Here is a 56,487-nt window from a genome sequence, read left to right as displayed (position 1 = left end):
ACCACCCTTGCTAGATACCCATACGGGGTATAGGTTCACAGGATACCTACGGAAGGCGGAGATGTCACCCACGTCAGAATGTCGCGACCGGCCCCGCTCGTCGAAGCCCGCCGGGCGCCGATTCGGGGCGGCGGGAGTGGTTGCCGCACTGACCTGCACGCTGGCCTGTTGCCTGCCGGCGATCCTGGTGGCGCTTGGCGCCGGCGCATCGGTCGCGGCCGGTGCGGGGCACGCCGGGCACGGCGCCGGCGGATCCCAGGGGTGGCTCGCCACTGTGCTCTACACGCTGCACCGGATCAGTCCTGTGCTGCTGATCGCGTCGATCGTGCTCGTCGCGGTTGCATTCGCGCTGCGGCGTCGCGCGGCAGTGCTGCCGGCGCTGATTGCCGGTGTTGTGCTCTACCTCAGCGTGCACGGCCAGGACGATCCCCTCGTCATGTACGCGGGGATGGCTCTGGGCTACGGCGCCTGGATCGTCCTGTACCTGTGGACGCGTCCGCGGCCCGGCGCAAGCTCATGCCAGAAATCAACTCTGTGATGGGCTTGCCAGGCTCAGCTCGGCGCGCACCAGGTCTGCTGCGAACTTCACCAGTTCGGCACGGCTGACGTGCAGACGGCCATCGGCCCAGTCGAGAACCAGCGTGGTGAGCGCTCCGGACAGGGCGCTGGCACTCATGGCTTGTGCGGCGGTGGCGGGAGACGAATTGCCGACACCGGATGGGCCGATCAGCGCGCCCAGTAGGCCAGGCAGGACATCGGCGCGATGATCGGCCAACAGGGTGCTGGACTGCGGCTCGCGCAACAGGATCCGGAGCCGACGGGGATCCTCCTCGAAATAGGCTGTCGCCCTGTCGAGTGCCACGCTGATCGGAGCCGCTTTGCCTGCGACACCGGCCATGGTGGCAAGCAGCTCGGCATTGCAGTGGTCGTACACGGCCAGGATCAGCTCGTCTGTGTCACTGAAGCTTTCATAGAAGTAGCGAAGGCTGAGCCCGGCGTCGCGGCATGCCGCGCGCATGGTGACCCCGGCCGTGCCCCCGGTGCCCAGCAGCTCCACCCCTGCCTCGATCAGCTGAGCGCGACGTGCTTGGGACCGGGCATCGTGGGTCTGGCCGCGCCACACCCGCGGCGCCCTTTCGCCACCCATGCGCACCTCCGAATCGTGGGGACGCTTGAGGATACGTTCCCGGGCCTGCTTACATAGAGGAATCAGGCGATTCCAGTTAGTCGGAGGGTTGGGATATGTTCGACGAAGCGCTATTTCGGGAGGCGATCACCAAGCCGAGGCTGCGCCAGCCGTTGCCGGAATTCCTTCCCGGCAACCGGGCCGGCGGGAAGGTCAAGGTGCTCACCGAACCCGAGCTCAATGCCATGACCCAGCAGTGGTTCGTCGACCTGGACCGCAAGATCGCCTACTACGCCGACCGCGGGATCGACGTGGCTTTCGCGGCCGAATGGGCCAAAAAGTATTGGTGGAGTTGGCTGATGCGGGACATGTCGCTCAACCACGAGCTCTATGTCCCAGACCTGCGCTACAAGGACCCCACCACCTTCGGCCGGATCATCGTCGGGCTTGAGGAATTCGAGCGCTACAACTTCTCCTTCCTCGACGCCATCCCGGACTGGCGCTACGACCCCCTCCCCGGGCAGGTGTATTTCGACGTCACTCCGGAGGGTGAGACCCGGATCGTCGTTCGCTACATCGGCAGCGGGCACTTCAGCGGCACCCTGCGCTTCTACCCCTACGACGAGTCGGCCCCGGCGATCCACGGTGTCGGTACCTTCGTGCAGTGCACTGCGGTGGACCGCTACCACTTCAACACCGACGGGCTGATGTATGAGGGGGAGACACTGTTCGACCTGCTCGATGCCACCCAGTCGGCAGGGGTGCTGCCCTCGGACGACAGTTGGTTGTTCCGGGCGTTGATGGGCGCCTCCCGGCTACCCCGGTTGGTTCAGAACGCGCGTCGCACGCTGCGCCTGGGCTGAGGCGGAGTGCCGCTCGGCAGAAAAATAGACTTGAGCGGAACAGACTCAACCTTGACGGCGTTGAACAACACGACAAGCATTTTTGGCGGGACCTTCTCGGCCCGCTCTGACCCCGAATGGAGGTGTCGTGGACTCGTTCAACCCGACCACCAAGACGCAGGCAGCACTGACCGCGGCTTTGCAGACGGCCACCGCCGCCGGCAACCCCGAAATCCGGCCCGCGCATCTGTTGCAGGCCTTGCTGACCCAGAACGACGGGATCGCCGCGCCGCTGCTGGAGGCGGTCGGTGTGAACCCGGCGACGATCCGCAACGAAGCGCAGCACCTGATCGATCTGGCGCCGCAGGTCGCCAGTTCCAACGCGCAACCGCAGCTGTCCCGCGACTCGCTGGCCGCGATCACCGTGGCCCAACAGCTGGCGACCGAACTCGACGACGAGTACGTCTCCACCGAGCACCTGATGGTGGGGCTGGCGACCGGCGACTCCGATGTCGCCAAGCTGCTGACCGGCCACGGCGCTTCACCGCAGGCGTTGCGGGAGGCGTTCGTCAAGGTGCGTGGCAGCGCTCGGGTCACCAGCCCCGACCCGGAGGCCAGCTACCAGGCGTTGGAGAAGTACTCCACCGATCTGACCGCGCGTGCCCGCGAGGGCAAGCTGGACCCGGTGATCGGCCGTGACACCGAAATCCGCCGGGTGGTGCAGGTTTTGAGCCGGCGCACCAAGAATAACCCGGTGCTGATCGGCGAGCCGGGCGTCGGCAAGACCGCGATCGTTGAGGGCCTGGCCCAGCGCATCGTCGCCGGCGACGTCCCGGACAGCCTGCGCGACAAGACCGTCGTCAGCCTGGACCTGGGCTCGATGGTGGCCGGGGCCAAGTACCGCGGCGAGTTCGAGGAACGCCTCAAGGCCGTGCTGGACGAGATCAAGAACTCCGCCGGGCAGATCATCACGTTCATCGACGAGCTGCACACCATCGTGGGCGCCGGTGCCACCGGCGAGGGTGCGATGGACGCCGGCAACATGATCAAGCCGATGCTGGCGCGCGGCGAGCTGCGGTTGGTGGGTGCCACCACGCTGGAGGAGTACCGCAAGTACATCGAGAAGGACGCCGCCCTGGAGCGTCGTTTCCAGCAGGTCTACGTCGGCGAACCGTCGGCCGAGGACACCATCGGCATCCTGCGCGGACTCAAGGACCGCTACGAGGTGCACCACGGTGTGCGCATCACCGACTCCGCGCTGGTGGCCGCGGCCACTCTTTCCGACCGCTACATCACCGCAAGGTTCTTGCCGGACAAGGCCATTGACCTGGTCGATGAGGCCGCGTCGCGGCTGCGGATGGAGATCGACTCGCGGCCCGTGGAAATCGACGAGGTCGAGCGACTCGTGCGCCGGCTGGAAATCGAAGAGATGGCGCTGAGCAAGGAATCCGATGACGCCTCCAAGGACCGGTTGGAGAAGCTGCGCAGCGAGCTGGCTGATTACAAGGAGAAGCTGGCGCAGCTGACGACCCGGTGGCAGAACGAGAAGGGTGCCATCGACATCGTCCGCGAGCTCAAGGAGCAGCTGGAAGCGCTGCGCGGCGAGTCCGACCGAGCCGAGCGCGACGGCGACCTGGCCAAGGCTGCCGAGCTGCGCTACGGGCGCATTCCCGAGGTGGAGAAGAAACTCGAAGCCGCGCTGCCCAATGCGCAGGCCCGCGAGGATGTCATGCTCAAGGAAGAGGTCGGCCCGGACGACATCGCCGATGTGGTGAGCGCCTGGACCGGCATCCCCGCCGGCCGGCTGCTGGAAGGCGAGACAGCCAAGCTGCTGCGCATGGAAGAGGAGCTCGGCAAGCGCGTCGTCGGACAGCACAAGCCGGTGCAGGCCGTTTCGGATGCGGTGCGGCGCAGCCGGGCCGGGGTCGCCGACCCCAACCGGCCCACAGGATCGTTCCTGTTCCTGGGTCCCACCGGCGTCGGCAAGACCGAGCTGGCCAAGGCGCTGGCCGACTTCCTGTTCGACGACGAACGGGCCATGGTCCGCATCGACATGAGCGAGTACGGCGAGAAGCACTCGGTGGCTCGCCTGGTCGGTGCGCCCCCCGGCTACGTCGGCTACGACCAGGGCGGTCAGCTGACCGAGGCGGTTCGCCGCCGGCCCTACACCGTGGTGTTGTTCGACGAGGTCGAAAAGGCTCACCCGGACGTGTTCGACGTGCTGCTGCAGGTCCTCGATGAGGGCCGGCTCACCGACGGACAGGGCCGCACCGTGGACTTCCGCAACACGATCCTGATCCTGACCTCCAACCTGGGATCCGGTGGCTCCGAAGAGCAGGTGATGGCCGCGGTGCGGGCGGCGTTCAAGCCGGAGTTCATCAACCGGCTGGACGACGTGCTGATCTTCGAGGGCCTGGACCCCGAGGAACTGGTGCGGATCGTCGACATCCAGCTGCAGCAGTTGGCCAAGCGGCTGGCGCAGCGGCGGCTGACCATCGAGGTGTCGCTGGAGGCCAAGAAGTGGCTGGCCCAGCGCGGATTCGACCCGGTCTACGGGGCGCGTCCACTGCGGCGGTTGATCCAACAGGCGATCGGCGACCAGCTGGCCAAGATGTTGCTGGCCGGCGAGGTGCACGACGGTGACGTGGTGCCGATCAACATCAGCGCGGACGGCGAGTCGCTGGTCCTGGGCTGAGATTCCCCTCACGATAAGGCCCCCCGGAAGCAGTTCCGGGGGGCCTGTCGTTGTCCAGCGCTCCTTTGCGGATGCGGTGTCGAAGCTGATCGGTTAGCCTAGCGGTTACTGAGAAATTCCGGTGTATTCCTGCACCGTTGTTCATCCGGAGGGTAGCCATGTCAGCTCGTCGCCATCGCCTAGTGGGTGCCGTCGGTGCCGTGGGGGCGGTCCTGGCACTGGGTGCGCCCGCCCCGGCCGCTCAGGCTGACTGGGACGACCTGTTCCAGCCGATCATCGACGCGATCAGTTGGGTTGACCCCGGCCTCGCCGCAGACACCGACCCGGGTTCTGCGCTGTCCTCGTTGGACACCCTGTTCAACGGCTGGTACCAGGATCTCGTCTACAACCCGCTCAACAGCATCGCGCCGTGGCTGTTCGGTGACGCCCTTCCTGGCAGTGCCGTTGCCTACGGCCCGGACAGTGACAACCTGCCCGACAGCTTCACCGTCCCGATGGAAGTCAATCTCAACACCCAACCGGTGATCAACGTCTCGGTGGGCGGCGGCGCACAGACCGAGGTGCTGGTCGACACCGGTGCTGCTGGGCTGGTCATCCCGATCTGGAACATCAACCCGTTCGGCATCACGGGCCTGCCCACCGGTTTCAACATCGGTCAATTCGGCGGTGCGTTGAACTACTTCTATCTGGAACTGCCCACCACGGTGACCTTCACCGGTGAGAACGGCGACACCCTCACCGCGGACACCACCGTGGATGCGGTGCTGTTCGCGTTCCCGGCGGACTTCAACCTCTTGGGTCCGTGGTCCATTGAGAGCTACCTGGCCGGCTCCTCCACCGGGATCTTGGGCATCGGACCCAACGCGCTCGGACCCACCCCCGACCACATTCCGACCGCCGATCTGCCGGGCAACCTCGGCAACGGCGTGCTGATCGACCAGCCGGGCGGCAAACTGATCTTCGGGGACAACCCGTATGAGGGCGGAACCGTCATCCAGGGTGCACCGTGGGCGGATCTGAAGGTGCAGCTCAATGACGGACCGCTCACGAATGTCCGCGGGGTGATCGACTCCGGCGGGGTGTACGGCACCATGCCGTCCTCGGCGCTCGGTGGCATCACGCCGACGGCCGACGGAAAGCTGCCTGACGGGACGATCATCTCGGTCTACGCCAAGGACGGCACGACGCTGCTGTACGAGTACAAGGTCAACTCGATGCTCCCGTCGCCAACGGATGAAGCCACTCGCAGCCCGTTCGTGGTGGGCGGTAACAACATGAACACCGGTAACTGGCTCTTCGGCCAGCAGCCCGTCTACATCAACTACGGCGTACCCGGCGGGCAGACCATCATCGGCGGCACCCCCATCGAACCCTGATGAGGTGGTGGCCGGGAGTCGGGTGAGCTTCCCAACCGATTTTTGGCTCTTTCTTGGCTGAATCCCCTGGTGTTCTGCGCCCCTGGGTGGGTTAGCTGACCGCGGTTGGTTACGGCTCAGCGGGTGTCCGTGACCTCACGCGGGGGAGGTTTCGGAGATGGCAGCTCGTCGACGGATGATCGGTGTCGCCGCGGCGGCCGGGGTGTCCCTGGCGCTGGGAATTCCCGCGCCGCCGGCTCACGCCGACATCGATGACCTGTTCCAGCCCATCATCGACGCCCTCAGCGCGATGGACCCCGGTATCGCCGCAGACACCGACCCCGGTTCCGCCCTGGCCTCGATAGACACGCTGTTCGACGGCTGGTACCAGAACGTCGTCTTCACCCCGATCAACGATCTTGAGCAGTGGATCTTCGGTGGGGCCGCCGACGCGAGCGTGGCCGGCAGTGCCGCCGCCTCCGGCTCAGATGTCGGCGTCCCGGACAGCTTCACCGTTCCGCTGCAGATCAACAGTGATACCGAGCCGGTGGTGAACGTCTCGGTGGGCGGTGGCCCGGAGTCGTCGGTGCTTGTCGACACCGGCTCGGCTGGTCTGGTCATGCCGATCTGGGACATCAACTGGTCCGGCATCAACTGGTCGGATCTCTCCGGGCTCCCCACAATCCAATATGGCGAGTACGGCAACTCGCTGGGCTATTTCTATACCGAGCTGCCCACCACGGTGGGTTTCACCGACGCCGCCGGGGACACGGTCACCAGCGGCACGACCGATGTCGATGCCGTCTTGTTCGCGTTCCCGGTCAGCCTCACTTCCCTGCTCAACGGGGACTGGACTCTCAGTTCTTACCTCGGCGGCAACGCCGACGGCATTCTGGGCATTGGGGCGAATGCCGTCGGTCCCAGTCCCGGCAGCATCCCGACCACCGCGCTACCGGGTGCGCTCGGCGACGGGGTGCTGATCAACCAACACGCCGGCACCCTGACGTTCGGTGCCGACCCGCTGACCGGCGGAGTCACGGTCGAGGGCTCGCCGAATGCGCCCCTGTACGTGTCGTTCGACGGAGGCCACACGGCCACCCAGGTGAGCTCGGTCATGGATTCCGGTGGGGTGAACGGGACGATCCCGGTAAGCCTGACGAACGGAAGCGCGGGAGACGTACTGGCCCCCGGCCAGCAGGTCAGCGTGTACACCGGCGACCCCACCAAGGGCGGCACCCTGCTGTACGACTACACGGTGAATTCGACCTCGTCCAACAGCCCGACGATCGTGTCAGGTAGCTCGATGAACACCGGTAACTGGCTGTTCCAGCAGAACGAGGTATACGTCTCGACGGCCGGTGACGGGTCGATGCACATCGTTCCGAACAACGTCGTGACGCCGTAGCGCCGCGGTGATACAGGGTTGTGACCTGAGGACATTCGTCGATCGCGCCGGAGAACAGATACGCTAGGCCCAATGGTCCCGCTTTGGTTCACGCTGTCCGCGCTGTGTTTCGTCGGCGCGGCGGTATTGCTGTACGTGGACATCGACCAGCGGCGCGGCCGCAGTCGGCGCCGTAAGTCCTGGGCTCGTTCGCACGGTTTCGACTTCGAACCGGAATCCGCCGAGATCCTGCACCGCTGGAAACGCGGCGTGATGTCGACGGTGGGCGAGGCGCCGGTGCGCAACGTCGTGCTCGGCCAGATCCGCGGTGAGGCCGTCTACATCTTCGACCTGGACGAAGTGGCGACGGTGATCGCCCTGCACCGCAAGGTCAGCACCAACGTCGTCGTCGACGTGCGGCTCAAGGGCCTCAAGGAGCCGCGCGAGAACGACATCTGGCTGCTCGGGGCCATCGGCCCGCGGATGGTGTACTCCACCAACCTCGACGCGGCGAGGCGGGCCTGCGACCGGCGGATGGTCACGTTCGCCCATACCGCCCCGGACTGCGCGGAAATCTTGTGGAACGAGGCGAACTGGACGCTGGTGAGCATGCCCATCACCAGCACCCGCGCTCAGTGGGACGAGGGACTGCGCAGCGTCCGCCAGTTCAACGACCTGTTGCGGGTGCTGCCGCCGAACCCGCGGCGCCAGCCCGCCGAAGCCGCTGCCGCCGCAACGGGCCGCCGCAACGGCCAACCCAGCCGTCCGCTGGGCTCGTCGGCGAGTGCCGCGGAGGCGGCGGACGACAGCGAAGCCGAGCAGCTTCCGTCGGCGCCGCGAGCTGCCACGCCGGCACCGGGCAACGCCGCCTCGGCCGCCGAGCCGCAGCAGCGCCGCCGGACGAGCCGAGATAGTTCCTCGGACGTGCTGCACGCACCCGGCGGTCGCAACGGACGCCAGACCGCGCACTATCAGCGCTGACATCCGACGACGGCCGGCACCGCCGGCTTCGCTACTCTGACGGGCATGTCTCGCCCCGTCGCCGTGGTCACCGGGCCCACCTCGGGGTTGGGCGCCGGCTATGCCCGCCGCTACGCCGCCGACGGATATGACCTGGTCTTGGTCTCCCGCGACGTCGAGCGCCTGGAGACCCTGGCAACCGAACTGCGTGGCAGCCACGGCGGTGCCGTCGAGGTGCTGCCCGCCGACCTGGCCGACGCCGCCGGCCGCGCCACAGTGGCCGAGCGGCTGCGCGCCGGGGTGCGGGTGCTGGTCAACAACGCCGGGTTCGGCACGTCCGGTGAGTTCTGGACCGCCGACCCCGCCCTGCTGCAGTCGCAACTGGACGTCAACGTCACCGCGGTGATGCAGCTGACCCGAGCCGCGCTGCCCGCGATGGTCGAGGCAGGCGCCGGCACCGTCATCAACATCGCCAGCGTCGCCGGGCTGCTGTCCGGACGCGGTTCGACGTACTCGGCCTCGAAGGCCTGGGTGGTGTCGTTTACCGAAGGACTGGCCGGCGGCCTGCAGGGCACCGGCGTCGGAATCCACGTGGTCTGCCCGGGCTATGTGCACACCGAGTTCCATGAGCGCGCCGGGATCGACATGGCCACGTTGCCGTCGTTTCTGTGGATGGAGGTCGACGACGTGGTCGCGGCCAGTCTGGCCGACGTCGCTCGCGGCGAGGTGGTCAGCGTTCCGGGTCTGCAATACAAGACATTGGTAGGCGCCAGTCGGCTCATTCCGCGCGGGCTGTCGCGGACGCTGACCAACACGTTCGGGAGGGGCCGTGGCCGCACTTAACAACGACGAACGCGATGAGCTCGCCGCGCTGGTGCGCCAGCTTTCGGTGGTGCACGGCCGCGTGACGCTGTCCTCGGGCGCCGAGGCCGACTACTACGTCGACCTTCGGCGTTCCACCCTGCACCATCGCGCCGGCGCCCTGATCGGGCGGTTGGTCCGCCAACTCACCGATGACTGGGACTACGCCGCCGTGGGCGGCCTGACCCTGGGTGCGGACCCGGTGGCGACCGCCGTCATGCACGCCGCGGGCCGCCCGATCGATGCATTCGTGGTGCGTAAGTCGGTGAAAGCCCATGGCATGCAACGCCTTATCGAAGGGTTCGACGTGGCCGGCCAACCGGTTCTGGTGGTGGAGGACACCAGCACCACCGGTGGGTCGGCGCTGACCGCGGTGCGCGCCGTGCGTGAGGCAGGCGGACACGTCGTCGGAGTGGTCACCGTGGTCGATCGTGCCACCGGCGCGGCCGAGGCCATCGAGGCCGAGGGCGTGCCGTACCGCAGTGTGCTCGGCCTGGCCGAGCTGGGCCTGGACTGAACACCCCGAGGACGGTCGTGCGGAGACTCATCGCGCTGATATCGGCGTTGGCCGTCACCTGCGTCGCGGCCTGCTCGGGCTCCGGCCCGACCGGCCCCTTCGGGTCCGAGGGCGCCCGAATCGGTTCGGAGATCACCGTTCTGGGCTGGCAGATGACCCTGTCCAACCTGCGCTGGGAGCTTGACTACGCGCTGATCGACGTCAAGGCCCAGGTCGCCGACGCCGACGCTGGACACGCAGCGGCCGGCGATCTGCGGTTCGGGGTGTACGGCACGCCCGCGCACCCGGTCGAGGTCACCGGAGTGGGCAGCTGCAAACTGCTGGGGGAGTTCGTGCCGACACCGTTGTCGGGCAAGGAATCCGACCGGTTGAACGGGACCGTGTGTCTGGGTCCGCTCAAGGAGCGCAGTGCGGTGCGCGGGGTGTATGTCTACTCGCCCGCCGACCGGATCAAAGACACGACGGTGGCCTACGCTGCCGCGTTCCCGGTGGGCCTGGCGCCGGTCAACCCCGGTGACACCGGTCTGCTGCTCACCGCGCAGGGCGTGGCGGCCTATCGGGCCGACGGCGTGCCGCTGGCACCGACGGCACTTGGTGACCCAAAGGCATTCACCGGCAACGGTTATATGGTGCTGAACCTGTCCGTCGACGCGGTGGCTACGCAGTACCGCGACGACGCCCAGGCGCGTGGCGGACCGTTGATGCTGATCGCCGGACCGTCGACGCCGATGCCTGGGCTGGGGGCGGACTGCGTCGCGGCCGGGTCGTCGGTGTTGATCCTGCCGGAGGCGTCGCTGAACTCGGTGCACGTGCCGACCTCGCTGTGCACGCACGGGGAGATCAACGCCGCGCTGCTCTACCCCTCGGTGTCGGTGGTGGGTACGCACGCCGCCGTGTGGACCACCTCGTGAACGAGCCGTCGGACCAGCCCGATTCATGCGGCGGTCCCAGCTTCGCCTCTCCTCCGTCGAGCCTCGCTGAACCGCCGGGCCCTACCGAGTGGTTCTCGCCGGCCAACGGCGTCGGACCCTGGCAGGGGCCACTGCCGAGCGACGCCCGCTACGACCCGGAACTGCTGCGCGAGGGTGACCGCCGCAACGTCGTCGACGCCTACCGCTACTGGACCCGCGAGGCGATCGTCGCCGACATCGACCGCCGCCGGCATCGGCTGCACATCGCGATCGAGAACTTCGGGCACGACGCCAACATCGGTTCGGTGGTGCGCACCGCCAACGCGTTTGCCGTGCACACCGTGCACATCGTCGGGCGTCGGCGCTGGAATCGGCGCGGCGCCATGGTCACCGACCGCTACCAGCGGCTGGCCCATCACGAAACAGCCGCCGATCTCCTGGAATTCGCTGCCCAGCAGGGGCTCACCGTCGTCGCGGTGGACAACGTGGCCGGGGCGGTGCGCCTGGAGCAGACCGCCCTGCCGGTCGACTGTCTGCTGGTGTTCGGCAGTGAAGGCCCCGGTATCAGCGACCAGGCTCGTGCCGGCGCGGACCTGACGGTGTCCATCGCCCAGTTCGGCTCGACCCGCAGTATCAATGTCGGGGTGGCCGCCGGGATCGTGATGCACGCCTGGATCAGCCGTCATGGCCACCTCGATCAGGCCTGGTAGGGCAGGATCAACGGCTATGGATCTCCTCTGGGCGAATCGCGCCGAAAGCGCCGAAGCTGCCGTCATCGCGAGGCATCTCAAGTCGCTCTGGCATCTGCCAGGCACCCAGCTCGGTGTGGTCGCCTGGCCGCCGATCCGGCGCGCCCCGCACTGGCACTACTGGTGGCAGGCGCACCTGATCGATTGCCTGGTCGACGCCCAGCTGCGTGACCCGCAACCCGAACGGGTGACCCGGATCAAACGGCAGATCCGCACGCACCGTCTGCGCAACGTGGGCCGCTGGACCAACGCCTACTACGACGACATGGCCTGGCTGGCGCTGGCAATCCAACGGGCCTGCCTGGTCACCGGCCTCGACCGGCACCGTGCCCTGGGCACCCTGACCCGCGAGCTGACTGACTCATGGATGCCCGAAGCCGGCGGCGGCATTCCATGGAGGAAGGAGCGTAAGGACGCCGAGCCCCCCTTCTTCAACGCCCCCGCCAACGGTCCGGCCGGGATCTTTCTGGCCCGCGAGCCCGGGTGGCTGGAGCGCGCCCAGCAGATGGGCGACTGGATCGACGCCACCCTGATCGACCCGGACACCGACCTGGTGTTCGACGGCATCAGGGAGGGTTCGCTGGTGCGCGCCGAGTACACCTACTGCCAAGGCGTGGTGCTCGGGCTGGAGACCGAACTGGCGGCGCGCACCGGAGCGCAGCGGCACGCCGCTCGCGTGCACCGGCTGGTGGCCGCGGTCAGCAAGCAGATGGCCCCGGGCGGGGTGATCAAGGGCGCCGGCGGCGGCGACGGCGGGCTGTTCGCCGGGATCACCGCCCGCTACCTTGCGTTGGTCGCCACCGCGTTGCCGGGCGAGTCCGCCGCCGACGCGCAGGCGCGCGACACCGCCGGCAAACTGGTGCTGTCGTCGGCGAAATCGGCGTGGGATTACCGGCAATCGGTCGACGGGCTGCCGTTGTTCGGGGCGTCCTGGGACCAGATCGCCGAGGTGCCCCGGGCCGACGGCGCGGTGGCCACTTCCATCGCCGGTGCGGTGCGTGAGTCCGAGATCCCCGAACGGGACCTGTCGGTGCAGTTGGGCGGCTGGATGCTGATGGAGGCTGCGCACAACGTCGCGGCCGGCCCGCCGGCTCGTTGACTCTGCGCTGAGGGCGCGGTCTACTCGGACTTTTGCGCCGTGAGCGCAGAGTCAGCGTCGACAGACGGGGCGCGGCGGCTGCGGTAGGCCTTCGCCGCGGCGATGAACGCCGGGATCATCGACACGAACAGGATCACCAGGATGATCTTTTCCAGGTTCTCGTGGACGAACGGCACGTTGCCCAGGAAGTACCCCAACGTCGTCACCCCGGCGCCCCACAGGATGCCGCCGACAATGTCGAACGCCAGGTACACCGGGTAGCGCATGTAGGACACTCCCGCCACCACCGGCACGAACGTCCGGACGAACGGCGCGAACCGGGCCAGGATGATCGCCCACGGCCCGTACTTCTCAAAGAACGCGTGCGACTCGGTGACGTAGTGCTTCTTGAAGAAGCGAGAGTCTTCCTTTTTGAACAGCGCCGGCCCGATCCGCCGGCCGATGAAGTAGCCGCACTGATCGCCCAGCACCGCCACCACGGCGACCGCGGGCGCCAAGATCCAGATGTCGGGGGCCAGCCCCTTGGCGGCCAGCAGGCCACCGGTGAACAGCAGTGATTCGCCCGGCAGCAGCGGGAACAGCAGGCCGGTCTCGATGAAGACCACCACCAGGATGGCCGGCAGTACGGCGCCGTGGAAGATGCCCCCGGCACCCAGCCAATACATCGGGTCCAGCAGGCCCGGCATCGCGACCGCGGTGGTGCTCATGACGCACCAACATACCGGGGGCCACCGGTGAAACCGCCCCTGCGATACTCGAGGGCAGTTTCGGACAGCTCAGAGGAGAGAGTTCCCATGCCCATCGCCACCCCCGAGATCTACGCCGAGATGCTGGGCCGCGCCAAGGAGAACGCGTACGCATTCCCCGCGATCAACTGCACGTCGTCGGAGACCATCAACGCGGCGATCAAGGGCTTCGCGGACGCGGGCAGTGACGGCATCATCCAGTTCTCCACCGGCGGCGCCGAATTCGGCTCCGGCCTGGGCGTCAAGGACATGGTGACCGGTGCGGTGGCGCTGGCCGAGTTCACCCATGTGATCGCCGCCAAGTACCCGATCAACGTGGCCCTGCACACCGACCACTGCCCGAAGGACAAGCTGGACGGCTTCGTGCGGCCGCTGCTGGCGATCTCAGCCGAGCGCGTCAAGGCCGGCGAGAATCCGCTGTTCCAGTCGCACATGTGGGACGGCTCGGCAGTGCCGATCGACGAGAACCTGGACATCGCCCAGGAGCTGCTGGCCCAGGCCGTGGCCGCCAAGATCATCCTCGAGGTCGAGATCGGCGTGGTCGGCGGTGAAGAGGACGGCGTGGAAGCCGAGATCAACGAGAAGCTCTACACCTCGCCCGAAGACTTCGAGAAGACCGTCGCCGCCCTGGGCGCCGGTGAGAAGGGCCAGTACCTGCTGGCCGCCACCTTCGGCAACGTGCACGGCGTCTACAAGCCGGGCAACGTCAAGCTGCGCCCGGACATCCTGGCCGAGGGTCAGAAGGTGGCGTCCGCCAAGCTGGGCCTGGCCGACGGCTCCAAGCCGTTCGACTTCGTCTTCCACGGCGGCTCGGGCTCGCTGAAGTCCGAGATCGAGGAGGCGCTGCGTTACGGGGTGGTGAAGATGAACGTCGACACCGACACCCAGTACGCGTTCACCCGCCCGCTGGCCGCGCACATGTTCACCAACTACGACGGCGTGCTCAAGGTCGACGGCGAGGTGGGCAACAAGAAGGTCTACGACCCGCGCAGCTACCTCAAGAAGGCCGAGGCCGCCATGACCGAGCGCGTCATCGAGGCCTGCAACGACCTGCACAGCGCCGGCAAGAGCCTGGCCTGAGTCGTTGACTCTGCGTCCACGGCGGGAAAGTTCGAGTAACCCCCGCCGTAGGCGCAGAGTCAACGAAGCGTGCTAGCTGCCGTGCGACTGGCAGATCTTCCACTGGTCGTCGCGGAACTGAAGGTCGAAGCTGCGGGTTGAGCGGACCCGCGGCTCGTAGGCCATGAAGGCGGTGACGTTGGCTTCGGCTTGACCGTCGTTGACCACCACCTCGTCGATGCTGGCGACCACCGGGTACTGCTTGGCTGCCGCAATCCGGCGGTAGGTGTCGTCCCAAGCCTTTTGGTCGTAGTTGACGTAGCGGTCGCGGATGTCGCCGCAAGTCAGGCTGCGCAATGCGGCCAGGTCACCGTTCTGCATGGCGACGTCGAAGTTCTGAATGGTGGCGCGGACGTGCTCTTCCTGCGAGGCGGCCTGCCGAGTGTCGCGAGTAAGCCACAGCGTGCCCAGCACCGCGATGACCGCGAGCGCCAGGATGATCAGGATCACCGCCATCACCCAGCCCCAGCTGCGGGAGACGGTAGAGGGCAGTTTGCCGCCGACCCGAGCCGGAATCTGTTGCGGGATGGCCTTTCCCGCGTCATCGCTTTGCTGGGCGATCAGTTCGGTGTCCGCATCGCCCACCGACGGTATGACTTCGGTGTGCCCCGCGTCGAACCCGGGTGCGGTGAACCGGCGCTCCGGTGATCCATCGGGCCCGGGTTCCTGGGGCGTGGCCTCGGTGGTGATCACCTCGGTGACGGCGTCGGCTTCCGCGGGTGTTTCCGCGAGGATGGCCGTCGCGGTCTCGTCGTCCGCTGAGGTGACGGGCTGGATCTCGGTGACCTGATCGTCGCCGTCGGGTTGCTCCGTGGGAGCGGCGTCGTCGGTCGGCTCGGTGGCATCCGGTTCCGGTGGGTTTGGCATGAGTGGCTGATCCTCCAATGTCCGCCGGCTGTTTCGGATCGGCTGCCGCTAGTTTACTGAGCGAGGCGCCGGCTTGCTGGAGTGGCTGGCCATGGACGGCACGGCAGAATGGACGATGTGACTCTCACCGGTGATCTCCTCAGGCCCGATCCGATCTTGCTGCCCGGCGACCCCGAAGCCGAGGCCGGCCTGCGGGCCAACCAGGACCCCGCGATTGTCGCGGCCGCGCATCCGGCGGCCTCGGTGGCGTGGGCGGCGCTGGCCGAAGCGGCACTGGCCGAGGGCAACGCGGTCACCGCCTACGCGTATGCACGCACCGGCTACCACCGGGGCCTGGACCAGCTGCGCCGCAACGGGTGGAAGGGCTACGGGCCGGTGCCGTACGCGCATGAACCCAACCGGGGCTTTTTGCGGTGTGTGGCCGCGCTGGCGCGTGCCGCCGACAGCATCGGGGAGACCGACGAGGTGACGCGTTGTCTGGCTCTGCTCGACGACTGCGACCACACCGCCCGCTCGCCGCTGGGCCTGAGCTGACCCCCGCTAGGGCATCAGCAGCCGAGTGGGCAGCGGCCACCCTGCCCGGCAGGTTCCACCTGCACGGTGGCGTGGGTCAACCCGCGAGCGGCCAGCACAGCCCGAGCCTCGGCCAGTACGCGCCCGGTGTCGGCGCTGGTGCCCAGGTGGGCGGTGGCCATGTCCTGGCCCGGAACCAACGTCCACACGTGTAGGTCGTGCACGTCGGTCACGCCGTCGACGGCGGCGAGCGCCGCGCGGAGTTCGGCTACGTCGATGTGGCTGGGTGAGGCCTCCGACAGGATCCGCAGTGCCGCCCCAGCCAGCGCGAACGCGCGCGGCAACACCCACAGCGCGACGAAGACCGCGACCACCACGTCGGCGTAGGGCCAGGTGGTGGTGAGGGTGACCACGCCGGCGATCAGCACGCCCACGCTGCCGACGGTGTCGGCGACCACCTCCATGTACGCGCCGCGCACCGCGAGACTCTCGGCAGACTGCGAACGCAGCAGCAGGGCGACGCCGATGTTGACGGCAAGCCCGGCCAGGGCGACCACGACCATCGGTACACCCGGCACGTCCGGCGCCGTGCCGATGCGGCGGATCGCCTCGGTGAGGATGAAGGTCGCTACCCCGATCAGCAGCACCGCATTGGCGACCGCAGTGAACACCTCGGCGCGGTGCCAGCCGTAGGTGCGCGACGGTGACGTACTGCCGCGCCGGGCCAGCATCACCGCCGCCACCCCCATGAACAGGGCGGCCAGGTCGGTCAGCAGATGGCCCGCGTCGGCCAGCAGTGCCATCGAGTTGATGGTGATGGCGGTGGTCAGTTCGATGACGAAGAAGGCGCTCAGGATGGCGGCGCCGACGACCATGCGAGACAGGCGGGAGTCGGTGTGACGGTGATCGTGACCGGCGCCCATGGGAGGTGAATATAGGCGGACTGGCCCGCTGCCGGGCGTGAAGTCGGGTTCACGCCCGCCGGGATCACGGCCGGGAACTCAGAACCAGGTGCTCCAGAACTGCGTCAGGCTCAGACCCCACGACACCAACAGCCGCGGCACGTCGAACAGGTCGAAGAACCACAACACCAGTGCGAAGAACTTCTGGTTCAGCACCGGCGAGGCAAGCAACAACACCAGCAGCACCAGCAGGCCCCACTGCTGGAAGGGCGCCACGGCGCGGCGGGTCGCCGGACTCAGGTGCGGCTCGAGCGCCCCATAACCGTCCAGCCCCGGTATCGGCAGCAGGTTCAGCACCACCGCGGTCAGCTCCAGGAAGCCCAGGAACGCCACCCCGGACCAGAACACCGGGTGTGCGGGGTCGTAGAAGGCTCGCGTGGCGCCCAACAGCAGCACGGCCAGCACCAGGTTGGCCGCCGGACCCGCCAGGCTGACCAGGGTGCGCCGTCGCGGCGTCATGAACGACGTCTGCACGAAGACCGCCCCGCCCGGTAGGCCGATGCCGCCCAGCACGATGAACAGCATCGGCAGCACCAACGACAGCCCCGGATGGGTGTAGCGCAGCGGGTTGAGGGTCAGATAGCCGCGCATCTGCGCGCCGTGGTCACCGAACCGCCAGGCGGTGTAGGCGTGGCCGAACTCGTGCAGACACAACGAGACCAGCCAGCCGGCGATGACGAACACGAACACCCCGGCGTAGGCGAGCGGCCGGATCTCTTCACCGGCCCGCCACGCCAACACACCACCCAGGGCGGTCAAGGCCACCAGCGCCAGGAACACCGGGCTGGGCCGTACCGCCTGGCCGCGTAGGGGATGCACGTTCACGCAGTAGAAGCTAGCCGACCAGCAGCCAGTCCTCGATGTGCCGATAAAAGGTAGACCGCTTCACCGTCCGGCTGCTGTAGCTGCCGTCGCGCACCACCAGAGCACCGGTGGTGCCCAGTTGGGCCGCGCGCCCAGCCACCCAGCGTCGTACCCGGCCGCGCCGGTCCGGGACGCCGGCGCGCACGCCCGGTGCGGTGCCCATCGGCTCGATCAGCACCGCGCTCACCTCGCCGTCGAACAGGGCGGCGTCGTCGACGATTCCCTCACCGCGCAGCACGGCGGCGCCGTCCACCGGCAGCCACCGGCCAACACCCACCAGGGCGGTGCCGGCGTCGTCGCGGATCAGTGGCACTGGCGCAGCGGTACCCCGCCGGGACCGCCGCGCGGCCCGCCACCCGGCCGGCAGCCGGTAGGCCGCGGTGGCCGGCGTGCGCCGTCGCGGTGCGTAACCGAGCTCGACGTCGAGCCGGTCGGTGCGCAGCAGCCGGGTCAACGTCTGCGCCAGCTCCGCGTCGCCGCCTACCACCACCAACCTGCGATAACGGGCGATGGCGGCATCCAGGTCACCGGCGCCCGTAGTGTCGCCGACCGGCACTGTCGGCAGCCCCCGCAAGGGGCGTGGCAGTGGCCGTCCGGCAAACAGCAAGACGGCGGTTTCGGGCGGCCTCTTCAGGCTCCTGGTGCCGTTAGTGGCGTTCAACACGCTCCTTGTGAATCTCTTCAGATAGGCTCAGTCACCGGCTGGACCACAGTAAGCCAAGACAGTTAGCGAGAATTCCATGCCGGCAATCGTCGTCATCGGCGCCCAGTGGGGCGACGAGGGCAAAGGTAAAGCGACCGACCTACTCGGTGAACGAGTGCAGTGGGTGGTGCGCTACCAGGGCGGCAATAACGCCGGCCACACGGTGGTCCTGCCCACCGGGGAGAATTTCGCGCTGCACCTGATCCCGTCCGGGGTCTTGTCGCCGCACGTCACCAACGTCATCGGCAATGGTGTGGTGGTCGATCCGGGGGTGCTGCTCGACGAGCTGGCCGGCCTGGAACGCCGTGACGTGGACACCTCGCGGCTGCTGATCTCCGCCGATGCGCATCTGCTGATGCCCTATCACGTGGCCATCGACAAGGTCACCGAGCGCTACATGGGCAGCAAGAAGATCGGCACCACCGGTCGCGGCATCGGGCCCTGCTACCAGGACAAGATCGCGCGGATCGGGATCCGGGTCGCCGACGTGCTCGACCACGAGTCGCTGGCCCAGAAGATCGAGGCCGCCCTGGATTTCAAGAACCAGGTGCTGGTCAAGATCTACAACCGCAAGGCACTGGAACCCGAACAGGTGCTCGAAGACCTGTTGGAGCAGGCCGAGGGTTTCAAGCACCGCATCGCCGACACCAGCCTGCTGCTGGGTGCCGCGCTGGACCGCGGTGAGAACGTGCTGCTGGAAGGCTCGCAGGGCACCCTGCTCGACGTCGACCACGGCACCTACCCGTACGTGACGTCGAGCAACCCGACCGCGGGCGGCGCGGCGGTGGGCTCCGGCGTCGGACCGACCCGCATCACCACGGTGCTGGGCATCCTGAAGGCCTACACCACGCGAGTCGGCTCGGGGCCCTTCCCCACCGAGCTGTTCGACTCCTACGGCGAATACCTGTCCAAGACCGGTGGTGAGGTCGGGGTGACCACCGGGCGCCAGCGGCGATGCGGCTGGTTCGACGCGGTGATCGCTCGTTACGCCACCCGGGTCAACGGCATCACCGACTACTTCCTGACCAAGCTCGACGTGCTCTCCAGCCTGGAGACCGTGCCGGTCTGTGTCGGCTACACCGTCGACGGCAAGCGCACCGACGAGCTGCCGATGACCCAGGAAGAATTTGCGCGTGCCGAGCCGATCTATGAGGAACTGCCGGGCTGGTGGGAGGACATCTCCGGGGCCCGCACCTTCGAGGACCTGCCCGCCAACGCACGCGACTACGTGTCACGGCTCGAGGAGATCGCCGGCGCCCAGGTCTCGTGCATCGGGGTCGGTCCCGGACGCGAGCAGACCATTGTGCGACGCGACGTCGTGAGGGGCGGCGGCGCGTGAGCGAGGGACAGCCGCTGGCCGGCGCGGACGACCCGGCCACCGATCCCGACTACGCCAACCACGGCGGTTTCCCCGACTACGGGGTCGTCGACCCGAGCCCTGGTTTCGAGCGGTTCGTCACCACCATGCGGCGCCTGCAAGACCTGGCGGTGTCGACCGACCCCGACGACGCCACCTGGGACGACGCCGCTGACCGCGTCGAAGCGCTGGTCGGGTTGTTGGAGAAGTACCTGGCACCCGCGGGCGTCGCCCCGGCCGGGCGGGCACCGTCGATGCCGGGCATGGGCAGCCTGCTGCTGCCGCCGTGGCGGATCAGCCGGTTTGAGGCCGACGGCGTCTCGATGACGGGATCGTTCAGCCGTTTCCACGTGGGCGGCAACTCCGCGGTGCACGGCGGCGTGCTGCCGCTGCTGTTCGACTGGATGTTCGGGATGGTGGTGCACGCCGCGAACCGCCCGATCAGCCGGACGGCATTCCTGCATGTCGACTACCGCAAGGTCACCCCGATCGACACCCCACTGCTGGTGCACGGCCGGATCGACAAGGCCGAGGGGCGCAAGGCGTTCATCACCGCCGAGCTCACCGACTCCGACGGCACCGTGCTGGCCGAGGCGCAGGGGCTGATGGTGCGACTGCTTCCGGGGCAGCCCTAGCGTCGATCGCAAGCGCTGCGGAGCCGGGCGCGGCGGGTCGGCGCCGTTGAGCTCAGCCGTCTCGGCGCGGCCCGCGCAGCGTCATCGCCGCGAACAGGGCCAGGAACGACGCGGCCGGCACGGTGTTGACGATGCTGTCGCGCACCCGGATGTGCGCACCGACCGCCAGGACGAAATACAACGTCAACGCCGCGGTGGTCAGCCGTGCCAGGCCCGGAAACCGGTGCACCGACAGCAGGCCGACCGCGGAAGCGGCTTTGACGATCGGCAGGACCGGCCGGATCTCTTGCGGGACCTGCACGGTGTCGAGTGCTTTGGCGATGTAGGGCACCGGGATGGCGCACAGCACTGCGTCGGCGGCTTGGAAGGCTGCCAGGCCGGTGTAGGTCTTCGGTGACGTCAGCGCGCTCATGGGACCAACTGTATGCGGATGTGCCAGGCCCGCTAGTCCAGGTTCAGTGTCGCCTCTTCCAGATCCAGCCGGTGCAGCACAGTGCGCAGCACCTGGTCGTCGATGCGGCCGATGTCGCGTTCATGGATCAGCGCCGCCCGCTCGGTAGCCAGCATCTCCAGCCGGAGCCGGCGAAACGCCGCGGCGGCGGTCTCGTCGCTGTCGTCGTGGTCGGGGTCGAAACGTCGCAGCCGCTCGCGAGCCGCGTTGCGCCGCCGGGTGTTCAGGCCGCGCAACGCGTCGGCGGCGCGCTCGCTGGCCGGCGACGGCTCGGTCGAGGCGAGCACTTCGTCGAGCCGTTGGGCCGCGGCCAGGGCCGCCTTGTCCTGCGCGGCGGCCGCGGCTATCGCATCGGCGTGGTCCTGGTTGGTGGGAACGCCCAGGTGGCGGATCACCCAGGGCAGCGTCAGCCCGTGCAGCAGCAGGGTGCCGACCACCACCACGAAGGTCAAGAACACCAGCTGTGGACGCCCCGGAAACGGTTCTCCGGACAGCGTTGTCAGCGGCACACCGAATGCGGCCGCCAGCGACACCACACCGCGCATGCCGGCCCAGGCCAGCACGAACACCTGACCCGGGGTCGGTGCGGATTCGCGTTGCCGGACCTTCGCCGAGAGCATCCGGGGGGCGTAGGCGAAGATCACCACCCACAGCGCCCGCACTGCCAGCAGGGTCCCGAACACCGCCAGCGACGCAACCGTGAGGGTTGAGAAGCGCACGCCCTGCATGTTCTGCACGACCGCCGGCAGTTGCAGCCCGATCAGCAGGAACGCCAACGACTCCAGCACCAGTTGCACGGCACGCCAGACGGCCTGGTCCTGCAGGCGGGTGGCGTAATGGGCGCGGGTGAAGCGCTGCCCGAGGATCAATGCGGCGACCACCACCGCGAGTACGCCAGAGCCGTGGATCTCTTCGGCCGCCAGGTAGATGACGAACGGGGCCAGCAGCCCGACCGCGCTCTCCACCACCGGATCGGTCAACCGGGCCCGGATGACCACGATGATTGCTCCGAACGCCACGCCGACCGCCACGCCGCCCACCGCGGCCAGTGCGAAGGTCAGCAGACCCATTCCCCAGCCGGTCGCCACGCCGATCGCCGTGGCCAGCGACACCTTGTAAACCGTCAGGGCGGTCGCGTCGTTGAGCAGGCTCTCGCCGCCCAGCAGCGTCATGATCGGACGCGGCAATCCGACTCGACGGCCGATGGCGGTGGCCGACACCGCATCCGGCGGCGCCACGATCGCGCCCAGCGTCAGTGCGGCGGCCAGGGTCAGCGCCGGCACGGTGTAGTAGGCGACCACGCCGACGGCGATGGTGCTGGCCAGCGGTAGTCCGACGGCCAGCAGGATGATGGGGCGCTTGTTGCGGCGCATGCTGATCACGGAGCTTTCCAAACCGGCCGACCACAGCAGCGGCGGCAGGATCACGAACAGCACCAGCTCGGGCCGCAGGACGATCTCCGGCACCGCGGGGATCAGTCCGACCAGCAGGCCGGTGATCACCAGGACCAGCGGCGCGGACAGCTGGCGGTGCCGTGCGATGGCCGCGACCAGCACTGCGGCCACCAGGGGGCCCAACAGTGCGGCGTTCACCGTCGCTGCACCTCCGTTCGCTTTCACCCCTATCCTGGAGCAGCATGCAACATTGCCGTGGCGCGGGGAGGGTGGGGCGGTGAACGGCGAGGCGGGTGAGTTTGCGACCGACCGGTTGTCCGCCGACGGTCCTAGCCGTACCAGGGTTGTGTTGCTGGGGTCCGGTGATCTCGGGCGGGAGCTGGTGACGGCGCTGCAGCGCCTCGGTGCCGAGGTGATCGCCGTCGACCGCTACGCCGACGGCGCGTTGCACGGCGTCGTCGATCGCTCGGTGGTGGTCGATCTCAGTGACAAGGACGAACTGGCGGCGACTCTGCGATGGTTGCAGCCGAAGTTCGTGGTGGTCGCCGCCGAGGTGGTGGCCACCGATGCCTTGGCCGACTCCGTTGACACCGGATTCACCCAAGTGGTGCCCGGGATCCGCGGGGCCCGGTTGGCCGCAGACCCCGAGGGCATGCGGCGGCTGGCCTCCGACGAGCTGGGCCTGCCCACCGCGCCGTTCTGGTTCGCCGGCTCGGTCGAGGAGCTGCGCGCGGTGGCCGAGCGGGCCGGTTACCCGATGTCGGTCAAACCGGTGGGCGGCGCGCTCGGCGAGGGCCGTTCGGTGATGGTCCGCGACAGCGACATCGAACCCGCGTGGCAGCGCGCAGTGGCGGCAAGCGTCGCGGAGATGCCGCCGCGGGTGCTGGCCGAGACCGTGGTGGAGTTCGACAGCGAGGTCACCCTGCTGGCCGTCCATCGTGACGGTCCGGACGGACCGGCGCTGGACTTCTGCGCGCCGATCGGTCACCGCAGTGTCGAGGAGCCGAACGGGCAACTGACAGTGGAGTTCTGGCAACCTCACCCGATGAGCGCCGTGGCGCTGGATGCGGCCAAGTCGATCGCCGCGCGGGTTGCTCGCGCCCTCGGTGGACGCGGGTTGTTCGGAGTGGAGCTGCTGGTATACGGCGATGAGGTGTATTTCGCCGGGGTCGATGTGCGCCCGTACGACGCCACGCTGCTGACGTTGCGCACGCAACGGCTCTCCGGTTTTGAGCTGCAGGCGCGCGGGATCCTCGGACTGGCGACCGACACCATCATGGTCTCGCCCGGCGCCGCCCGGCTCATCTACTCGCGCCGCCGCACCGGCTCCGCGGCCGAGGCCACACCGGACAGCGTGGCGGTGGTCGCCGATGCACTCAGCGTGACTGAAAGTGATGCGGTGGTGTTCTCCCACCACGAGGGGCACCCCCGCCGGCGGCTGGGTTTGGCGCTGGCCACCGGGCCGGACGTGGTGGTTGCCCGCGACCGTGCGGCGCAGGTGGCGACCGTTCTGGGCAAGCTCTGGCCGTGAACCCCCATGGCGTGAACCCGGCCGGAGGTGGGAGACTTCCGCAGGTGAGCTACGCGGGAGATATCACCCCTGAGCAGGCCTGGACGATACTGCGCGATGACTCGGCGGCGACGCTCATCGACGTGCGCACCGACGCCGAATGGCGCTTCGTCGGACTGCCCGATGTGTCCGGTCTGGGCCGCGACGTGATCTGCATCGAGTGGGTTCACTCCGACGGGACACCCAATCTCGACTTCTCCCGCGAACTGGCGGCGCGCGTCGCCAGCGGGCCCGCGATCTTCCTGTGCCGCTCGGGCAACCGCTCCATCGGGGCCGCCGAAGCCGGTACAGCACTGGGTTTGACGCCGTCCTACAACGTGCTGGACGGCTTCGAGGGCAACCTCGACGAGCACGGCCACCGGGGTGGTACCGGGTGGCGGGCCGTCGGACTGCCCTGGACGCAGTCATGAGCGAGCCGGAACCGACCCGCTCCGTCCGCATCCCGAAACCGCTGCCGGACGATGTCAGCGCGGCAACCATCGGGGTGCGCGGCGGCCTGCTGCGCACCCATTTCGAGGAGACCGCCGAGGGTCTGTTCCTGACCTCGGGATACGTCTACGACTCGGCGGCCGCTGCCGAGCAGGCGTTCACCGGGGAGGTCGACCGGTTCGTCTACTCGCGATACGGCAACCCGACGGTGTCGATGTTCGAGGAACGGCTGCGCCTGATCGAAGGGGCTCCGGCAGCGTTCGCAACTGCCAGCGGCATGGCGGCGGTGTTCGTGGCGCTCGGCGCGCTGCTGAAGGCCGGCGACCGTCTGGTGGCCGCGCGCAGCCTGTTCGGATCCTGCTTCGTGATCTGCAACGAGATCCTGCCGCGCTGGGGCGTGGAAACCGTGTTCGTCGACGGCGAGGACCTGACGCAGTGGGAGCAGGCACTGTCGGTACCCACCAACGCGGTGTTCTTCGAGACGCCGTCCAACCCGATGCAGTCCCTGGTGGACATCGCCGCGGTCACTGAGCTGGCGCACGCCGCCGGCGCGAAAGTGGTGCTGGACAACGTGTTCGCCACCCCGCTACTGCAGCGGGGCCTACCGCTTGGGGTGGACGTGGTGGTGTATTCGGGCACCAAACACCTGGACGGGCAGGGGCGGGTCCTGGGCGGGGCGATCCTGGGCGACCAGGACTACATCGACGGACCGGTGCAGACCCTGATGCGGCACACCGGACCGGCACTGAGCGCCTTCAACGCGTGGATCTTGTTGAAAGGTCTTGAAACGCTGGCCATTAGGGTTGACTACGCAAACTCCGCGGCGCTCAAGATCGCGGAGTTCCTCCAGCAGCATCCGGCGGTGAGTTGGGTTCGCTACCCCTTCTTGGCGTCGCACCCGCAATACGATCTGGCGCGCAAACAGATGTCCGGCGGTGGCACCGTCATCACCTTCGAACTCGACGGCCCCCAAAGTGGCGCCAAGCAGCGTGCATTCGAGCTGTTGGACAAGCTGAAGCTGATCGACATCTCCAACAATCTGGGGGATGCGAAGTCGTTGATCACCCATCCGGCAACCACCACCCACCGGGCGATGGGGCCCGACGGGCGCGCCGCGATCGGCCTCGGTGACGGGGTGGTGCGTATCTCTGTCGGTCTCGAAGGCACCGACGATCTGATCGCCGACCTGGATCAGGCGCTGGCGTAGCGCCGGTCGCTCAGTCGCCTTCGACGACGCCGGTGGCGTGCTGCGCGCGATCCTCGTACGCCTTGCGGGCCGCGGTGTCCAACTGCAGGAACACGGTGTCGTTCTGCGTCTTCTTGTTCAGCCAGCGACGGGCCCGATCCGGGAGCAGGGTTGCCATGATCGCGGCACGACGCCCGAAACCGGGTACTGAGACCAGGGTCTTGGGCTTGTCGAGCACCTTGATCACCCCGGCGGCGATGTCTTCGGGCTCCACCGGCTTCTGCGCCGCCGACGGCGAGGTGCCCGAGATCAATTCGGTGTTGGTGAACGTCGGTAGCACGGCGGAGACCGAGACGCCCTGCGGGGCGAACTCATCGGACATCGCGGTGCTCAGGCCGACGACGGCGAATTTCGTTCCGGCGTACAGCACTTGGCCCGGCACCGCGACGATCCCGGCCATCGAGGCGATGTTGATGATGTGGCCGCTGCGTCGCTTGATCATCTCGGGCAGCACCAGCTGGCAGCCGTTGAGCACGCCGTAGAAGTTGACCTCGGTCGCCGAGCGAATGGTCTCCTGCGTCTGGTCCAGGAACGGCCCGACCGGCATGACGCCGGCATTGTTGATCAGCACGTCGATGTGGCCGTCGCCGTCGGCGCGGGCCTTGTCCAGGAAGGCCGAGAATGATTCGCGGTCGGTGACGTCGAGGGGGTGGCCGCTGACCTGGCCGCCCGAACTCAGCTGCTTGACCGCTTTGTCGAGAATCGCGACGTCACGGTCGCCGATGACGACGCGAGCGCCACGCGCCAGCAGGGCGGTGGCAGTGGCCAGCCCGATGCCACGGGCGGCGCCGGTGATGGCGATGGTCTTACCGCGAATGTTGTCCACGACGACGAACTTAACAGGTGTCAAATTCGGTGTCGACGGTCGGGAAGGCTGCGCTCAGGCCCAGCGGGCCAGGACCTCATTGGCGTGCTTGCCGAGGGCGACCTGCAACAGCGGTCCGAAGCTGATCCGCGCGATGCCGAGCGGTCCGAACGAGGCAGGGTCGGCGGTGTCGGGTGCGGCGAGCGCGTTGACCGGCTTCGGCAGGGCGGTGGCCAGGACACGTAGTGTCTCTGCGTCGTGGAAACCGACCGGGTAGAGCACATCCGCTCCCGCGTGTGCGCATTCGGTCAGCCGCGCAATGGCGCGGTCGATGCGGTCGGTGTCGTCACCGTCTTTGCGCAGGAACAGGTCCGTGCGGGCGTTGATCACCAGATGGGGGCCGGCCGCCTCCCGTAGCGCGCCCACATACTCCGCGTGCTCGGACGATGACCGCAGTCGCTTGTCTTCGCTGTGCACCGTGTCCTCGATGTTGCACCCGACCACACCGGCGTCCAGCAGGCCGTCGACCAGGCGGTCGGGGGACTGGTCGTAGCCGGACTCGATGTCGAGTGACACCGGCACATCGACCGCGGCGGTGATCAGGCGTGCTCGGTCCAGGACTTCGGCGAACGACATACCTTCGCCGTCGGTCTTGCCCAGAGATTCGGCGACCGGCTTGCTGCCGATCGTCAGCGCGGCGAAACCGGCGCCGGCGGCCAGCTTTGCCGACCACGCGTCCCACACCGTTGGCAGGAACACCGGGTTGCCCGGTTGGTGCAGCGCCAGGAATGCCGCCGCCTGTTGCCCAAGAACCTCGCGACTCGTCATTTTCACAAGCCTGCCATGTGAGAATTATTCGGCCGTCATCGGCCCTCGGTCCTGGCCGATCGTTGATGAACCCGGGCTGGCGGTCCCCCTTCTGCGAAGATCGCGCCCTAAGTCGATACCGGATGCATCGGATGTCGACTCCCCTCCATCGAGATAGATCGAATTCCATTGCGGGCCTGTTGTTTACGGGTTCCGTTCATACCGGTAGTGGGATAGTCTGGCCAGATTCCGGGCAGGGGGTATGACAGGCCCGTGAGCCACCAAAAGACCTGCAGTGCCGCAGGCCGACGATCCCGACAGAACATTGCGTGTTCGGTCAGCACGTAGGGGGAAATGTGCAGATGTCCGGTCAATTTTTCGTGAGAAGCCTCGGTGCCGGAGCTGCCGCGGCGGCGTTCACGGCGGTCAGCCTCAGCTCACTTTCCTCAGCGCCGACGGCCCATGCCGACGAGCTGGACTGGCTGATGGACCTGTTCACCCCGGCCGACTGGGCGGCGCCGGCCGCAGATACCGGAACGACCACCTTCGACTGGGATGCACTGGCCGCCCCGATGAACTCGCTGGCCGGCTCGGCCGACGCCAGTACGTCCGGCGCCGACGCGTCGCTTCAGGCCACTGCTGACAGTCTGTTCGGCATCTTCCCGGTCGACGCGAACACCTACGACATGATCCACAGCTTTGAACAGGCCTGGATCACCAGTGATCTGGGTCAGTTCGTCGACAACTCGATCAACACGCTGGCCGGTCAGTTCTTGATCGGCAACGGCGCTGACGGCGTCGACGGTGGCACCTTGGCCGAGGCGGCCGGCGGAAACGGCGGGTTGTGGTTCGGTGACGGCGGTGCCGGTGGCACCTCTGCGGACGGCATCGGCGGGGTCGGGGGAGACGCCGGAATGATCGGCAACGGCGGCATGGGAGGTGCCGGGGCCGACGGTGGTATCGGCGGGGACGGCGGCGCCGGTGGAACGCTGATGGGCGTCGGCGGCGCCGGTGGGACCGGTGGCACCGGGTTGGACGGCGCGCTGGGTGGTGACGGCGGTGCCGGCGGCGTCGGCATGGGTTCGGTGTTCGGTGCGGGCGGCGTCGGCGGGACCGGTGGTACCGGTGGCGTGGGCGTGGCGAACGGCTCGGGCGGTGACATCACCGCCGGTAACGGCGGCAATGGCGGCGTCGGTGGCGTGGGTTCGGACATCGGTGGCAACGGCGGGGTCGGTGGCGCCGGCGGTGAGTCCACCGCCAACGGTTCGGACGGGACGGCGGTCGGCGGCAATGGTGGCCAAGGCGGCACCGGTGGCGTCGGCGGTCAGACGATGGGCGACGGCGGAGTCGGCGGGGCCGGTGGTGAGGCCACCGCGAACGGTTCCGGCGGAAACGCCACCGGCGGTGACGGTGGCCAGGGCGGCGTGGGCGCAGGCACCGCCGCTGGGGCGGCCGGTCCGGTCGGCGGTGCCGGCGGTGACGGTGGAGCAGGCGGAGACGCGACGTCGCACGGCGAGGGCGGCACCGCTACCGGCGGGACGGGCGGCACCGGCGGAACCGGCGGTGAAGGCGGGACCGGCAATAACGGCGGTCCCGGCGGGAACGGTGGAGTCGGTGGGGGCGCTAAGACCACGGGCTCCGATGGTCACCCGACCGGCGGGAACGGCGGCGATGGCGGCACCGGTGGAGCCGGTGGTACGGGCGCCGAGGGCGGTGCCGCTGGTGAGCCCGGTCAGCCCGGCCCGACAAGCGCGAACGGTGGCAGTACGGGGACGCCCGGCACACCCGGTCAGCCGGGCCAGCCCGGCGACGACGGGCCGCCCGCGGCTACCGGTTCCTGACCGCGCGGTCCCGGCCCGTCTTAGCGGAAGGCGCCGAGGCCGGTGAAGGCCTGGCCGAGCACCAGCTGATGCATTTCGGGGGTGCCCTCGTAGGTCAGCACCGACTCGAGGTTGACCATGTGCCGAATCACCGGGTATTCCAGTGATATCCCGTTGCCGCCCAAGATGGTTCGCGCGGTGCGACAGATCTCCAACGCGGTGCGGGTGTTGTTGAGCTTGCCGAAGCTGACCTGCTCGGGGCGCAGCCCGGCGCTGTCTTTGAGCCGGCCCAGGTGCAGGGAGAGCAACTGTCCCTTGTGTAGTTCGAGGGCCATGTCGACGAGTTTGGCCTGGGTGAGCTGGAAGCCGGCGATCGGCTTGCCGAACTGGGTGCGTTGGGTGGCGTAGTCGCGGGCCGCCTGCCAGGCCGAGCGGGCCGCACCCATTGCGCCCCAGATGATTCCGTAGCGCGCTTCGGACAGGCTGGCCAATGCGCCCTTGACGCCGCGGGCTTTGGGCAGCATGGCCTCGGCCGGCAGACGTACGTCGTCGAGCACCAGCTCACTGGTGATCGAGGCGCGCAGCGACAGCTTGTGGTGGATGGTGTTGGCGGTGAACCCCGGGGTGTCGGTGGGCACGATGAAACCGCGGACACCGTCGTCGGTGGCCGCCCAGACCACCGCGACGTCGGCGATGGAGCCGTTGGTGATCCACATCTTGCGGCCATTGAGAACCCAATCGGATCCGTCACGCTTGGCCCGGGTGGTCATCCCGGCCGGATCGGAGCCGACGTCGGGCTCGGTCAGTCCGAAGCAGCCGATCAGTTCACCGGCGGCCATGCCCGGCAGCCACTGCTGCTTCTGCTCTTCGGAACCGTTGTTGTAGATCGAGTACATGGCCAGCGAGCCCTGCACCGACACCAGGGAGCGCAGGCCGGAGTCGGCGGCTTCCAACTCCACGCAGGCCAATCCGTAATGCACCGCCGATGCCCCGCTGCAGCCGTAACCGTCCAGGTGCATGCCCAGCAGCCCGAGTTTGCCGAACTCCCGGGCCAGTTCGCGCGCCGGTAGGTCGCCGATCTCGAACCATTCGGCGATGTGCGGCATGACGTGTTCGGCGCAGAACTTGGCGACGGTGTCGCGCAGCGCGATTTCGTCGTCGGAGAGCAGGGTGTCCAGGCTCAGCGGATCGATCGGGTCGAAGGGCGCGGTGCTACCGGTTGCCATCCGTTCATCCTGCCACCTGGAGGGTGGCGTGGATCAGGTCAGCTTGCGCTGTCGGAAGTCGCACTGGGCGTCCCGGGCGCGCCCGGGGTTCCGTCGGCGCTGCCATTGCCGCCGGTTCCGCCGGCCTCGCCAGCCACGCCGTCCGCACCGCCGTCGGCGCCGTTGCCCCCGATGCCGCCGCTTCCGTCGCCGTTCGGGCCGATCTGGCCCCCGGTGCCGCCGGCGCCACCCGCGCCGCCGGCACCGCCGGGGCCGGTCTCGGTGGCGTCTGTGCCGTTGCCGCCGTTGCCACCGGCGCCGCCGTCGCCGCCATTAGCGGCCGCTGTGCCGGTGCCTCCGGCGCCGCCCTTGCCGCCGGCACCGCCGGTACCGCCGGGTTGGGTGGTGGTGTCGGCCGGGTCGTCACCCCGCGTGGTGTGGTCGGAGCCGCTGGTGCCCGCGTTGCCGCCCTGCCCGCCATTGCCGCCGGTGCCGCCATCCAGCCCGGTGCCGCCGTTGCCGCCGGTGCCACCTTGAACGGTGGTGCTGCCTCCGCCGGTGCCGCCGTTGCCGCCCGTGCTGCCTGCACCGATGCCGGCACCGCCGTTGCCGCCGGAGCTGCCGGCGACCCCACCGGATACGTAGTTGGTGCCACTGCCCGCGGCGCCTGTGCCGCCGCTGCCGCCGGTGCCGCCGTCGACTCCGGCACCGCCGGTGCCGCCCTGGCCACCGTTGGACATGCCGCCTGCGCCGCCGGCGCCACCGTCACCACCGCTGCCGGCATTTCCGGCACCACCGCCACCGCCGCCACCACCACCGGCGGCACCGCCGCTGGGCGATGTGTCGGGAATTCCGCCGGGGTTGTTGAAGCTGTTGAACAGGCCGCCCAAGCCGGTGCCGCCGGCACCCCCGGCGCCGCCTTGGCCGGCGAAACCGCCGCCGCTGGTGCCCCCGGCACCCCCGGCACCGCCGGCACCACCGCTGCCGCTGAACGGGCTGCCGGCTCCGCCGGATCCACCGCTACCGCCGTAGCCGGCCAACGCTCCTTCGGAGCCGTTGCCACCCGCACCGCCGACGCCGCCGACGCCGCCGTTGCCGCCGATCGGCGAGGCTATGGCGCCGTTGCCGCCCGTACCGCCGTTGCCGGCGACGGCACCGCTGCCGCTGGCGTTGCCACCGTTACCGCCTGCACCAGCATTACCGGGCGTACCCGCGCCACCTAACATGCCACCGCCGCTGCTGTCGCCGCCATGGCCGCCGTCTCCCGCGAGACCGTCGGCGCCGCTGGCCATGCCCCCGGTTCCACCGGCACCGCCGTCGGCGCCGTTGCCGCCGAAAATGCTGCTGGCCGAGATCAAGTTAGCTAGCGGATTCCCGGATAGTTCGGCGAGCCTGTCGAGCTGGGCCTGCAGTTCCTCAGTGGACTTACCGGTGAGGGCGGCGAGCTGGGTGATGGCCGCACCCCACTGACTGGGCGAGCCGTAGACACTGCCCAGCGAACCGGCACTGCCGCCGTCGCCTCCGTTGCCCGCGATGCCACCGGTACCGGTGCTGGCGCCGCCTGTTCCGCCGGTGCCGCCCGCGCCGGCGAGGCCACCGACAAGAATGCTGCCAAGTCCGCCGGTGCCGCCGTCACCACCTGCACCGGCGACGCTGCCGACGCCGGAGACCGCGCCGCCGACGCCACCGACTCCACCGGCGCCGCCTGTGCCACTGAAGATCGTCGTCATGGCAATGCCGCCGGCGCCGCCGGTGCCTCCAGCACCGGCGATGCTGTCGTCGCCGGTCGCGGCTCCACCTGCGCCGCCGTTGCCGGCCGCACCGCCAGCGCCGCCGAAGATCCCAACGACGGTACCGCCTTGACCACCGGCGCCACCGGCTCCGCCGATGGCCTGGTCACCGTCGCTGGCTCCGCCGGCGCCGCCCAGGCCGCCGCTACCGCCGGTCAGGCCGAAGACGGAGGTGGCGCCGCCACCCATTCCGCCGTTTCCGCCTGCACCCCCGGTGTCGCCGTCGCCGCCGGCGCCGCCCTGTCCGCCGGAGCTGCCGACGACCCCGGGCACCTGAGATGTTGAGAAGCCTCCGCTGCCTCCGTTACCGCCTTCGCCGCCGGTCAGCCCGGTACCGCCGGCCCCGCCGTTACCGCCCTCGCCGCCGATCTTGAAGAGGTAGGCGCCGCTGTGCTTGACGCCGCTGTCGGGGCTACCGGCCACGGCCAGGGAACCGCCGTTGCCACCTAGGCCTCCATTGCCGCCGGTGCCGTCCAAGGCGTCGCCGCCGGCCCCGCCGTTTCCGCCGACGCCGCCGAAGGAGAACCACTTTCCGGTCGCGTCGCCGCCGTCGCCGCCGTTGCCGCCGTTCGCACCGGCCAGGCCCGCGCCGCCGTCGCCGCCCGCGCCGCCGATACCGATCAGCGTCCCGCTGGTGCCGCCGTCGCCGCCGTCGGCTCCGGCGCCGCCGATACCGCCGGCGCCACCATTGCCGAACCAGCCTGCCGCGCCCCCGTTGCCGCCGGCCAGGCCAGCCACATCGGAGTCATAGCCCGCGCCGCCGTCGCCGAACAGCCAGCCACCGCCGCCGCCGGTCGGGTCGTCCTCGGTGCCGGCGAGACCATTGCAGATCAGCCCGCACACGGAGTCGGAGGCGAACAGTGGGTTGATCAGATCGCCGAACTGCTGCCCGAACGAGCTGGACATCCAGTCCTGCATGCCGGCGTGCAGATCCAGGTAGATGCTCTGCGTGAAGTCATCGAAGCTGAACGCCGAGAAGCTGAAGTCGGCCGCTCCCACACCGTCGAACCAGGTCGACAGATCCCCGAGGCCCAGGGCATCGGGGTCGAAAACCGCGCTGCCGACATCGCCCGGCTCGAACCAGCTGGTCGGGTCCAACCAGTAGCTCGGGTCGAACAGGTCTTCCAGATCGGCGCTGGCGGTCGGGGCGAATCCCAGGGGGCTCAGCCCCAGTGCCAGCGCGGCGCCTGCTGCCAATGTGCGGTGACGGCGTTGGGGTGCAACGGATTTGCGCTGGCGCGACATCAGGTGCCTCTCGGTGCAGCGGTCGCGGCCGTAACGCCGAACCAGATTTAGGGGTCTCAGATCCGGAATTTACCGTAACTTAACAAAGTCCGCAGTCCACTGGAAGATGACTGCGGATCACCTTGAAGGAATCTGTGAGGTCACTGTCCGTCTGGTCGGTCCGAAAGCACGTCGCGGAGCTGGTACTTCACCACTTTCCCGGACTGCGTTCGGGGTAGGGCGTCGACGAACTCCAGCCGGATCGGCAGTTTGAACGCCGCGAGCTTGTCCCTGGCGTGGTCGCGTAGCTCATCGAGCTCTAACGTGGCGCCCGGCCGCAGGACCACCACGGCCGTCACCGCCTCGCCCCACTTCGCGTGCGGGGTGCCCAGCACGGCCACTTCGGCGACAGCCGGGTGTCCGTAGAGCACGTCTTCGACCTCGGCTGGATAGACGTTCTCGCCGCCGGAGATCACCATGTCCTTCACCCGGTCGAGCACCCAGACATAACCGTCGTCGTCGGCCTGGCCGATATCGCCGGTGTGGAACCAGCCCTCGGCGTCGATCACCGCCGCGGTGGCGTCGGGATTTCGCCAGTAGCCGGCCATCACCTGCGGCCCCCGCACACAGATCTCTCCGCGCGTGCCGGCGGGCACCGGCTGGTTCTCGAGATCGACAAGCCGCACATCAGACAGCGGCAGCACCTGGTTACCCGCGGCACCGATCTTCACGCCGACCTCATCGGTGCGCAGCACCAAGGCCAGCGGGGCGGTCTCGGTGAGCCCGTAGCCCTGCGCGAACGGGATACCGCGCTCTGCGTAGCGGCGGATCAGCGGCTCGGGCACCGGCGCGCCACCACAGACGAAGCTGCGCACGCTGGACAGGTCGGTCTCGGCGAACTCCGGCCGCTGGCTCATGAACAAAAACATCGCCGGCACCCCGAACATGGTGGTGATCCGCTGGTCGGCGATGAGCCGCAACGCTTCGGCCGGATCGAAGGTGGGCATCAGCACGATCCGGCCACCCTTCTGCAGGGTCACCAGCGTGGTGACGTTGAGCCCACCGATGTGAAACAGCGGAGCGCAGACCAACGACACGTCGTTCTGGCTGGTGTCGAAGGTGAGCAGCGCATTGACGTTGTTCCAGAACAGGTTTGCGTGGGTGAGCATGGCGCCCTTGGGGTGCCCGGTGGTGCCGGAGGTGTACATGATCACCGCGACGTCATCCGGCGCGGCGAACACCGGGTCGGTCAGTGGCGCCCGCCCGGCCAGCAGTTCGTCGAGCACCTCCCAGCCCGGGGTCGGGGCCAGCGCGATCACCCGGCGCAGCCCGGCCTGCGTGCGCACCGGATCGATCACCGTCGCGCGCTCGGCGTCGGCTATCAGGGTGTGGACCTGCGCATTGCTCAGGATGTAGCCGAGCTCGTCGGCGGTCAGTCGCCAGTTCAGCGGCACGAAAGAGGCGCCGATTCGCGCGGCCGCGAACAGGGTGACCAGAAAGTCCGGGTGGTTCAGGCCCGCGTAACCGACCCGATCCCCGCGCTGCATGCCGCCGGCGGCCAGTTCTGCCGCCAGCTGGTCGATGCGATTCGCGAAATCTCGGTAGGTCCAAGTGCTTTCGCCGTAGGTGATGGCCGGGAGGTTCGGCGTTGCGGCGGCCCGCCGGGAGATCCAGGAGCCGAGATCGATCGGGGGAATGTCCACCTCACGAACGCTAACCCGCGAGGTGTCGGCGCAGGGGTGGTTCGCCGCAGGGACGCCTTGAACAGCGTTGCCCCGATTTATCGATCGCGCTGATTTTATTGCCCCGAAGGTGATCGAACTTCAATAAAGGATAGGAACCGGGGGACCTTTTATGTGGATCGCTGAATTATTTGCCGTGTATTAGGTTCCGGCCTTTGTGACGCCGGTCTCAATTATGGGCTCGACCAGGGGAAATGCCGTGTTTTCTGAGCGCGGTGACTGGAGTGGTGACGGAAAGTGAACGGTCCTTGAACATTGTTATTCACAGGGCTTTGGGGTCGCCCAATTGAGGGAGAAACGGCTACGTTCGTCTTCGCCCGAGCGGAGCATCGACGGGCGAGGTTTTCGAGGAAGGTCTGGGCGGATGAGCGGTCCCCGAGGTGGCGGCCTAGGCCGAGGGCGGCGCGCGGTTGCCCGCGTGACGGCGACGATTGTGTCCGCGGGATTCTGCTTGCTGGTCGCACCGGCGGCGCACGCCGACCTCGACGACTTGCTCGACACGCTGATCGGTGCGGCCAGCGCCGGTCCCGACCCGGTCGATGTTGCCGACATTCCCGCGGGCTCGCTGGATCTGGACGCCTCCGGCGTCCTTCAGGACCCGCTGGCACAGCTCGATCAGGTGTTGCACGACGCGCCAGGGCAGTTCAGTCCAGAACCGGCGACCGCGGGTTCGCCGGCCGAGGTCAATCCGGGCGCGCCCTCCGACACCGATTCGGGAGCCCCGGGCGAGACCACCCCGACCCCCGCGGACGGCGAGCACCACTCCGAGAACTCCGAGAACTCCAACAATTCCAACGGCTTCCCGAAGTTCAGCATGCCCAGCGGCGGCAACGGTGGCGGTGGCTCCGGCGGTAGCGGTAACGGCTCCGGTGCCCCAGGCGGCAATAACAACAAGGTCAAGTCGAACACCAGCGCCGCCAAGCCCGGCGCCGATCTGCCGAGAGAGGGCGAAGGCGCTAACTAGCGCCTCGGCGGCAACGCTGCGCCGATGGATGGCAGGCTGAACCGGTGCCCGGTTCGATCTGCGAAATCCTGCCGTCGTCGGCCGCACTGCTAGGAGTTCCGGGCGCGATCGACACGCTCGGTCTGCGCGAGCGCGTCGGTGACGTGCAGCGGGTGGCGGTGGTGTTGGTCGACGGGCTGGGCTATCACCTGTTGCCGCAACTGACCCAGGACGCACCCCTGCTGGCGTCGGTGCTGGCCGGTACCACCGGTCACCTGAGCGAACTGTCCTGCACGTTCCCCTCCACCACGCCGACCAGCCTGGTCTCGCTGGGCACCGGCGTAGCGCCGGGCGAGCATGGCGTGCTGGGTTTCACCGTCAATGTGCCCGGAACCGATCGGGTGCTCACGCACATCTTCTGGGGTGACGAGCCGCCGCCGGCGCGCTGGCAGCCGGTGCCCACCTGGTTCGAGCGGCTGCACGACGCGGGCGTGGCTGCCCGTGCCGTGCTGCCGGAGATGTTCATCGGCAGCGGGCTGACCGAGTCCGCCTACCGAGGCGCGGAATTCTGCCCAGTGGCAAAGGGGGAGCCCTACGCCCAGCGGGTCGTCGCGGCGCTGGCCTCGCCGGGCCTGGTCTACGGCTACACCGCGGCACTCGACCACGCCGCGCATGTGTCGGGGATCGGCTCACCGCACTGGCACGCCGCGGCCGCCAAGGTCGATGCGCTGCTGCGTCATCTCCTCGAGGAACTGCCCCGCGACGCGGCGCTGCTGGTCACGGCGGACCACGGTGGGCTCAACGTGCCCGAGGAGTCCCGGATCGACCTCGACGCGGATCCGGTGCTGCGCGCCGGAATTCGGGTGGTCGCCGGCGAGCCGCGGGTGCGCTACCTGCACACCGAGCCCGGTGCCACGTCCGACGTGCTGGCGGCCTGGACGGAACGCCTGGCCAAGCGGGCCCTGGTGCAGACCCGCGAGCAGGCCGTTGCCTCCGGGGTGTTCGGACCCGTGCGGGACGGGCATCTGGCACGCATCGGCGACGTCGTGGTGACCTGTACCGGCGACACCGCGATCTTGGCGACCGACCACGAGCCGCCGCAGACGGCGCAACTGGTCGGCTTCCACGGCGGGCTCACCCCGGCCGAGATGGCGATCCCGCTGCTCGCCTTTTCCCGTTGACTCTGCGTCCAGGGCGCAAAAGTGCGAGTAGCCCCCGCCCTCAGCGCAGAGTCAACGCAGGCGGGGTTACTCGTTGTCGCCGTACTCGTCGAACCAGTGGGCCAGTTTGCCGCGCCGGCTGACCGCCCGTAGTCGACGTTCGGCCGACAGGCGGGTCTTGCTGGTGGTGACGATCAGTAGCTCGTCGCCGACGGTGATCCGGGTGTCGGGCTGGGGGACGAAGGTGTCGCCCTTGCGGATGATCAGGGTGATCACGCTCGGGTCGGGCAATCGCAGTTCCAGCACCGAGACGTTGTGCAGCTTCGACCCCGGCTGCACCGTCATCGTCAGCAGCTCGGCCTCCAAGACGTCCAGCGGCGCCGCCTCGACCTGGATCTCGCGGGTGGCGTCGCGCGGGATCAGCCGCAGCCAGTGCGCGAACAGGCCCAGGCTGGGGCCCTGCACCACGGTGTAGACCACCACCAGGATGAACACGATGTTGAGCAGGCGGTAGCTGTCCGGGACGCCCTCGACGATCGGGAATGTTGCGAGCACGATCGGAACCGCGCCACGCAGTCCCGCCCAGGACAGGAAGATCTGTTCTCGCCAGGGCACTTTGAACCAGATCAGCGACGCCACCACCGACAACGGCCGGCTCAACAGCAGCAACACCGCCCCGATGATCAGCGCGGGGATCAGTTCTCCGGACAACTGACTCGGACTCACCAGCAGGCCCAGCAACACGAACAGCCCGATCTGCGCCAGCCAGCCGAGCCCTTCGGCGAAGGAGCGGATGGCCGCGCGGTGCGGCAGGCCGGAGTTGGCCAGCACCACACCAGACAGGTAGGCGGCGATGAATCCGCTGGAGTGCAACGACGCCGCCGCCGCGAACGCCACCATGGCGAGCCCGAACGTCGCCAGCGGATACAGGCCGGACGCCGGCAAGGCCGCCCGACGCAGCATCATCGCGCCGAGTAGCCCGACGACCAAGCCGATCGCCGAGCCCGCTATCAGCTCATAGAACACCCCGCCGATGGCGTGGACCGGGTCGATCACCAACGGCGTGGTGCTCAGCATCAGCACCACGATCGCCGCCGGCGCGTCGTTGAAACCGGACTCCGCCTCCAGCAGGCCGGCCACCCGTCTGGGCAGCGGCAGCACCCGCAGGATGGAGAACACCGCCGCGGCGTCGGTCGGTGAGACGATCGCACCCAGCAGGAACGCCAATTGCCAACTGATGCCCAGCAGCAGGTGCGCGGCCACCGCGATCACCGCCATGCTGACCACGACGCCGACAGTGGCCAGCACGGCCGCCGGCGCCAGCAACCGGCGGATGTTGGCGAACCGGGTCGTCAAACCACCTTCCACCAGGATCACCGCCAACGCGGTGGTGCCCAGGTCACTGGCCAGTTGCACATCGGAGAAATCCAGGCCCAGCCCGTCGTTGCCGATCACCACTCCGACCAGCAGGAACAGCAACAGGCTGGGCAACCCGACTCGATCCGCCGCGCGGGTGGCGATGATGCTGGCCAGCAGGACCAGGCCCCCGATCAACAGAGCCAGGTAGAGCTGTTCCAGGCTCATCTGATCCCCGTTCGGGCTGTTGGTGGCGGTCGGACCCGCCCATGTGATTCGCTCAAAGTCAGCGGGTTCGTGTTATCTGTCAGTAAATCAGTAGCGCTGTCACGACCGTGTTACGCCCGGAGCGGCCGCGGCAGCCCGGGGATGAGGGGAGCCATCATGCGCATCGGGATCGCCGGCGCCGGCGCGGTGGGGCGATCCGTCGCACGAGAACTGATCGGCGACGGCCACCGGGTGCTGCTGATTGAGCGCAACCCGGCGCACTACCAGCCGCAGACCGTCCCGGAAGCCGAGTGGCTGCTGGCCGACGCCTGCGAGCTGAGTGCGCTGCGGGAATGCGGAATCGAGATCTGTGATGTGGTGATCGCTGCCACCGGTGACGACAAGGCCAACCTGGCTACCGCGTTGCTGGCGAAAGCGGAGTTCGGAGTGGCCCGGGTAGTGGCCCGGGTGAACAACGCCCGCAACGAGCCGCTGTTCACCGAAGAGTGGGGTATCGACGTGGCCGTCTCCACCCCGCGGGCGATGGTCGCCGCAGTGGAGGGCGCCATCGATGTCGGCCATCTGGTGCCGTTGATGGGCTTGCGGCGCGGTCAGGCCAGCCTGACGAAACTGACCCTGCCCGACGACAACCCGCTGATCGGGAGGCGGGTCTGCGACATCGTGCTGCCCGAGGGCGCCGCGTTGGTCGCGGTGCAGCGTGGTGACCGGGTGATCCTGCCCCGAGCGACCGAGGAGTTGCAGGCCGGCGACGAAATGCTGTTCGCCGCGGCCAGCGGGATCGATGACGAGGTCCGGGCGGTGGTGCACGGCGCACCGGCCGGCAGAAGGATGCATTGACGCCGTGCCGCCGCGGTGGGGACCCATGAATACGGCGCCGAACGAGCAGGACGACGCCGGGAGCTTGGCCAGCGGTGCCGGTGTCATTGCCACGGTGCTGGCGGCCGCACGGGCCGCGGCCGCGTCGCGTGATCTGATCAGCGACCCGTTCGCGGCGCCGTTGGTGCACAAGGTCGGCCTGGAGTTCTGCATTCGGGTAGCCGACGGGGACCTGGACATCAGCCGGCTCGGCAAAGACGGGGGATTTCCCCGGTTTGCGGAGTTCTCCGCGGCACGAACCCACTTCTTCGACGCGTTCTTCACCGACGCTGCCCGCGGTGGCATCCGCCAGGCGGTGATCCTGGGCTCCGGGCTGGACACCCGCGCCTACCGGCTGTGGTGGCCCGCCGAGACCATCGTCTACGAGGTCGACCACCCCCACGTCGTCGACTTCAAGACCACCACGATGCGAGCCTGGGATGCCACGCCGAGCGTCAACCGGCGCGCGGTCGGTGTCGACCTACGCGGCGATTGGCCGGCGGCCTTGCGGCGGGTGGGTTTTGACGCCGCCGCGCCCACCGTGTGGGTCATCGAGGGGCTGCTGGTCTGGTACGTCCCCTCGGACGCACAGAATCGTCTGCTCGACGGGGTTACCCAGCTCAGCGCCCCGGGCAGCCGGCTCGCCGCCGATCACGCGGTGCCGCCGAGCCGGCCGCAGGCTGTGCACCACGAATCGCTCGTCGAGCGGTGGCGCCGACGCGGTCTGAGCCTGACCGGGCCCGGACCGTTCTATTCCGGAGAGCACACCGATGTCGTTCGGCATCTCACCGAAAGCGGCTGGACCACAACCCAATCCGGTATTGCCGACCTGTTCGCGGCGGCCCGGCTGCCCCGGCTTTCCGATCCTGAACTCGACGGGGCGCCGGCGGCTATCCGCTACGTTGCGGCCACCCGGATCTGACCGGCCGGCCTCAGCCCGCCATGAATTCGGCGTAGGCAGAAGCCAACTCGGGCGGAAGTCCGGTGGTTTGGCATTGCCGTTGGGTCTCACCGATAGGCGCCAGGATTCCGCGCAGTTCGTAGTACTCCTGGGGGTGGGCAGTGAAGTAGCTGCGCACGTCGGCTGCGGCCTGCGGCCGCGGGGAGCTGATGGCCTGATTCACCACCGCGTTGGCGCCGGGGTGAGCGGCCAAGTATTGCTGGGCTGAACCGGTAACGGAGTTCACCGTGCCGGACACCCCGGCCGGACTGCAGTCCGGTGCCGCCGACGCCGACGGCGCGATGACCAGGGTGGCGGCAGTAGCGCCCAGGAGTCCGGCGCCGAGGCCGAGTCGGCGAATCATGGTGAAGCCATGGGCTTTCGACATGGTGGTTTTCCTTCCGGGTTGTGAATGCAATTCCCGTCCGGAGCCCAAGGTACGCGCGGCCGGAGTGCACGCCATGTGTCCTGGGGCACAGCCATCGACCCTCGCGGCCACCGCTTCTGTACTTGCCGAACCTTTTGGCGGCAATCACTCCACAAGTGCGGAGCGATTTATTAAGACCCGCTCTTAATCGCCAGGATCAGCGCTTATCCGATCGTGACCTTAATGTTTGCTGGCACGGTCGATTGCGGCCTCGGCGGCTTCCTTGATCGGCCCATGCCAGACATCGCCGTGGCCGGGTGCCAAGACCTCGGTCTCCAGCAGAGCCAGGGCGCTGAGGCTGCGTAGGCAGTCTTGCTGGCTGTGGCTGAACAGCGCCGGCAGCAGTTGCGGTCCGTTGTGGGCCAACACCGGGTGGCCGGTGATCAGCGCGTCTCCGCTGGCCAGAACGCCATCGACCAGATAAGAGCAGTGCCCGCGGGTGTGGCCCGGGGTGGGGATGGCGACGGGCTGCCCGGGCAGTCCGGCGGCGATCTCGCCGGTCAGCGGCTGCGCGGACGGGATGCCCTCACGGTTCAGGCCGCCGCTACGCACCACGTGCGCGCTCCACAGCGCCCAGCTCGGCCGCCACAGGCGCGGAGCCAGCGCCAGCGGTGAAACCTGCTCCAGGTACTCGCGTTTGGCGTGGCCGACCTCGTCGGCGTGGCAGTACACCGGGGTGCCGTGCGTCTTGGCGAGCCAGATCGCCGCACCGAAATGGTCGACGTGGGCATGGGTGAGCAACACCGCTCGCACGTCGGCCGGGTGGTAGCCGAGGGCGCCCAGCGACGCCAACACGTCGGTGCGATCACCGGGGTAGCCGGCGTCGATCAACATGACGCCGGTGTCATCGGTGACTAGCAGCCAGTTGACGGCTTCGCCGCGGGCCAAGTACACCCGCTCGGTCACCGGAACGAGTTCGACGAGCTTCTCACCCATGCCCGTGAGTTTAGAAAGGCAGCGGGAGAGTAGAAAAGGTGGAATGGCGGAACTAAAACTCGGGTACAAGGCATCGGCAGAGCAGTTCGGGCCGCGGGAACTGGTGGAACTCGGCGTAGCCGCCGAAGCGCATGGCATGGACAGCGCCACCGTCAGCGACCACTTCCAACCGTGGCGCCACGAAGGCGGGCACGCCCCGTTCTCGCTGGCCTGGATGACCGCGGTCGGCGAGCGTACGAGCAAGATCCAGCTCGGCACCTCCGTGCTGACCCCGACGTTCCGGTACAACCCGGCCGTCATCGCGCAGGCTTTCGCGACGATGAGCTGCCTGTACCCGCAGCGGATCTTCCTGGGCGTCGGCACCGGAGAGGCCCTGAACGAGATCGCCACCGGCTTCACCGGCGAGTGGCCCGAGTTCAAGGAGCGGTTCGGGCGCCTGCGCGAGTCGGTGCGCCTGATGCGCGAACTCTGGCGTGGTGACCGGGTGGACTTTGACGGCGACTACTACAAGCTCAAGGGGGCCTCGATCTACGACGTCCCGGAGTCGGGCGTACCGGTCTACATCGCGGCCGGCGGGCCGGCGGTGGCGAAGTATGCGGGGCGCGTGGGTGACGGCTTCATCTGCACCTCCGGCAAGGGCGAGGAGCTCTACACCGAAAAGCTGATGCCGGCCGTGTTGGAAGGCGCGGCCATCGCGGAGCGCGACGCCGACACGATCGACAAGATGATCGAGATCAAGATCTCCTACGACCCCGATCCTGACTTGGCGTTGAACAACACCCGTTTCTGGGCGCCGCTGTCACTGAGTGCCGAGCAGAAGCACTCCATCGACGACCCGATCGAGATGGAGAAAGCGGCCGACGCGCTACCGATCGAGCAGATCGCCAAGCGCTGGATCGTCGCCTCAGACCCGGATGAGGCTGTTGAGAAGGTCGGCGATTACGTGAAGTGGGGCCTGAACCACCTGGTGTTTCACGCTCCCGGTCACGACCAGCGGCGCTTCCTGGAGCTGTTCAAGACCGACTTGGAGCCGCGGCTGCGCCGGCTGGGCGCAGGCTCAGGGGCCGGTCAGGCGTAACCGCAGCCGGGGTCGGGCGCATCCTCGACAAGGGTGGCGCCGAGCGGTAGCAGGTACACCGCTTGCAGCACTACCGGAGTCGATCCCAGGTTGCGACCGATGTGGACATGCTCGGGGCCGCCGGGTTCGATCATCTGAGCACCCGGTCCGTAGCTGCCGTCGAGGCTGCAGTCCGCGAGATTGTGGGTCAAGGTGCCTTGGCGGACGACGCCGAACACCGTGCCCGGGTGCCAATGCCAACCGGTGCTGCCGCCGGGCTCGATGGTGATCTCGCGCAGGACGTAGTCGCGGCCATCGACCGTGGTCTGCGACAGGGTCACCCCGTTGATCCGGTCGCTCGGCGTCGCGGTGGCCGACGGCGCCGCGGCGACCGCCAAGGCCACCGAGAGCGCGCAAGCTCCCCGACGCCAGCTGTGCACGGCCATCGGATCTAGAACGTGCTCATCGGGCGCACCGCATTGGCCGTGTCGACCAGCCGGTAGCGATGCTCCTGGGTGGGCGCCAGCCGGGCCAGGGCGCGCAGCGCCATCTCCACACCGAGTCGCAGCCCGTGCTCGGTGAACGGGAAGCCCAGGATGTGGTTCGTGCTGGCCTCGTGCTCGGTCAGCCAGTCCATCGCGGCGCCCAGGACCAGCGCCCTGATCTGCAGTACCCGCGGCTCGGTGTCCGGCAGCGCCTCCACCCGGCGTGCGGCATCACGGATCTGGGCCTCGCTGATCTCGCTGGATGAACGCCCCGACAGCAACGTCACCGCACTGGTCAACCGCGCGGTGGTGAAATGCCTTGAGGTGGCGGGCACTTCGTCAAGGGTGCGAACCGCTGCCGTCCGGTCAGCTTCTACCGAGAGGGCGCGGGCCAGACCAAAGGCGGCCGAGATGACGCTGTCGTCGGTGCGCCACACCGATTCGTAGAAGCCGCGCTCGTCTTCGGTTCCGGCCAGTTCGGCGGTGGCGGCCAGGGCCATCTTCGGTGCCAGCTCGCCGGGGAACATGTCGAGGACCTCGGTGAAATCCTTACGGGCAGCCTCGTAGTCGCCGGTGAGCAGCTCGGCTACCCCCCGGAACCAGACCAGCCGCCATCGCCAACCCACCTGCTCGGCCAGTTCGTCGAGCTTGCTGGTGGCCTTGGTGACGTTGCCGAGGTCGAGCAGTGCACGCACCTCCATCAACGGCAGCCCGATGGACTCCGACAAATCGATGCCGTCGGATTCCAGCGAGCTGTTCCGCACCGCCCGCAGCGAATCCAGCGTCTGCACCGGCTCGCTGAGCTCCATCGACGACAACAGCGGGGCGGCAACGTCACCCGGGTCGATCAGCGGTACCTGCAAGGCGGTCACGATCTCACGGGCCGTCAGGTTCTGGGAGTGCACATGCCCGTCGAGGTAGACGTCGGTGTGCGCGACCAGCAGGTGCTCACCGAAGGTGGACCGCGAACGGGTGAACACCGTCGACAACCCGGGCCGTGGTGTACCGGTGTCGCGCGCGACCACTTCGCGCAGCACGCCCATCAGCTGCGCGGACATCTCCTCGGCGGAGGTGAAGCGCCGGCGCGGGTCGGGATCGATGGCCCGGCGCAGCAGCCGGCGGTAGGAGTCGTACTTCTTGAGCACCGGGTCGTCGTCGGGCAGTCCCTCGACGTAGCGCCCGTCACGAGTGCGGAGCTTCAGCGTGAGCGCGGCCAGGGTCCGGCCCACGGTGTAGATGTCGGTGGCGACGGTGGGTCCGGTGCGAACGATGTCGGGCGCCTGAAAGCCCGGGGTGCCGTAGAGGTAGCCGAATGAGTTGATGCGGGCCACCGCGCCGAGGTCGATCAGCTTCAGCTGCTCTTCGGTGAGCACGATGTTCTCCGGCTTGAGGTCGTTGTAGACCAGCCCCAGAGAGTGCAGATAGCCCAGTGCGGGAAGGATTTCCAGCATGTAGGCGATGGCTTGAGCCACTGGCAGCCGGGTGCCGCGGCGTTGTTTGAGCGACTGGCCGCCGACGTACTCCATGACGATGTAGCCGACCGGGTCGCCGTGGGAGTCCGGGTGCTGGACGAAGTTGAAGATCTTGACGATCGACGGGTGGGTCACCTCGGCGAGGAACTGCCGCTCGGCCATCGCGATGGCCTGCGCCTCGGCGTCGCCGGAATGCACCAGGCCTTTGAGCACGACCGGGCGCTCATTGACGTTGTGGTCGACCGCCAGGTACACCCATCCCAGGCCGCCGTGCGCCACGCAGCCCTTGATCTCGTACTGCCCAGCGACCATGTCGCCCGGCTTCAGCTGCGGCAGAAAAGAATACGGACTTCCGCAGTGCGGGCACCAGCCTTCGGACGCGCCCTTCGCCTCTCCGGTGGACCGGCCCACCGGCCGTCCGCAGTTCCAACAGAACCGCTTGGACTCGGCGACCTCCGGATTTTCCATGAGCGCGGCGAGGGGGTCGATCGGGGGGACCCGAGGGATCTCCACCAGGCCACCGCCCAAACGCCGTCGCGGAGCGACGGTGCGCACCACCGTCGTGTCGTGGGATTCGGCCGAGCCCGTGGAGTGCGAACCCTCCCGGGGACGGAAGATCGCTTGGGTCGACATCGGCCGGCGTACCGACGACGATTCGGCCAGCACGTCGGCCCGCTGGGTGGCCGGGCCGTCGTCTTCCAGCTCGGCTGCGGCCTGGTCCGGTGCGTCGTCGTCGTGCTCGCTGCGCCGCTCCTCAGCGTCGCTGCGCTCCTCATCGTCGCGGCGCGCCATCAGTCCGAGTACCTCGGTGTCGGAGGCACCGGCGCCGGCCCCAGCACCGTCAACCACTTGCGGTACAAGGTGTTCCACGTGCCGTCGCGGCGGATGCGCTCCAGGGTTCCGTTGACGAAACGCACCAGCCCGGTGTTGTTCAGGTTGATTCCGATGCCGTAGGGCTCTTCGTCCATGCTCGGTCCGACGATGTGCAGATACGGGTCTTGGGCCATCAGGCCGGCCAAGATCGAGTCGTCGGTGCTGACGGCGTCGACCTGACGCTGTTGCAGCGCCACCAGGCAGTCGGCCCAGTTCACCACCGAAACGATGATCGGGGCCGGTGTGATGTTGCGGATCCGCCGCAGCGAGGTGGTGCCCTGCGCGACACAGACCCGTTTGCCGGAGAGGTCCGCGGCCTGGCGGATCGCGGAGTCGCGCGGCACCAGCAGACGCTGGTTGGCCACCAGATACACCGTCGAGAAGTTCACCAGCTCACGTCGGCCGCAGGTGATGCTCATGGTCTTGACCACGATATCGACTTCGGACTTCTGCAGGGCCGCGATCCGTTCGGCCGACGCCAGGATTCGGTATTCGACCTGCGAAGGGGTGCCGAAGATGTCGCGGGCCACCTCCCCGGCGATGTCGACGTCGAAACCGGTGATCTCACCGGTGATCGGGTCGCGGAAGCTGAACAGGTTGCTGCCGATGTCCAGGCCCACGATCAGCCGGCCGCGGTGGCGGATCTTGGCCACCGCGGCGTCCGCTTCGGCCTTGTTGTGGAACGGGCGCAGGCTGGCGGTGGCGTCGCAGTCCTCGGTACGCGGGTCGGGAGGGCGCGGCGCCTCGGGCGCCAGCTCCTCCATGCCGGCCGGAGTGGGCGGCGGCAGCGTCGGCATCGCGGTCGCCGACACGAACTCGGTGCGACCGCATCCGGTCAGGCCGGACAGCACCAATGCCGCACTCAGTGCGCACAGCAGCAGCCGGGGCCGACGGCGTTTCATCATCTGTACTCGTTCAGTCGAGGCCACAACCCGAGCGCGACCGCGATCGCGGCACCCATGCTGAGTACCGCGCCCCCCACCGGGGCCACCGACAGTACCCGGCGGGCGTTGAGGACATCGCCGCGCAGCTGATTGCGACTGTGCTGCAGCGCCTTATCCAGGGCCGCGTCGAGCTGGTCGAACGCCGGCGTCGAGTCATCACCGCTGCCGCCCAGCGCTACCTGGGTGGCGGCCCGGTAGTTGCCGACGCTGATGTAGGCGTTCATCCGGTCATTGGCCTGCCGCCACCGAGCCAGCAGCTGCCCGGCGTTGGCCAGGTCGGCCTTGTCCACGGCGTCGCCGCGGTCCAGATAACCCTCCAGCTGCTCCTGCATCATGTCGAGGCGCTGGTAGAAGGTCTGTTTGCGGGTCTCTTCGTCGCCGCGCCGGATCAGTGACAGGGTCTCGTCGGCACGCGCCTGCTGCGCGGTGATCGCCAGGTTGGTGATCGCCTTGAGCGACTCGGCGCCGGTGTCCTTGGCGTTGCGACTGCCCGCGGTGGAGATCACCAGCACCGTTCCGACCCAGATGATCATCAGCAGGATCGCCAGGCCGCCGGCGACCAGGCCGGGATTGATGCGCCGCCGGGTGTGCCGGGCCAGCCAGCGGTGTGCGAACGCGCCGAACAGCACGGTGGTCGCCACCACCAGGATCACCGGGGCCGGCACCCGCGTCGACGCTGTGGTCTGAAGGTCCACGGTCGCCGAAGTGGCCTGGTAGAGGCGCTGAGCGTCGGGGAGGATGGTGTGTTGCATCAGCTCGGAGGCTTCCGACAGGTACGACGAGCCGACCGGATCGCCCGAGCGGTTGTTGGTGCGGGCGGTCTCGATCAGCCCGGTGTAGACGGCCAGCTGCGCATTGATGCGCCCCAGCAGCTGCAACAGGGGCTCGTCGTCCAGACCGCCGGAGGCCCTGGTCACCGCCACCGCGGCGGCGGTGATGGCCTGTTCGTAGCGTTCCCGCACCGCACGCGGTTCGCCCTGAGCGATGAACGCGGTGGCAGCTGCGGCGTCGGCGACCGACAGCGTGGTGTACAGCTGCCCGGCGGCATACGCCAACGGCTCGGTGTGGTCGAGAACCGTGGTCAGGGTGTTCTGTCGGTTGTTGATCGCGCTGGCGGTGGCGAAGGCGCTGATGCCGCCGAGGGCGGCGAGGATGAGTCCGATGGCGAGAATGCGTCCGGGGGTGGTGGTGAAGAACCACCAGCGGGGTCGGGCCGGTTCGGTCGGCGACCGTAACCCCGCCGGCTCGGTTGACGGGTGCGCCAACTCAACGGTCACGTCTGTTCAGACTCCATCCCTGTGCGGCTGCTCGCGGCACCAACGATAATAAAGGGATTCTAAGAGCGAGGGCGGTGTCTGCGCGTCCTGTCGACGCGGTTGTTGTCAAAAACGTCGCGCGATCTCACCAGAACCGAGACCTTGCCCGCCCCGATACGCTTCCAAGCGTGCGTGGTGACGGCGATGGGTGGGCGTTTTCCGATACTGGCGTCCGCTTCTGGGGTCGGCACGGTGCGGCAGGCCTGTTGCTGCGGGCGCCCCGCCCCGATGGCTCCCGCACCGTACTGCTGCAGCATCGCGCCTGGTGGAGTCACCAGGGTGGCACCTGGGCGCTACCCGGCGGCGCCCGCGACAGTCATGAGACCGTGGAAGAGGCCGCCATCCGCGAGGCGCAGGAGGAGGCCGGCCTGCCCGCCGATCGGATCGTGGTGCGCGCGGCCGTGGTGACCGCGTCGGCCAGCGGCACCACCTGGACCTACACCACCGTGGTCGCCGACGCCGACGAATTGTTGCCGGTGGTGCCCAACGGGGAGAGCACCGAACTGCGGTGGGTCGACGAACACGAGGTCGCCGGGCTGCCGCTGCACCCGGGGTTCGCCGCCAGCTGGGAGCTGCTGCGCGGCGTGTGACGTCGGCAATGACGCTCCGACTCGGCGAGCGTGTACTCAGCGCGAAAAATACTGGGAAATCTCGTGCTCAGTGCACGCTCGGCGCGAGCCCGGTCCGCAGCGCCGCCGCAGCAGCCCGCGGATCCTCGGCGGCGGTGATCGCCCGCACCACCACCAGCCGGTCTGCGCCGGCGGCCAGCACCTGCGGCAACCGCTCGAGGTCGATGCCGCCGATGGCGAACCACGGCTTGGTGGGTTGCTGGTCGGCGGCGAACCGCACCAGCTCCAGGCCCGGTGCGGACCGGCCCGGTTTGGTCGGGGTGGGCCAGCACGGCCCGGTGCAGAAGTAGTCGACAGGTTCGGCCAGGGCCGCGGCGACCTGATCGCGGTCGTGGGTCGAGCGGCCGATCAGCACCTCGGGCCCGATGACCTCTCGCGCCGCCGGCAGCGGCAGGTCGTCCTGGCCCAGGTGCAGCACGTCGGCGCCCGCGGCGCGGGCAATGTCGGCGCGGTCGTTGACCGCCAGCAGTGCCCCGTGCCGGCGCGCGGCCTCGGCCAGGATCTCCAGCGCCGCCAATTCGCCGAGCGCCTCCAACGGCCCGAACCGCTGCTCGCCCGGCGAACCCTTGTCGCGCAGCTGGATGATGTCGACGCCACCGGCCAGGGCGGCGTCGGCGAACTCGGCCAGGTCACCGCGTTCCCGGCGGGCATCGGTGCACAGGTAGAGCCGGGCATCAGCGAGTCGGGCGAGACGGTCGGAGCGTTTGTGCACACCGCGACGCTAGCGGCTAGCTTGGTGTGTTGACACGCGAGCAGGTGGAAGGGAGCAGCACATGCCCGGACCCTCGCTCGGTTCGCTGGCCGTCATCGGCGGCGGCGTCATCGGGCTGTCGGTGGCTCGGCAGGCCGCCCGGGCCGGGTGGACGGTGCGCGTGCACCGCACCACCGAGCACGGTGCCTCCTGGGTGGCCGGCGGCATGTTGGCCCCGCACAGTGAGGGCTGGCCGGGCGAGGATCAGCACTTGCGGCTGGGGTTGCGCTCGCTGGAGTTGTGGCACGACTTCCTCGACGGGCTGCCGGCCCACCTTGTCACCGCACGCGAATCGCTGGTGGTGGCCGCCGACCGGGCCGACGTCGCCGACCTGCGCACCGTCGCCGACTGGCTCTCCGCCCAAGGCCATCCGGTGATCTGGGAGTCCGCCGCCCGCGATGTCGAACCTCTGCTGGCCGGCGGTATTCGGCATGGTTTCCGGGCACCCACCGAACTGGCCGTCGACAACCGCGCGGTGGTCAGCGCGCTGGTCGACGCGTGCGAGGAACTCGGCGTGAGTTGGGCTCCGCCGGTGCGCGATCTCGCCGAGGTGGCCGCCGACGACGCCGTCGTGATCGCCAACGGTATCGACGCCCCCGCGCTGTGGCCCGGCTTGGCGATCCGGCCGGTCAAGGGGGAGGTGCTGCGGCTGCGCTGGCGTAAAGGCTGCCTGCCCCCGCCGCAGCGGGTGATCCGGGCCCGGGTGCACGGCCGGGCGGTCTACCTGGTGCCGCGCCCCGATGGCGTGGTGGTCGGGGCCACCCAGTACGAGCACGGCCGCGACACCGCACCGGCGGTCTCCGGGGTGCGTGACCTGCTCGACGACGCCTGCGCGCTGGTTCCGGCGTTGGGGGAGTACGAGCTCGCCGAATGTGCCGCGGGCCTGCGGCCCATGACGCCGGACAATCTACCGCTGGTGCAGCGTCTCGACGAACGGACCTACGTCGCTGCCGGGCATGGCCGCAACGGGTTCCTGTTGGCGCCGTGGACCGCCGAACAGGTTGTGTCCGAACTACTTCCGGTTGGAGTGCAACGATGATCATCAATGTCAACCAGAAGCAGGTAGAAGTGGCCGAGGCGACCACGGTCGCGACACTGCTTGCTTCGATGGGTTATCCCGACCGCGGTATCGCGGTGGCGGTGGACCAAGCGGTGCTACCGAAATCGCGTTGGGCCACTGCGCTGTCCGACGGTGCCTGTCTCGACGTGGTGACGGCGGTGCAAGGTGGTTGATGACGCGAAGCTGACCATCGCCGGGCGAGAGTTCAGCTCCCGGCTCATCATGGGAACCGGTGGGGCGCAAAGCTTGACATCGCTGGAAGAGGCGTTGGTGGCGTCCGGCACCGAGCTGACCACGGTCGCGATGCGCCGCGTCGACGCCGAAGGCGGTACCGGCATGCTGGATCTGCTGAGTCGGCTTGGCATCACGCCGCTGCCCAACACCGCCGGCTGCCGTAGTGCCGCTGAAGCGGTGCTGACGGCCCAGTTGGCGCGTGAGGCGCTCGGTACCGAATGGGTCAAGCTGGAGGTGATCGGCGACGAGCGCACCCTGCTGCCCGACGGCATCGAATTGGTGCGTGCTGCCGAACAATTGGTCGACGACGGGTTTGTGGTGTTGCCCTACACCAATGACGACCCGGTGCTGGCCCGCCGGCTCGAGGACGCCGGATGCGCGGCCGTGATGCCGCTGGGTTCGCCGATCGGCACCGGGCTGGGCATCGCCAACCCGCACAGCATCGAGATGATCGTTGCCGCCGCCGGGGTGCCGGTGGTGCTTGACGCGGGGATCGGCACCGCAAGCGATGCCGCGCTGGCAATGGAACTGGGATGCGATGCGGTGCTGCTGGCCACCGCGGTGACCCGAGCGACCGACCCGCCCGCCATGGCCGCGGCGATGGCCGCCGCCGTCACCGCGGGGTATCTGGCGCGCCGCGCCGGACGTATTCCGAAGCGGTTCTGGGCGCAGGCGTCGAGTCCCGCCCTGTGACGCCCACCGAGTGTGAAAATCGCGACGCTTGGGCGGCGTGTCGCGTCGCCAGATTCACACTCGGCGGAAGCGGCCCAGCGTGAATCGCTATGTCGCCCTCGGAAGTTCGATGGCGGCCGGCCCCGGGATCCGGCCTCGCGCTGCGGGGGCGCCCCCGGCGTCGGGCCGCTCGGCGCGCAACTACCCGCACTTGGTCGCGCAGGCGCTGAACCTCGACCTGGTGGACGTCACGTTCTCCGGCGCCACGACCGCCCATCTGTGCAGCGAACGCCAACATGGTGCGCCGCCGCAGATCGAGGCTCTCGACGGTTCGGAATCCCTGGTGACCATCACCATCGGCGGCAACGACGTCGGCTACGTGCCGCTGTTGATGGCCGCGACCCTGCCGGGGGTCTTTCGGCTGCTGCCTGCCATCGCCGGTCTGCTGGATCCCGGGCAGCGCGAGCAGGCACTGGATGAGGTCGAAGCAGCCCTGCGAGCGGTCGGCGCGGCGGTGCGGGACCGCGCACCGCGCGCTCGGGTGTTCTTCGTCGACTACCTGACCCTGCTGCCGCCGGCCGGGGTCCGGGCCGGGCGGCTGCCGCAGGACGTCGTAACCCTGGCCCGCCACGTCGCCGATCGACTGGAGCGCCACACCGCCGCAGCGGCGGCGGCCACCGGCTGTGAGGTCGTCCGCGCCGGACAGGCCAGCCGAAAGCACCACCCATGGTCGGCGCGGCCCTGGACGGTGGGGGCGGGCGTGCCGCTGCCCTGGCGGCCGTGGCCCTTTCACCCCAACGCCGCGGGGATGGCCGCGGTCGCCGAGTTGCTCGCCGTGCAGGCTGGCGGCCGGGCCTGACTTCACCCGTGCTGCGCACCCACTAACGTGGACGCGGTGGAGTACAAGTCGAAGTTAATCCCTGCCCTCGGCGTTGTGTTGGTCGGTGCGCTGTTCAGCGCCGGCTGCAGCCGCACCCCGGAAAACACCGAGCAGGGAGCGGATCCCGCAGCGGCAGCTGAGTTCGCCAGTAGCCTGCGCGACAAGGTCACCGTCGACGCCATGATGGCCCACCTGCAGAAGCTGCAGGACATCGCCGACGCCAACAACGGCACTCGGGCCATCGGCACCCCGGGCTATGACGCCAGCGTCGAGTACGTGGCCAGCACCCTGCGCGATCACGGTTTCGACGTCCAGACCCCCGAGTTCACCGCCCGGGTGTTCAAGTCCGAACCGGGCTCGGTGCACCTCGGCGACAAGACCGTCGAGGCCCGCGCGCTGATGTACAGCCTCGGCACCGCGCCCGAGGGTGTCACCGGTCCGCTGGTCGCGGCGCCGGCCGACGACAGCCCGGGCTGCAGCGCCGAAGACTATGAGGGGCTCACGGTCAAGGACGCCGTCGTGCTGGTCGACCGCGGAACTTGTCCGTTCAAGGAGAAGATGGCCGTCGCCGTGGAGTTGGGTGCGGTGGCGATGGTGGTGGCCGACAGCGTCGACGAACCGAAGATGGGCGGCACCCTGGGCGAGCAGACCGAGGTCAAGGTTCCGGTGGTGAGCGTGACCAAGGCAGACGGCGCGATGCTGCGCGACGGACACGGGGCGATGACGGTCAAGCTGGACGCGCACACCGACGACATCCCGTCGCGCAATGTGATCGCGCAGACCAAGACCGGGTCGACCGAGAACGTGGTGATGCTCGGGGCTCACCTGGACAGCGTTCCGGAGGGTCCGGGCATCAACGACAACGGCTCCGGCGTTGCCGCGGTGCTGGAAACCGCTTTGCAGTTGGGTGATTCGCCGCAGGTGCACAACGCGGTGCGGTTCGGTTTCTGGGGCGCCGAGGAGCTCGGCCTGATCGGCTCGCGGAAGTACGTCGAGTCGCTCGACGTCGAGCAGCTCAAAAACATTGCGCTGTACCTGAACTTCGACATGCTGGGCTCGCCGAATCCGGGCTACTTCACCTACGACGGCGACCAATCGCTGCCGGTGGACAAGCGGGGCCAGCCGGTGGTGCCGGAAGGTTCGGCGGGCATCGAGCGGACGATGGTCGCCTATCTCAAGTCGGCCGGCAAGGAGCCCCAGGACACCTCATTCGACGGACGGTCCGACTACGACGGATTCACCCAGGCCGGTATCCCGTCGGGCGGGCTGTTCTCCGGCGCGGAGGTCAAGAAGTCGCCCGAGGAGGCCAAACTGTGGGGCGGCGCCGCAGATGAGCCGTTCGACCCGAACTATCACCAGAAGGGCGACACCGTCGAGAACATCGACCGCGACGAACTGGCCATCAACGGCGGCGGCGTGCCCTACTCCGTCGGCTTGTATGCCCAGGATCTCAGCGGTCGCAACGGGGTCCCGGTGCGAGACGATCGCACCCGCCACGCCGTCACCCAGCCATGATCCGTCCGGCGGCAGCCCTGCTGGTCGCCGTCGGCGTGCTGGCGGGCTGCGCGCCGGAGCCGGTCTCGCCACCGCTGTCGAATCGGCTGGCCGGTCAGGTCACCGTTGGCGCGATGCTTGCGCACCTGCAGCGCCTGCAGGAGATCGCTGACGCGCACCAGCGGAATCGGGCCGACGGCACACCGGGGTTCGACGCCAGTGCCGACTACGTGGCCAATGCCCTGCGGGACAAAGGCTTCGAGGTGGCGACACCGGAGCTCATCAGGCTGGACACCGTCTCGGCCGGCAAGCCCACGCTGACCGTCGGCGGGATCGGCTACTCGGTCGATCAGGCCTCGCTGCTGGTGCGCACTCCGGCCGGCGGGGTCAGCGGTCCGGTGGTCCGCCCGACGCGCTCGTCGGGCTGCGCGGCGGCCGACTACCCCCCGAAAGTGCCCCGCGGGGGAATCGCCGTGGTCAGCGACGCCGGCTGTTCGGTGGTGGTCAAGCAGAACGTGGCGGCCGAGCATGGCGCCGCCGCACTGGTCGTGGTGAGCCTGCCGAGCCGCAACGGGGCTCCTGCCGGATTGTTCCCGCCCGAGTACTACGACCACCTCACCATGCCGGTGGCGGTGGCCGGGCGCGACGGCGACAGCGCGCTGCGGCGCACCACCGGGAAGGTGCGGCTGGTGCTCGATGCCAACACCGTGAAGATCACTTCCCGCAATGTCGTGGCGCAGACGAAAACAGGCTCTGAGCATGAGGTCGTGATGGTCGGGGCGCACCTGGACGGTGCACCGGGCGGGCCGGGAATCAACGACAACGGCTCTGGGGTGGCCGCGGTGTTGGAGACCGCGCTGCAGCTGGGCCCGGAACCGGCTGTGACCAATGCGGTCCGGTTTGCGTTCTGGGGCGCCGAGGAACAACAGCTCGGCGGTTCCAGCGACTACGTCTTCGGGCTCGACCGCGATCAGCTCAACGACATCGCGCTGTACCTCAATTTCGACATGCTCGCCTCGCCCAATCCTGGCTTCTTCACCTATGACGGAGATCAGTCCGCGCTGCCGAGCCGCGACATCACCCCCGCTGACGTGCCGGTGGGATCGGCCGGAATCGAACGCACCCTTTCCGGCTACCTCAACCTGGTGGGCGTGCGGCCCGCCGATATGCCGCTGAGCAGTGACACCGACTACAGCCCGTTTGTGGTGGCCGGGGTGCCGATCGGGGGCATCACCACCGGTGCCTCTCAACTCAAGACCACCGCACAGGCCCGACTGTGGGGTGGAAAGCCCGGAGCGGCGTTCGACCCGAACTACCACGGCCCCGGCGACACGGTCGAACAGATCAATCAGCACGCATTGGCGCTAACCGGTGCCGCGGTGGCGTTCACAGTGGCAAACTATGCGCAGTCCATCGGCGGTCCCAATGGTGTCCCGGCGCGCGATAAGCGTCATCGGGCTCCGCTGGGGCCGTAGTCCCGCATTGGGCGGGCATCGGTACACGTACGGGCGGGCTCTATATTGAGTCCGCTGTAGCCCGTTTACCCGGCTGTGTTAATAATGCTGTGCACGTGACAGAGCTGGCCTGAGTTGATCGGGGGTGGTGACCTCGCTTGGTGCCACGAACGACCCTGTCGGACGTACTGGTGCCCGCATAAAGCGGCGCCCCAAGGACCGCAAGGCGCAGATCACGCGTGCTGCCGCGGAAACTTTCAGTGCGCAGGGCTACCACGCGACAAGCATGGAGGCGATAGCTTCCAAGGTCGGGATCTCCGCGCCGGCGCTGTACCGGCACTATCCCAGCAAGTACGAGATGTTCGCGGTCGTCGTCGGCTCGCTTGGCCAGCAGTTGATCGACTCGACTGCTTTCGTCGACGAGTTGTCCGATGCCGACGTGCACAGCGCCGCACCGGCGGTGTTGGACCAGGTGGTCGACGGGCTCATCACCTCATCGATCCTCAACCGTGAGGCCAGCGGGCTGTTCCGGTGGCAGGCTCGCTACCTGCAGTCAGAAGACCAAGCCAAGCTCATGACGCAGATGCACACCGTCGGTGCGCGTCTGAAACGGCCCATCAGCGTCATGCGTCCCGAACTGAACTCCTTGGAGCAGTGGACGCTGACGGTAGCGCTGGTCAGTGTCGCCGGCAGCATCATCGGGCACCGGCTGCAGCTCCCGGACGACGAGATCAAGCCGTTGCTCATCGATGCGTCGCGATCAGTGGTCGCCGCGCAGCTTCCCGGAACCGACGACGTAGGGGTCAATCGGCCGTCGGTGTGGCGTATCTTCACGCCGGACGCCGGCCCCTATGAGGCGCTGCTGAACTCGGCGGTGCTGTTGTTCGGCAAGCAGGGATATGCCGAGACCGGCGTCACCGAGATCGCCGACGCCGTGGGTGTCCCCGCATCCGGCGTCTACCGCTATTTCTCGAGCAAGAGCGACATCTTGACGACGGGGCTGCAGCGCGCCGTGGACCGGATTGCCGGGGAGATGGCGGCCATCGCCGGTGTTTTCGCCGAGCCCGAAGAGGCGCTGCGCCGGTTGATCGAGGCGTATGTGGCTACGGTGTTCGCCAACCCCGAGTTGGCGTCGGTCTATGACACCGAGCGGGTGAACCTGGCGCCGGCGGAACGCGAACTGCTGCGCGCTTCCGAGCGCGCGTTCATCGAAACCTGGGCCCGACCGCTGATGGCGATCAGGCCGGACCTGGATTCGATGCACGCCAAGTTCTTGGTGCACGCTTTGGCGGCGCTCGTGGACGACCTGGGGCGGGTCGCCCGAGGCGGCGAGATACCGGGTACCGGTTTTCTGGCCGGGGGACCCGGTTATGCGCAGGCCTGCTTGCGCAGGCTGATGGAGTCCATCGTGTTCCGCGGCCTCAACACCTGAGAAGGTTGGCGTCGAGCCTCGCTGAACCGCTGGTTTATGAGGCGGTCCCAGCTTCGCCTCTCCTGCGTCGAGCCTCGCTGAACCGCTGGTTTATGAGGCGGTCCCAGCTTCGCCTCTCCTGCGTCGAGCCTCGCTGAACCG

The 56,487-nt window shown here is 68.5% G+C and carries 53 protein-coding genes; 32 read left to right on the top strand and 21 right to left on the bottom strand.

The annotated features are described in order from the left end of the window. Positions 1-61 precede the first annotated feature (61 nt). Entirely contained in the window at positions 62-538 is a 477-nt protein-coding gene (locus ACJH5R_RS14670; RefSeq protein ID WP_406782242.1) for a hypothetical protein, read from the top strand. Here the strand turns inward: ACJH5R_RS14670 and ACJH5R_RS14665 are convergent. After that, positions 527-1,147: a TetR/AcrR family transcriptional regulator gene (locus ACJH5R_RS14665; RefSeq protein WP_406782241.1), complete on the bottom strand. Its 621-nt coding sequence runs from the start codon at positions 1,145-1,147 to the stop codon at positions 527-529. The two genes, ACJH5R_RS14670 and ACJH5R_RS14665, sit on opposite strands and share 12 nt — an antisense overlap. Before the next feature lie 95 nt (positions 1,148-1,242). On the opposite strand from ACJH5R_RS14665, the gene ACJH5R_RS14660 reads away from it, so the two are divergent. The 10 genes from ACJH5R_RS14660 to ACJH5R_RS14615 all read left to right on the top strand — a co-directional run bounded on the left by ACJH5R_RS14660 (position 1,243) and on the right by ACJH5R_RS14615 (position 12,499). Continuing rightward, a complete protein-coding gene (locus tag ACJH5R_RS14660) occupies positions 1,243-1,989 on the top strand; it encodes a nuclear transport factor 2 family protein (protein ID WP_406782240.1) in 747 nt (248 codons plus the stop codon). A 127-nt stretch (positions 1,990-2,116) separates the two neighbouring features. Further along, the gene (gene clpB / locus ACJH5R_RS14655) at positions 2,117-4,663 is read left to right on the top strand and encodes an ATP-dependent chaperone ClpB (RefSeq protein ID WP_406759818.1); all 2,547 of its coding nucleotides are present in this window, start codon (positions 2,117-2,119) and stop codon (positions 4,661-4,663) included. A gap of 158 nt (positions 4,664-4,821) precedes the next feature. Next, positions 4,822-6,039, top strand: coding sequence for a PecA family PE domain-processing aspartic protease (locus ACJH5R_RS14650; RefSeq protein WP_406782239.1), 1,218 nt, complete (start codon positions 4,822-4,824; stop codon positions 6,037-6,039). Between the two features lie 157 nt (positions 6,040-6,196). After that, the gene (locus ACJH5R_RS14645) at positions 6,197-7,423 is read left to right on the top strand and encodes a PecA family PE domain-processing aspartic protease (protein ID WP_406782238.1); all 1,227 of its coding nucleotides are present in this window, start codon (positions 6,197-6,199) and stop codon (positions 7,421-7,423) included. A 72-nt stretch (positions 7,424-7,495) separates the two neighbouring features. After that, positions 7,496-8,383 carry a trehalose monomycolate transport factor TtfA gene (gene ttfA, locus ACJH5R_RS14640; protein ID WP_406782237.1) on the top strand — a complete coding sequence of 296 codons (888 nt, stop codon included), beginning with the start codon at positions 7,496-7,498 and terminating at the stop codon, positions 8,381-8,383. Positions 8,384-8,428: 45 nt separating this feature from the next. After that, positions 8,429-9,205, top strand: a complete 777-nt coding sequence (locus ACJH5R_RS14635; RefSeq protein ID WP_406759814.1) for an SDR family NAD(P)-dependent oxidoreductase — start codon at positions 8,429-8,431, stop codon at positions 9,203-9,205. Then, positions 9,192-9,740, top strand: coding sequence for an orotate phosphoribosyltransferase (pyrE, locus tag ACJH5R_RS14630; protein ID WP_406782236.1), 549 nt, complete (start codon positions 9,192-9,194; stop codon positions 9,738-9,740). Before ACJH5R_RS14635 ends, pyrE begins: the two co-directional genes overlap by 14 nt. Positions 9,741-9,757: 17 nt before the next feature. After that, positions 9,758-10,651: a hypothetical protein gene (locus ACJH5R_RS14625; protein WP_406782235.1), complete on the top strand. Its 894-nt coding sequence runs from the start codon at positions 9,758-9,760 to the stop codon at positions 10,649-10,651. Next, complete coding sequence (locus ACJH5R_RS14620) at positions 10,648-11,361, top strand: TrmH family RNA methyltransferase (RefSeq protein WP_406782234.1); 714 nt, start codon at positions 10,648-10,650, stop codon at positions 11,359-11,361. The genes ACJH5R_RS14625 and ACJH5R_RS14620 overlap by 4 nt, the downstream gene beginning before the upstream one ends. 16 nt (positions 11,362-11,377) lie before the next feature. Further along, the gene (locus ACJH5R_RS14615; protein WP_406759810.1) at positions 11,378-12,499 is read left to right on the top strand and encodes a glycoside hydrolase family 76 protein; all 1,122 of its coding nucleotides are present in this window, start codon (positions 11,378-11,380) and stop codon (positions 12,497-12,499) included. A gap of 20 nt (positions 12,500-12,519) precedes the next feature. On the opposite strand, the gene ACJH5R_RS14610 is transcribed toward ACJH5R_RS14615, so the two are convergent. Beyond that, positions 12,520-13,206 carry a DedA family protein gene (locus ACJH5R_RS14610; protein ID WP_406759809.1) on the bottom strand — a complete coding sequence of 229 codons (687 nt, stop codon included), beginning with the start codon at positions 13,204-13,206 and terminating at the stop codon, positions 12,520-12,522. 87 nt (positions 13,207-13,293) lie between these two features. Between ACJH5R_RS14610 and fbaA the strand changes: the two genes are divergently transcribed. After that, complete coding sequence (gene fbaA / locus ACJH5R_RS14605) at positions 13,294-14,325, top strand: class II fructose-bisphosphate aldolase (protein WP_406759808.1); 1,032 nt, start codon at positions 13,294-13,296, stop codon at positions 14,323-14,325. Positions 14,326-14,397: 72 nt separating this feature from the next. Here the strand turns inward: fbaA and ACJH5R_RS14600 are convergent, their stop codons facing one another. After that, positions 14,398-15,231, bottom strand: coding sequence for a hypothetical protein (locus ACJH5R_RS14600; protein ID WP_406759807.1), 834 nt, complete (start codon positions 15,229-15,231; stop codon positions 14,398-14,400). Between the two features lie 117 nt (positions 15,232-15,348). Here ACJH5R_RS14600 and ACJH5R_RS14595 point away from each other — a divergent pair, with 117 nt between their 5' ends. Further along, the gene (locus ACJH5R_RS14595; protein WP_406759806.1) at positions 15,349-15,765 is read left to right on the top strand and encodes a DUF3151 domain-containing protein; all 417 of its coding nucleotides are present in this window, start codon (positions 15,349-15,351) and stop codon (positions 15,763-15,765) included. 14 nt (positions 15,766-15,779) lie between these two features. On the opposite strand, the gene ACJH5R_RS14590 is transcribed toward ACJH5R_RS14595, so the two are convergent. The 3 genes from ACJH5R_RS14590 to ACJH5R_RS14580 form a co-directional block, all read right to left on the bottom strand. After that, on the bottom strand, positions 15,780-16,667 hold the full coding sequence (locus tag ACJH5R_RS14590; protein ID WP_406759805.1) for a cation diffusion facilitator family transporter: 888 nt from the start codon (positions 16,665-16,667) through the stop codon (positions 15,780-15,782). A 78-nt stretch (positions 16,668-16,745) separates the two neighbouring features. After that, complete coding sequence (locus ACJH5R_RS14585; RefSeq protein WP_406759804.1) at positions 16,746-17,531, bottom strand: site-2 protease family protein; 786 nt, start codon at positions 17,529-17,531, stop codon at positions 16,746-16,748. Between the two features lie 10 nt (positions 17,532-17,541). Next, a complete protein-coding gene (locus ACJH5R_RS14580; protein WP_406782233.1) occupies positions 17,542-18,231 on the bottom strand; it encodes a peptidase M50 in 690 nt (229 codons plus the stop codon). A 79-nt stretch (positions 18,232-18,310) separates the two neighbouring features. Between ACJH5R_RS14580 and ACJH5R_RS14575 the strand changes: the two genes are divergently transcribed. Beyond that, complete coding sequence (locus ACJH5R_RS14575) at positions 18,311-19,612, top strand: adenylosuccinate synthase (protein WP_406782232.1); 1,302 nt, start codon at positions 18,311-18,313, stop codon at positions 19,610-19,612. 14 nt (positions 19,613-19,626) lie between these two features. After that, positions 19,627-20,265 (top strand): PaaI family thioesterase, encoded by a 639-nt coding sequence (locus ACJH5R_RS14570; RefSeq protein WP_406782344.1) that lies wholly within the window; start codon positions 19,627-19,629, stop codon positions 20,263-20,265. 52 nt (positions 20,266-20,317) lie between these two features. Here the strand turns inward: ACJH5R_RS14570 and ACJH5R_RS14565 are convergent, their stop codons facing one another. Both ACJH5R_RS14565 and ACJH5R_RS14560 read right to left on the bottom strand, forming a co-directional pair. Then, entirely contained in the window at positions 20,318-20,677 is a 360-nt protein-coding gene (locus ACJH5R_RS14565; protein ID WP_406782231.1) for a DoxX family protein, read from the bottom strand. Between the two features lie 32 nt (positions 20,678-20,709). Continuing rightward, positions 20,710-22,308 (bottom strand): Na+/H+ antiporter, encoded by a 1,599-nt coding sequence (locus tag ACJH5R_RS14560; RefSeq protein WP_406782230.1) that lies wholly within the window; start codon positions 22,306-22,308, stop codon positions 20,710-20,712. On the opposite strand from ACJH5R_RS14560, the gene purT reads away from it, so the two are divergent. Genes purT through ACJH5R_RS14545 form a run of 3 tightly spaced genes read left to right on the top strand, consistent with a single transcriptional unit; the run spans position 22,256 to position 25,316 of the window. Next, a complete protein-coding gene (gene purT, locus ACJH5R_RS14555; RefSeq protein WP_406782229.1) occupies positions 22,256-23,641 on the top strand; it encodes a formate-dependent phosphoribosylglycinamide formyltransferase in 1,386 nt (461 codons plus the stop codon). The genes ACJH5R_RS14560 and purT overlap by 53 nt on opposite strands. A gap of 44 nt (positions 23,642-23,685) precedes the next feature. Next, positions 23,686-24,090 (top strand): rhodanese-like domain-containing protein, encoded by a 405-nt coding sequence (locus ACJH5R_RS14550; RefSeq protein ID WP_406759798.1) that lies wholly within the window; start codon positions 23,686-23,688, stop codon positions 24,088-24,090. After that, positions 24,087-25,316: an O-succinylhomoserine sulfhydrylase gene (locus tag ACJH5R_RS14545; protein WP_406782228.1), complete on the top strand. Its 1,230-nt coding sequence runs from the start codon at positions 24,087-24,089 to the stop codon at positions 25,314-25,316. Before ACJH5R_RS14550 ends, ACJH5R_RS14545 begins: the two co-directional genes overlap by 4 nt. 10 nt (positions 25,317-25,326) lie before the next feature. Here the strand turns inward: ACJH5R_RS14545 and ACJH5R_RS14540 are convergent, their stop codons facing one another. Together ACJH5R_RS14540 and ACJH5R_RS14535 are read right to left on the bottom strand one after the other, a co-directional pair. Continuing rightward, on the bottom strand, positions 25,327-26,181 hold the full coding sequence (locus ACJH5R_RS14540; protein WP_406759796.1) for an SDR family oxidoreductase: 855 nt from the start codon (positions 26,179-26,181) through the stop codon (positions 25,327-25,329). A gap of 54 nt (positions 26,182-26,235) precedes the next feature. After that, positions 26,236-26,988 carry an isocitrate lyase/phosphoenolpyruvate mutase family protein gene (locus ACJH5R_RS14535; RefSeq protein ID WP_406759795.1) on the bottom strand — a complete coding sequence of 251 codons (753 nt, stop codon included), beginning with the start codon at positions 26,986-26,988 and terminating at the stop codon, positions 26,236-26,238. Positions 26,989-27,347: 359 nt separating this feature from the next. Between ACJH5R_RS14535 and ACJH5R_RS14530 the strand changes: the two genes are divergently transcribed. Further along, positions 27,348-28,808, top strand: a complete 1,461-nt coding sequence (locus ACJH5R_RS14530) for a PGRS repeat-containing protein (RefSeq protein WP_406782227.1) — start codon at positions 27,348-27,350, stop codon at positions 28,806-28,808. Between the two features lie 20 nt (positions 28,809-28,828). Here ACJH5R_RS14530 and ACJH5R_RS14525 read toward each other — a convergent pair whose 3' ends face one another. The 3 genes from ACJH5R_RS14525 to ACJH5R_RS14515 form a co-directional block, all read right to left on the bottom strand. Further along, on the bottom strand, positions 28,829-30,013 hold the full coding sequence (locus ACJH5R_RS14525; protein WP_406759793.1) for an acyl-CoA dehydrogenase family protein: 1,185 nt from the start codon (positions 30,011-30,013) through the stop codon (positions 28,829-28,831). A gap of 38 nt (positions 30,014-30,051) precedes the next feature. Beyond that, positions 30,052-33,027: a PGRS repeat-containing protein gene (locus ACJH5R_RS14520; protein WP_406782226.1), complete on the bottom strand. Its 2,976-nt coding sequence runs from the start codon at positions 33,025-33,027 to the stop codon at positions 30,052-30,054. A 140-nt stretch (positions 33,028-33,167) separates the two neighbouring features. Beyond that, the gene (locus ACJH5R_RS14515; protein WP_406782225.1) at positions 33,168-34,709 is read right to left on the bottom strand and encodes an acyl-CoA synthetase; all 1,542 of its coding nucleotides are present in this window, start codon (positions 34,707-34,709) and stop codon (positions 33,168-33,170) included. Between the two features lie 457 nt (positions 34,710-35,166). Between ACJH5R_RS14515 and ACJH5R_RS14510 the strand changes: the two genes are divergently transcribed. Together ACJH5R_RS14510 and ACJH5R_RS14505 are read left to right on the top strand one after the other, a co-directional pair. Continuing rightward, positions 35,167-35,712 (top strand): hypothetical protein, encoded by a 546-nt coding sequence (locus ACJH5R_RS14510; protein WP_406782224.1) that lies wholly within the window; start codon positions 35,167-35,169, stop codon positions 35,710-35,712. A gap of 44 nt (positions 35,713-35,756) precedes the next feature. Continuing rightward, complete coding sequence (locus tag ACJH5R_RS14505) at positions 35,757-36,872, top strand: alkaline phosphatase family protein (protein WP_406782223.1); 1,116 nt, start codon at positions 35,757-35,759, stop codon at positions 36,870-36,872. Positions 36,873-36,938: 66 nt separating this feature from the next. Here ACJH5R_RS14505 and ACJH5R_RS14500 read toward each other — a convergent pair whose 3' ends face one another. Further along, complete coding sequence (locus ACJH5R_RS14500) at positions 36,939-38,435, bottom strand: potassium/proton antiporter (RefSeq protein ID WP_406756546.1); 1,497 nt, start codon at positions 38,433-38,435, stop codon at positions 36,939-36,941. A gap of 156 nt (positions 38,436-38,591) precedes the next feature. On the opposite strand from ACJH5R_RS14500, the gene ACJH5R_RS14495 reads away from it, so the two are divergent. Together ACJH5R_RS14495 and ACJH5R_RS14490 are read left to right on the top strand one after the other, a co-directional pair. Next, the gene (locus tag ACJH5R_RS14495) at positions 38,592-39,272 is read left to right on the top strand and encodes a potassium channel family protein (protein WP_406756545.1); all 681 of its coding nucleotides are present in this window, start codon (positions 38,592-38,594) and stop codon (positions 39,270-39,272) included. 25 nt (positions 39,273-39,297) lie between these two features. Beyond that, entirely contained in the window at positions 39,298-40,212 is a 915-nt protein-coding gene (locus tag ACJH5R_RS14490) for an SAM-dependent methyltransferase (protein WP_406756544.1), read from the top strand. Positions 40,213-40,222: 10 nt separating this feature from the next. Here the strand turns inward: ACJH5R_RS14490 and ACJH5R_RS14485 are convergent, their stop codons facing one another. Next, entirely contained in the window at positions 40,223-40,618 is a 396-nt protein-coding gene (locus ACJH5R_RS14485; RefSeq protein WP_406756543.1) for a heme-binding protein, read from the bottom strand. A 219-nt stretch (positions 40,619-40,837) separates the two neighbouring features. Continuing rightward, entirely contained in the window at positions 40,838-41,593 is a 756-nt protein-coding gene (locus ACJH5R_RS14480; protein WP_406756542.1) for an MBL fold metallo-hydrolase, read from the bottom strand. Between the two features lie 43 nt (positions 41,594-41,636). Here ACJH5R_RS14480 and fgd point away from each other — a divergent pair, with 43 nt between their 5' ends. After that, positions 41,637-42,671: a glucose-6-phosphate dehydrogenase (coenzyme-F420) gene (gene fgd, locus ACJH5R_RS14475; protein WP_406756541.1), complete on the top strand. Its 1,035-nt coding sequence runs from the start codon at positions 41,637-41,639 to the stop codon at positions 42,669-42,671. On the opposite strand, the gene ACJH5R_RS14470 is transcribed toward fgd, so the two are convergent. Genes ACJH5R_RS14470 through glnX form a run of 4 tightly spaced genes read right to left on the bottom strand, consistent with a single transcriptional unit; the run spans position 42,662 to position 47,701 of the window. Beyond that, the gene (locus tag ACJH5R_RS14470; protein ID WP_406756540.1) at positions 42,662-43,096 is read right to left on the bottom strand and encodes a cupin domain-containing protein; all 435 of its coding nucleotides are present in this window, start codon (positions 43,094-43,096) and stop codon (positions 42,662-42,664) included. The genes fgd and ACJH5R_RS14470 overlap by 10 nt on opposite strands. Before the next feature lie 5 nt (positions 43,097-43,101). After that, positions 43,102-45,399, bottom strand: a complete 2,298-nt coding sequence (locus ACJH5R_RS14465; protein WP_406756588.1) for a serine/threonine-protein kinase PknG — start codon at positions 45,397-45,399, stop codon at positions 43,102-43,104. Next, positions 45,399-46,385, bottom strand: a complete 987-nt coding sequence (locus tag ACJH5R_RS14460; protein ID WP_406756539.1) for a glutamate ABC transporter substrate-binding protein — start codon at positions 46,383-46,385, stop codon at positions 45,399-45,401. The genes ACJH5R_RS14465 and ACJH5R_RS14460 overlap by 1 nt, the downstream gene beginning before the upstream one ends. Continuing rightward, complete coding sequence (glnX, locus tag ACJH5R_RS14455; protein ID WP_406756538.1) at positions 46,382-47,701, bottom strand: protein kinase G-activating protein GlnX; 1,320 nt, start codon at positions 47,699-47,701, stop codon at positions 46,382-46,384. Before glnX ends, ACJH5R_RS14460 begins: the two co-directional genes overlap by 4 nt. Positions 47,702-47,868: 167 nt before the next feature. Here glnX and ACJH5R_RS14450 point away from each other — a divergent pair, with 167 nt between their 5' ends. Next, positions 47,869-48,330, top strand: a complete 462-nt coding sequence (locus tag ACJH5R_RS14450; protein ID WP_406756537.1) for an NUDIX hydrolase — start codon at positions 47,869-47,871, stop codon at positions 48,328-48,330. A gap of 67 nt (positions 48,331-48,397) precedes the next feature. On the opposite strand, the gene thiE is transcribed toward ACJH5R_RS14450, so the two are convergent. After that, complete coding sequence (gene thiE / locus ACJH5R_RS14445; protein ID WP_406782222.1) at positions 48,398-49,081, bottom strand: thiamine phosphate synthase; 684 nt, start codon at positions 49,079-49,081, stop codon at positions 48,398-48,400. 61 nt (positions 49,082-49,142) lie between these two features. Here thiE and thiO point away from each other — a divergent pair, with 61 nt between their 5' ends. The 7 genes from thiO to ACJH5R_RS14410 all read left to right on the top strand — a co-directional run bounded on the left by thiO (position 49,143) and on the right by ACJH5R_RS14410 (position 56,346). Then, complete coding sequence (thiO, locus tag ACJH5R_RS14440; RefSeq protein ID WP_406756535.1) at positions 49,143-50,159, top strand: glycine oxidase ThiO; 1,017 nt, start codon at positions 49,143-49,145, stop codon at positions 50,157-50,159. Further along, positions 50,156-50,353 carry a sulfur carrier protein ThiS gene (thiS, locus tag ACJH5R_RS14435; protein ID WP_046286680.1) on the top strand — a complete coding sequence of 66 codons (198 nt, stop codon included), beginning with the start codon at positions 50,156-50,158 and terminating at the stop codon, positions 50,351-50,353. Before thiO ends, thiS begins: the two co-directional genes overlap by 4 nt. After that, positions 50,346-51,107, top strand: coding sequence for a thiazole synthase (locus tag ACJH5R_RS14430; RefSeq protein ID WP_406756534.1), 762 nt, complete (start codon positions 50,346-50,348; stop codon positions 51,105-51,107). Before thiS ends, ACJH5R_RS14430 begins: the two co-directional genes overlap by 8 nt. A gap of 79 nt (positions 51,108-51,186) precedes the next feature. After that, entirely contained in the window at positions 51,187-51,945 is a 759-nt protein-coding gene (locus ACJH5R_RS14425; protein WP_406756533.1) for an SGNH/GDSL hydrolase family protein, read from the top strand. A 36-nt stretch (positions 51,946-51,981) separates the two neighbouring features. Beyond that, positions 51,982-53,481: a M28 family metallopeptidase gene (locus tag ACJH5R_RS14420; RefSeq protein ID WP_406782221.1), complete on the top strand. Its 1,500-nt coding sequence runs from the start codon at positions 51,982-51,984 to the stop codon at positions 53,479-53,481. Beyond that, positions 53,478-54,935 (top strand): M28 family peptidase, encoded by a 1,458-nt coding sequence (locus tag ACJH5R_RS14415; RefSeq protein ID WP_406756531.1) that lies wholly within the window; start codon positions 53,478-53,480, stop codon positions 54,933-54,935. The genes ACJH5R_RS14420 and ACJH5R_RS14415 overlap by 4 nt, the downstream gene beginning before the upstream one ends. A gap of 124 nt (positions 54,936-55,059) precedes the next feature. Then, positions 55,060-56,346 (top strand): TetR/AcrR family transcriptional regulator, encoded by a 1,287-nt coding sequence (locus ACJH5R_RS14410; RefSeq protein ID WP_406782220.1) that lies wholly within the window; start codon positions 55,060-55,062, stop codon positions 56,344-56,346. Positions 56,347-56,487: the final 141 nt, after the last annotated feature.

The organism is Mycobacterium sp. SMC-19 (assembly GCF_045310815.1).
Taxonomy (GTDB): domain Bacteria; phylum Actinomycetota; class Actinomycetes; order Mycobacteriales; family Mycobacteriaceae; genus Mycobacterium.
The sequence above is the reverse complement of the archived record's forward strand: the minus strand, read 5'-3'. Positions and strand labels throughout refer to the sequence as shown.

Excerpts from the sequence above, each read along its gene's own strand:
- ACJH5R_RS14670 (WP_406782242.1), top strand. The coding sequence starts at position 62 with ATGTCACCCACGTCAGAATGTCGCGACCGGCCCCGCTCGTCGAAGCCC.
- ACJH5R_RS14665 (WP_406782241.1), bottom strand. The coding sequence starts at position 1,147 with ATGGGTGGCGAAAGGGCGCCGCGGGTGTGGCGCGGCCAGACCCACGAT.
- ACJH5R_RS14660 (WP_406782240.1), top strand. The coding sequence starts at position 1,243 with ATGTTCGACGAAGCGCTATTTCGGGAGGCGATCACCAAGCCGAGGCTG.
- ACJH5R_RS14650 (WP_406782239.1), top strand. The coding sequence starts at position 4,822 with ATGTCAGCTCGTCGCCATCGCCTAGTGGGTGCCGTCGGTGCCGTGGGG.
- ACJH5R_RS14645 (WP_406782238.1), top strand. The coding sequence starts at position 6,197 with ATGGCAGCTCGTCGACGGATGATCGGTGTCGCCGCGGCGGCCGGGGTG.
- ttfA (WP_406782237.1), top strand. The coding sequence starts at position 7,496 with ATGGTCCCGCTTTGGTTCACGCTGTCCGCGCTGTGTTTCGTCGGCGCG.
- ACJH5R_RS14635 (WP_406759814.1), top strand. The coding sequence starts at position 8,429 with ATGTCTCGCCCCGTCGCCGTGGTCACCGGGCCCACCTCGGGGTTGGGC.
- ACJH5R_RS14615 (WP_406759810.1), top strand. The coding sequence starts at position 11,378 with ATGGATCTCCTCTGGGCGAATCGCGCCGAAAGCGCCGAAGCTGCCGTC.
- ACJH5R_RS14610 (WP_406759809.1), bottom strand. The coding sequence starts at position 13,206 with ATGAGCACCACCGCGGTCGCGATGCCGGGCCTGCTGGACCCGATGTAT.
- fbaA (WP_406759808.1), top strand. The coding sequence starts at position 13,294 with ATGCCCATCGCCACCCCCGAGATCTACGCCGAGATGCTGGGCCGCGCC.
- ACJH5R_RS14600 (WP_406759807.1), bottom strand. The coding sequence starts at position 15,231 with ATGCCAAACCCACCGGAACCGGATGCCACCGAGCCGACCGACGACGCC.
- ACJH5R_RS14590 (WP_406759805.1), bottom strand. The coding sequence starts at position 16,667 with ATGGGCGCCGGTCACGATCACCGTCACACCGACTCCCGCCTGTCTCGC.
- ACJH5R_RS14575 (WP_406782232.1), top strand. The coding sequence starts at position 18,311 with ATGCCGGCAATCGTCGTCATCGGCGCCCAGTGGGGCGACGAGGGCAAA.
- ACJH5R_RS14565 (WP_406782231.1), bottom strand. The coding sequence starts at position 20,677 with ATGAGCGCGCTGACGTCACCGAAGACCTACACCGGCCTGGCAGCCTTC.
- purT (WP_406782229.1), top strand. The coding sequence starts at position 22,256 with ATGGCCGCGACCAGCACTGCGGCCACCAGGGGGCCCAACAGTGCGGCG.
- ACJH5R_RS14545 (WP_406782228.1), top strand. The coding sequence starts at position 24,087 with ATGAGCGAGCCGGAACCGACCCGCTCCGTCCGCATCCCGAAACCGCTG.
- ACJH5R_RS14535 (WP_406759795.1), bottom strand. The coding sequence starts at position 26,988 with ATGACGAGTCGCGAGGTTCTTGGGCAACAGGCGGCGGCATTCCTGGCG.
- ACJH5R_RS14525 (WP_406759793.1), bottom strand. The coding sequence starts at position 30,013 with ATGGCAACCGGTAGCACCGCGCCCTTCGACCCGATCGATCCGCTGAGC.
- ACJH5R_RS14520 (WP_406782226.1), bottom strand. The coding sequence starts at position 33,027 with ATGTCGCGCCAGCGCAAATCCGTTGCACCCCAACGCCGTCACCGCACA.
- ACJH5R_RS14500 (WP_406756546.1), bottom strand. The coding sequence starts at position 38,435 with ATGAGCCTGGAACAGCTCTACCTGGCTCTGTTGATCGGGGGCCTGGTC.
- ACJH5R_RS14495 (WP_406756545.1), top strand. The coding sequence starts at position 38,592 with ATGCGCATCGGGATCGCCGGCGCCGGCGCGGTGGGGCGATCCGTCGCA.
- ACJH5R_RS14490 (WP_406756544.1), top strand. The coding sequence starts at position 39,298 with ATGAATACGGCGCCGAACGAGCAGGACGACGCCGGGAGCTTGGCCAGC.
- ACJH5R_RS14485 (WP_406756543.1), bottom strand. The coding sequence starts at position 40,618 with ATGTCGAAAGCCCATGGCTTCACCATGATTCGCCGACTCGGCCTCGGC.
- ACJH5R_RS14480 (WP_406756542.1), bottom strand. The coding sequence starts at position 41,593 with ATGGGTGAGAAGCTCGTCGAACTCGTTCCGGTGACCGAGCGGGTGTAC.
- fgd (WP_406756541.1), top strand. The coding sequence starts at position 41,637 with ATGGCGGAACTAAAACTCGGGTACAAGGCATCGGCAGAGCAGTTCGGG.
- ACJH5R_RS14470 (WP_406756540.1), bottom strand. The coding sequence starts at position 43,096 with ATGGCCGTGCACAGCTGGCGTCGGGGAGCTTGCGCGCTCTCGGTGGCC.
- ACJH5R_RS14465 (WP_406756588.1), bottom strand. The coding sequence starts at position 45,399 with ATGGCGCGCCGCGACGATGAGGAGCGCAGCGACGCTGAGGAGCGGCGC.
- ACJH5R_RS14460 (WP_406756539.1), bottom strand. The coding sequence starts at position 46,385 with ATGATGAAACGCCGTCGGCCCCGGCTGCTGCTGTGCGCACTGAGTGCG.
- thiO (WP_406756535.1), top strand. The coding sequence starts at position 49,143 with ATGCCCGGACCCTCGCTCGGTTCGCTGGCCGTCATCGGCGGCGGCGTC.
- thiS (WP_046286680.1), top strand. The coding sequence starts at position 50,156 with ATGATCATCAATGTCAACCAGAAGCAGGTAGAAGTGGCCGAGGCGACC.
- ACJH5R_RS14415 (WP_406756531.1), top strand. The coding sequence starts at position 53,478 with ATGATCCGTCCGGCGGCAGCCCTGCTGGTCGCCGTCGGCGTGCTGGCG.